General features: G+C 64.6%; 48 protein-coding genes and 2 pseudogenes (2 of these 50 running past the window's edge). 28 read left to right on the top strand and 22 right to left on the bottom strand.

Translation table 11 applies throughout. From position 1 onward, the window contains the following. A protein-coding gene (locus tag AC0L3B_RS19240) for a quinone-dependent dihydroorotate dehydrogenase (RefSeq protein ID WP_018460036.1) crosses the window boundary here: on the bottom strand, positions 1-32 show its beginning. Its footprint begins 1066 nt before the window's first position; 32 of the gene's 1098 nt are visible here — the first part of the coding sequence; it begins with the start codon at positions 30-32; its stop codon lies beyond the left edge, outside the window. Then, positions 29-373 carry a DUF952 domain-containing protein gene (locus AC0L3B_RS19245; protein WP_018460037.1) on the bottom strand — a complete coding sequence of 115 codons (345 nt, stop codon included), beginning with the start codon at positions 371-373 and terminating at the stop codon, positions 29-31. Before AC0L3B_RS19245 ends, AC0L3B_RS19240 begins: the two co-directional genes overlap by 4 nt. A gap of 204 nt (positions 374-577) precedes the next feature. Here AC0L3B_RS19245 and AC0L3B_RS19250 point away from each other — a divergent pair, with 204 nt between their 5' ends. Continuing rightward, complete coding sequence (locus tag AC0L3B_RS19250; protein ID WP_377828462.1) at positions 578-1231, top strand: S24 family peptidase; 654 nt, start codon at positions 578-580, stop codon at positions 1229-1231. Positions 1232-1402: 171 nt separating this feature from the next. On the opposite strand, the gene AC0L3B_RS19255 is transcribed toward AC0L3B_RS19250, so the two are convergent. From AC0L3B_RS19255 to AC0L3B_RS19265, 3 genes are all read right to left on the bottom strand, one after another. After that, positions 1403-3046: a lysine--tRNA ligase gene (locus tag AC0L3B_RS19255; RefSeq protein ID WP_473380902.1), complete on the bottom strand. Its 1644-nt coding sequence runs from the start codon at positions 3044-3046 to the stop codon at positions 1403-1405. 294 nt (positions 3047-3340) lie between these two features. Beyond that, the gene (gene hrpB / locus AC0L3B_RS19260; protein WP_377828463.1) at positions 3341-5818 is read right to left on the bottom strand and encodes an ATP-dependent helicase HrpB; all 2478 of its coding nucleotides are present in this window, start codon (positions 5816-5818) and stop codon (positions 3341-3343) included. Positions 5819-5965: 147 nt separating this feature from the next. Continuing rightward, the gene (locus AC0L3B_RS19265) at positions 5966-7282 is read right to left on the bottom strand and encodes a UDP-glucose dehydrogenase family protein (protein WP_473380903.1); all 1317 of its coding nucleotides are present in this window, start codon (positions 7280-7282) and stop codon (positions 5966-5968) included. A 192-nt stretch (positions 7283-7474) separates the two neighbouring features. Between AC0L3B_RS19265 and AC0L3B_RS19270 the strand changes: the two genes are divergently transcribed. From AC0L3B_RS19270 to AC0L3B_RS19280, 3 genes are all read left to right on the top strand, one after another. Next, positions 7475-8542, top strand: coding sequence for an acyltransferase family protein (locus AC0L3B_RS19270; protein ID WP_473380904.1), 1068 nt, complete (start codon positions 7475-7477; stop codon positions 8540-8542). Between the two features lie 210 nt (positions 8543-8752). Further along, on the top strand, positions 8753-11833 hold the full coding sequence (gene polA, locus AC0L3B_RS19275; protein WP_473380905.1) for a DNA polymerase I: 3081 nt from the start codon (positions 8753-8755) through the stop codon (positions 11831-11833). 184 nt (positions 11834-12017) lie between these two features. Further along, the gene (locus AC0L3B_RS19280; protein ID WP_247285412.1) at positions 12018-12653 is read left to right on the top strand and encodes a LysE family translocator; all 636 of its coding nucleotides are present in this window, start codon (positions 12018-12020) and stop codon (positions 12651-12653) included. Between the two features lie 40 nt (positions 12654-12693). Here the strand turns inward: AC0L3B_RS19280 and AC0L3B_RS19285 are convergent, their stop codons facing one another. Further along, positions 12694-13320 carry a glutathione S-transferase family protein gene (locus tag AC0L3B_RS19285; RefSeq protein WP_473380906.1) on the bottom strand — a complete coding sequence of 209 codons (627 nt, stop codon included), beginning with the start codon at positions 13318-13320 and terminating at the stop codon, positions 12694-12696. A gap of 199 nt (positions 13321-13519) precedes the next feature. On the opposite strand from AC0L3B_RS19285, the gene pyrE reads away from it, so the two are divergent. Further along, the gene (gene pyrE, locus AC0L3B_RS19290; RefSeq protein WP_018460046.1) at positions 13520-14083 is read left to right on the top strand and encodes an orotate phosphoribosyltransferase; all 564 of its coding nucleotides are present in this window, start codon (positions 13520-13522) and stop codon (positions 14081-14083) included. A 271-nt stretch (positions 14084-14354) separates the two neighbouring features. Then, the gene (locus AC0L3B_RS19295) at positions 14355-15131 is read left to right on the top strand and encodes a DUF2865 domain-containing protein (RefSeq protein ID WP_083926594.1); all 777 of its coding nucleotides are present in this window, start codon (positions 14355-14357) and stop codon (positions 15129-15131) included. Between the two features lie 156 nt (positions 15132-15287). Here the strand turns inward: AC0L3B_RS19295 and AC0L3B_RS19300 are convergent, their stop codons facing one another. Continuing rightward, the gene (locus tag AC0L3B_RS19300; RefSeq protein ID WP_018460048.1) at positions 15288-15719 is read right to left on the bottom strand and encodes a hypothetical protein; all 432 of its coding nucleotides are present in this window, start codon (positions 15717-15719) and stop codon (positions 15288-15290) included. A 188-nt stretch (positions 15720-15907) separates the two neighbouring features. Here AC0L3B_RS19300 and AC0L3B_RS19305 point away from each other — a divergent pair. Further along, a pseudogene (locus AC0L3B_RS19305) lies at positions 15908-16197 on the top strand (GIY-YIG nuclease family protein). A 63-nt stretch (positions 16198-16260) separates the two neighbouring features. Here the strand turns inward: AC0L3B_RS19305 and AC0L3B_RS19310 are convergent. Continuing rightward, positions 16261-16506, bottom strand: a complete 246-nt coding sequence (locus AC0L3B_RS19310; protein ID WP_240544159.1) for a hypothetical protein — start codon at positions 16504-16506, stop codon at positions 16261-16263. Positions 16507-16724: 218 nt separating this feature from the next. Here AC0L3B_RS19310 and AC0L3B_RS19315 point away from each other — a divergent pair, with 218 nt between their 5' ends. Beyond that, a complete protein-coding gene (locus tag AC0L3B_RS19315; RefSeq protein ID WP_085384957.1) occupies positions 16725-19241 on the top strand; it encodes a glycogen/starch/alpha-glucan phosphorylase in 2517 nt (838 codons plus the stop codon). 94 nt (positions 19242-19335) lie between these two features. Further along, positions 19336-20151 carry an acyl-CoA thioesterase gene (locus tag AC0L3B_RS19320; RefSeq protein WP_085352000.1) on the top strand — a complete coding sequence of 272 codons (816 nt, stop codon included), beginning with the start codon at positions 19336-19338 and terminating at the stop codon, positions 20149-20151. A gap of 165 nt (positions 20152-20316) precedes the next feature. On the opposite strand, the gene AC0L3B_RS19325 is transcribed toward AC0L3B_RS19320, so the two are convergent. The 3 genes and pseudogenes from AC0L3B_RS19325 to AC0L3B_RS19335 all read right to left on the bottom strand — a co-directional run bounded on the left by AC0L3B_RS19325 (position 20317) and on the right by AC0L3B_RS19335 (position 25637). Continuing rightward, on the bottom strand, positions 20317-21933 hold the full coding sequence (locus AC0L3B_RS19325) for a phosphoenolpyruvate carboxykinase (RefSeq protein WP_018460052.1): 1617 nt from the start codon (positions 21931-21933) through the stop codon (positions 20317-20319). Positions 21934-22234: 301 nt separating this feature from the next. After that, positions 22235-24824, bottom strand: a pseudogene (locus tag AC0L3B_RS19330) (CHAT domain-containing protein). Positions 24825-24887: 63 nt separating this feature from the next. Further along, entirely contained in the window at positions 24888-25637 is a 750-nt protein-coding gene (locus tag AC0L3B_RS19335) for a HugZ family pyridoxamine 5'-phosphate oxidase (RefSeq protein WP_473380907.1), read from the bottom strand. Positions 25638-25879: 242 nt separating this feature from the next. On the opposite strand from AC0L3B_RS19335, the gene AC0L3B_RS19340 reads away from it, so the two are divergent. The 5 genes from AC0L3B_RS19340 to AC0L3B_RS19360 all read left to right on the top strand — a co-directional run bounded on the left by AC0L3B_RS19340 (position 25880) and on the right by AC0L3B_RS19360 (position 29873). Continuing rightward, a complete protein-coding gene (locus AC0L3B_RS19340; RefSeq protein WP_007597749.1) occupies positions 25880-26581 on the top strand; it encodes a response regulator transcription factor in 702 nt (233 codons plus the stop codon). A gap of 116 nt (positions 26582-26697) precedes the next feature. Beyond that, positions 26698-28503: a sensor histidine kinase gene (locus AC0L3B_RS19345; protein ID WP_162496303.1), complete on the top strand. Its 1806-nt coding sequence runs from the start codon at positions 26698-26700 to the stop codon at positions 28501-28503. Continuing rightward, positions 28500-29024, top strand: coding sequence for an HPr kinase/phosphorylase (locus AC0L3B_RS19350; RefSeq protein ID WP_018460057.1), 525 nt, complete (start codon positions 28500-28502; stop codon positions 29022-29024). Before AC0L3B_RS19345 ends, AC0L3B_RS19350 begins: the two co-directional genes overlap by 4 nt. A gap of 133 nt (positions 29025-29157) precedes the next feature. After that, positions 29158-29559 (top strand): PTS sugar transporter subunit IIA, encoded by a 402-nt coding sequence (locus tag AC0L3B_RS19355; RefSeq protein ID WP_007597752.1) that lies wholly within the window; start codon positions 29158-29160, stop codon positions 29557-29559. Then, positions 29556-29873 (top strand): HPr family phosphocarrier protein, encoded by a 318-nt coding sequence (locus AC0L3B_RS19360; RefSeq protein WP_018460059.1) that lies wholly within the window; start codon positions 29556-29558, stop codon positions 29871-29873. The genes AC0L3B_RS19355 and AC0L3B_RS19360 overlap by 4 nt, the downstream gene beginning before the upstream one ends. A 15-nt stretch (positions 29874-29888) precedes the next feature. Here AC0L3B_RS19360 and AC0L3B_RS19365 read toward each other — a convergent pair whose 3' ends face one another. Further along, positions 29889-31514 carry a glycosyltransferase family 39 protein gene (locus AC0L3B_RS19365; RefSeq protein ID WP_026233935.1) on the bottom strand — a complete coding sequence of 542 codons (1626 nt, stop codon included), beginning with the start codon at positions 31512-31514 and terminating at the stop codon, positions 29889-29891. 126 nt (positions 31515-31640) lie between these two features. Between AC0L3B_RS19365 and lepA the strand changes: the two genes are divergently transcribed. Next, complete coding sequence (gene lepA / locus AC0L3B_RS19370) at positions 31641-33452, top strand: translation elongation factor 4 (RefSeq protein ID WP_204513183.1); 1812 nt, start codon at positions 31641-31643, stop codon at positions 33450-33452. A 268-nt stretch (positions 33453-33720) separates the two neighbouring features. On the opposite strand, the gene AC0L3B_RS19375 is transcribed toward lepA, so the two are convergent. After that, entirely contained in the window at positions 33721-34494 is a 774-nt protein-coding gene (locus AC0L3B_RS19375; protein ID WP_018460062.1) for an SDR family NAD(P)-dependent oxidoreductase, read from the bottom strand. A gap of 166 nt (positions 34495-34660) precedes the next feature. On the opposite strand from AC0L3B_RS19375, the gene AC0L3B_RS19380 reads away from it, so the two are divergent. Next, the gene (locus AC0L3B_RS19380; protein ID WP_018460063.1) at positions 34661-34999 is read left to right on the top strand and encodes a response regulator; all 339 of its coding nucleotides are present in this window, start codon (positions 34661-34663) and stop codon (positions 34997-34999) included. A gap of 20 nt (positions 35000-35019) precedes the next feature. On the opposite strand, the gene AC0L3B_RS19385 is transcribed toward AC0L3B_RS19380, so the two are convergent. Beyond that, positions 35020-35229, bottom strand: coding sequence for a hypothetical protein (locus AC0L3B_RS19385; protein WP_027514367.1), 210 nt, complete (start codon positions 35227-35229; stop codon positions 35020-35022). Between the two features lie 14 nt (positions 35230-35243). Beyond that, positions 35244-35417: a hypothetical protein gene (locus AC0L3B_RS19390; RefSeq protein WP_456652864.1), complete on the bottom strand. Its 174-nt coding sequence runs from the start codon at positions 35415-35417 to the stop codon at positions 35244-35246. A 504-nt stretch (positions 35418-35921) separates the two neighbouring features. Here AC0L3B_RS19390 and AC0L3B_RS19395 point away from each other — a divergent pair. Both AC0L3B_RS19395 and AC0L3B_RS19400 read left to right on the top strand, forming a co-directional pair. After that, complete coding sequence (locus AC0L3B_RS19395; protein WP_473380908.1) at positions 35922-36383, top strand: GNAT family N-acetyltransferase; 462 nt, start codon at positions 35922-35924, stop codon at positions 36381-36383. Between the two features lie 108 nt (positions 36384-36491). After that, positions 36492-38111, top strand: a complete 1620-nt coding sequence (locus tag AC0L3B_RS19400; protein ID WP_473380909.1) for an amidase family protein — start codon at positions 36492-36494, stop codon at positions 38109-38111. Between the two features lie 154 nt (positions 38112-38265). Here the strand turns inward: AC0L3B_RS19400 and AC0L3B_RS19405 are convergent, their stop codons facing one another. Further along, the gene (locus AC0L3B_RS19405; RefSeq protein WP_473380942.1) at positions 38266-39666 is read right to left on the bottom strand and encodes a TAXI family TRAP transporter solute-binding subunit; all 1401 of its coding nucleotides are present in this window, start codon (positions 39664-39666) and stop codon (positions 38266-38268) included. Positions 39667-39922: 256 nt separating this feature from the next. Here AC0L3B_RS19405 and AC0L3B_RS19410 point away from each other — a divergent pair, with 256 nt between their 5' ends. Together AC0L3B_RS19410 and AC0L3B_RS19415 are read left to right on the top strand one after the other, a co-directional pair. Further along, complete coding sequence (locus tag AC0L3B_RS19410; RefSeq protein ID WP_166517650.1) at positions 39923-41077, top strand: acyl-CoA dehydrogenase family protein; 1155 nt, start codon at positions 39923-39925, stop codon at positions 41075-41077. Between the two features lie 206 nt (positions 41078-41283). Continuing rightward, the gene (locus AC0L3B_RS19415; protein ID WP_473380910.1) at positions 41284-42024 is read left to right on the top strand and encodes a hypothetical protein; all 741 of its coding nucleotides are present in this window, start codon (positions 41284-41286) and stop codon (positions 42022-42024) included. 53 nt (positions 42025-42077) lie between these two features. Here the strand turns inward: AC0L3B_RS19415 and AC0L3B_RS19420 are convergent, their stop codons facing one another. Continuing rightward, positions 42078-44249, bottom strand: coding sequence for a putative bifunctional diguanylate cyclase/phosphodiesterase (locus AC0L3B_RS19420; protein ID WP_473380911.1), 2172 nt, complete (start codon positions 44247-44249; stop codon positions 42078-42080). 457 nt (positions 44250-44706) lie between these two features. Here AC0L3B_RS19420 and mepA point away from each other — a divergent pair, with 457 nt between their 5' ends. From mepA to modC, 4 genes are all read left to right on the top strand, one after another. Then, positions 44707-45651, top strand: coding sequence for a penicillin-insensitive murein endopeptidase (gene mepA, locus AC0L3B_RS19425; protein ID WP_473380912.1), 945 nt, complete (start codon positions 44707-44709; stop codon positions 45649-45651). Positions 45652-45871: 220 nt separating this feature from the next. Beyond that, a complete protein-coding gene (gene modA, locus AC0L3B_RS19430; RefSeq protein ID WP_085352009.1) occupies positions 45872-46654 on the top strand; it encodes a molybdate ABC transporter substrate-binding protein in 783 nt (260 codons plus the stop codon). Between the two features lie 28 nt (positions 46655-46682). After that, the gene (gene modB, locus AC0L3B_RS19435; RefSeq protein ID WP_354064030.1) at positions 46683-47378 is read left to right on the top strand and encodes a molybdate ABC transporter permease subunit; all 696 of its coding nucleotides are present in this window, start codon (positions 46683-46685) and stop codon (positions 47376-47378) included. 2 nt (positions 47379-47380) lie between these two features. Then, on the top strand, positions 47381-48043 hold the full coding sequence (gene modC / locus AC0L3B_RS19440; RefSeq protein WP_085352011.1) for a molybdenum ABC transporter ATP-binding protein: 663 nt from the start codon (positions 47381-47383) through the stop codon (positions 48041-48043). Positions 48044-48301: 258 nt separating this feature from the next. Here modC and AC0L3B_RS19445 read toward each other — a convergent pair whose 3' ends face one another. Both AC0L3B_RS19445 and AC0L3B_RS19450 read right to left on the bottom strand, forming a co-directional pair. After that, the gene (locus AC0L3B_RS19445; protein ID WP_085352012.1) at positions 48302-48562 is read right to left on the bottom strand and encodes a PepSY domain-containing protein; all 261 of its coding nucleotides are present in this window, start codon (positions 48560-48562) and stop codon (positions 48302-48304) included. A 337-nt stretch (positions 48563-48899) separates the two neighbouring features. Further along, complete coding sequence (locus tag AC0L3B_RS19450) at positions 48900-50693, bottom strand: potassium/proton antiporter (protein ID WP_018460076.1); 1794 nt, start codon at positions 50691-50693, stop codon at positions 48900-48902. A 211-nt stretch (positions 50694-50904) separates the two neighbouring features. Between AC0L3B_RS19450 and AC0L3B_RS19455 the strand changes: the two genes are divergently transcribed. The 3 genes from AC0L3B_RS19455 (at position 50905) to radC (ending at position 53976) form a co-directional block, all read left to right on the top strand. Continuing rightward, positions 50905-52221 carry a mechanosensitive ion channel family protein gene (locus tag AC0L3B_RS19455; RefSeq protein WP_026233939.1) on the top strand — a complete coding sequence of 439 codons (1317 nt, stop codon included), beginning with the start codon at positions 50905-50907 and terminating at the stop codon, positions 52219-52221. A gap of 121 nt (positions 52222-52342) precedes the next feature. Continuing rightward, a complete protein-coding gene (map, locus tag AC0L3B_RS19460; protein WP_018460078.1) occupies positions 52343-53161 on the top strand; it encodes a type I methionyl aminopeptidase in 819 nt (272 codons plus the stop codon). Positions 53162-53262: 101 nt separating this feature from the next. Next, entirely contained in the window at positions 53263-53976 is a 714-nt protein-coding gene (gene radC / locus AC0L3B_RS19465; RefSeq protein ID WP_377791538.1) for a RadC family protein, read from the top strand. Here the strand turns inward: radC and AC0L3B_RS19470 are convergent. After that, complete coding sequence (locus tag AC0L3B_RS19470; protein ID WP_026233940.1) at positions 53973-54293, bottom strand: glycine zipper domain-containing protein; 321 nt, start codon at positions 54291-54293, stop codon at positions 53973-53975. The two genes, radC and AC0L3B_RS19470, sit on opposite strands and share 4 nt — an antisense overlap. Positions 54294-54456: 163 nt before the next feature. Next, positions 54457-54831, bottom strand: coding sequence for a hypothetical protein (locus AC0L3B_RS19475; RefSeq protein WP_018460081.1), 375 nt, complete (start codon positions 54829-54831; stop codon positions 54457-54459). Between the two features lie 253 nt (positions 54832-55084). On the opposite strand from AC0L3B_RS19475, the gene AC0L3B_RS19480 reads away from it, so the two are divergent. After that, a complete protein-coding gene (locus tag AC0L3B_RS19480) occupies positions 55085-56479 on the top strand; it encodes a peptidoglycan-binding protein (RefSeq protein WP_247474492.1) in 1395 nt (464 codons plus the stop codon). Between the two features lie 65 nt (positions 56480-56544). Here the strand turns inward: AC0L3B_RS19480 and AC0L3B_RS19485 are convergent, their stop codons facing one another. Beyond that, on the bottom strand, positions 56545-56813 hold the end of the coding sequence (locus AC0L3B_RS19485; RefSeq protein ID WP_377791541.1) for an AprI/Inh family metalloprotease inhibitor. 418 nt of this gene lie beyond the right edge of the window; the window shows 269 of its 687 coding nt (coding positions 419-687); the start codon falls outside the window, past its right edge; the stop codon is at positions 56545-56547.

The raw sequence follows: 56813 nt of genomic DNA on the forward strand, positions 1-56813 counted from the left end.
GGCAGCGAGAGAGCGTCGAAAGCGCGGATCACGGGGCAAGCTCCGGAACATCGTGGCCGCCGTCGGAGCGCGTGTTGAGGTTCATCACAGCCATCACCGCGCCGAGATCGAGCTCGCCATAGAGATGCGGAAACAGCTCCTCATTGCGCGAGCGCTCCCAGCGCAACGCGCTGCCGAGCGCATCGCCGTCGACCTCGACCAGGAACAGCGCGCGCTGCCCGACATAATGCTTCTGCAGGGTCTCGGGAACCTGGGCGGCGGTCGAGAAATGGATGAATCCATCGCGCGAATCGTCCGCGCTGCCGCGATAAACGCCCTGCCGTTCCGCCTCGCGCCAGGCCGAGGCCGGACAGATTTTGTAGATCTTGACCACCGCTTACGCAGCCCTGTTTGCCCGGGGAGACAGCTCTTTGAGTCTCCTGGGGATTTTCGTCTCTCGTGGGTCGTTAAATCCCGGGCGGGACCGTAAAGGCCACCCCTGCCGAACTCAAGACTTAGACGCCGCCTCTTGCACCGAAAACGGAAAACCGATTGATTTGAGGATAGTTTTCCTGAGTTGCGACGGGCTGGACCTTCCATGGTCAGGCAGGCCAAAGCGCAGAGGATGCTCACCCACGACCAGATCTGGGGCGCGCTGGATCGGCTGGCGGCGCGTGCCGGCCTGTCGCCGTCCGGCCTCGCCAAGCGCGCCGGGCTCGATCCCACCACCTTCAACAAGTCTAAGCGCGTTACCTCCGACGGCCGCGAGCGCTGGCCCTCGACCGAATCGATCGCGAAAGCGCTAGCGGCGGCAGATTCGTCGATCGACATTTTTGCCAGGCTGGTCGGCGACGAGACAGGCGGCGGCCGTTCGGTGCCGCTGCTCGGCTTCGCGCTGGCGGGCGCGAGCGGCGCCTTCGACGAGTCCGGCTTTCCCGTCGGCAAGGGCTGGACCGAATTTGCCCTTCCCGCCTTCGAGGGCAACCATAGCTTCGCGCTGCAGATGTCCGGCGAAGCGCTTGCGCCCGCCTATCGCGACGGCGACATCATCCTGGTCGCGCCCGGCGCGCCGATCCACAAAGGCGATCGCGTGGTGGTGAAGACCAACGCGGGCGAGCTGACGGTGGCGACGCTGAAGCGCCGCACCGCAAAGGCTCTGGATTTGCAGCCGCTCGATGCGACGCAGGCCGAACGCAGGATGGCGGCGAGCGAGGTGGTGTGGATCGCGCGGATCGTGTGGGCAAGCCAGTGAGGCCTCGGTGTCGTCCTGGCGAAAGCCAGGACCCATTACCCCGGGAGAAGTTGTGGCACCAATTGGCCACTCCGAGTCTCCGTAACCACATCCGGCGGTGGCTATGGGTCCTGGCTTTCGCCAGGACGAATCGGGGAGATAGGTCGCGCCTACAACTCAGTTCCGTAGCTCTCACGCACTCCGCGCCAGCGCGCCGTCGATCATGTTGACCGCGTTCTGCACGCCATACACCGCGACAAAGGAGCCGAAGCGCGGGCCCTTTTCCTGGCCGAGCAGCACCTGGTAGAGCATGTTGAACCAGTCGAGCGTCACGCCCGGACGGCCGTCCTTGCCCTTCTTGACCTGGTCGAGGAACGGCTCGCGGCGGCCGATCTCGTAGACGACGTTCTGGATGTCCTCGGCCGAGGCGTCCTGCGGAAGCTGCGATAATGCATCCCGCAAATCCTGCAGCGCCGCGCGCTCGGTCTCGGTCGGTTCGCGGAACGTCTTCGTCGGCGCGACGAAGTCGCGATAATAGTTGATGGCATAGCCGACCATCGCGTCGAGCTTGGGATGCGTCTGCGGGCTCACACCGGGTCGGTAGCGACCAATGAAACCCCACAGTGTCTCGGCATTCTCCGCATTCGACGACGACACCAGCGTCAGCAGGAGCTGGAACGTGACGGGCATGTCGAACTTCGGCGGATGGCCATTGTGGACATGCCAGACCGGATTGCCGAGCTGCTGCCTGGCGTCCTGCTTCGCAAAGCCGTCGATGAACTGCTGGTAGTCGTCGACATTGCGCGGGATGACGTCGAAATACAGCCGCTTGGCCGCCTTCGGCTCGCGATACATGAACAGCGACAGCGATTCCGGCGAGGCGTAGCGCAGCCATTCGTCGATGGTCAGCCCATTGCCCTTCGACTTCGAGATCTTCTGGCCCTTGTCATCGAGGAAGAGCTCGTAGTTGAAGCCCTCCGGCGGCGTGGCGCCGAGCGCCTTGGCGATCGCGCCGGAGAGTTTGACCGAGTCGATCAGGTCCTTGCCGGCCATCTCGTAATCGACGCCGAGCGCGACCCAGCGCATCGCCCAATCGGCCTTCCATTGGCACTTGACGTTGCCGCCGGTGACCGGCGTCTCGACTTCCTGGTTGGTATCGGGATCGAGGTAGGTCACCGTGCCGGCCGCAACGTCGCGGCGGATCATCGGCACCTGCAGCACGACACCCGTGGTCTTGCTGATGGGGAGGAACGGCGAATAGGTCGCGCGGCGGTCGGGACCGAGCGTCGGCAGGATGATCGCCATCACCTTGTCGTAGGCCGCGAGCATTTTGAGCAGCGTCGCGTCGAAACGGCCGGACGTGTAGTAGTCGGTCGAGCTTGCGAATTCGTAGTCGAAGCCGAAATGATCGAGGAAGGCGCGCAGCCGCGCATTGTTGTGGTGCCCGAACGACGGGTATTCGTTGGAGAACGGATCCGGCACCCGCGTCAGCGGCTTGCCGAGATGCGCGGCCAGCATCTCCTTGTTGGGGACGTTGTCGGGCACTTTCCGAAACCCGTCCATGTCGTCGGAGAACGCGAGCAGGCGGGTCTTGATCTTGTTCTCGGTCAGCACATGAAAAGCGTGCCGCACCATCGAGGTGCGCGCGACCTCGCCGAAGGTGCCGATATGCGGCAGGCCTGATGGCCCGTAGCCGGTCTCGAACAGCACCTCGTCCTTCGGGCTTTTCTTCAGCCGCGCGACAATGGCCTTCGCCTGCTCGAACGGCCAGGCGTTGGATTGTTCGGCGAGCGCACGCAGATCGCTCGGATTCGCGGCAAGATCGATAACAGACATCTAAGGGGCCTCCGGGCCGCGGAAAATAGCGATTTCCGGGCAGAATGCAATTTTGTGAGACCCTCATCCTGAGAGCTTGTGACGCTTTTGCTCGTTCGGAGCGCCTCCGCAGCGCATAAATGATAACTCATTGACGAACTCAGAGCCGCCATTTACCGCGATAAACAGCCCCACTCCGGCGGCAGCTAGAGGTCGGTGCCGTGCTTGGATTAACGAGCGCTCCATAGGAGCGGGTCTCGAAGGATGCCCGTGAAGGGCGGGCCGCGCTCCCCACCATGAGGGTCTTCTTGCGCCTCACGTCCCGCGCGGCTTGACCCGCCGGGTCGGCAGCGCATTCGCCGGATCTTCCGGCCAGGGATGGCGCGGGTAGCGGCCGCGCAAATCGGACCGCACGGCACTGTAGCTGCCGCGCCAGAAACCGGGGAGATCGCGCGTCACCTGCACCGGGCGCTGCGCCGGCGACAGCAGTTCCAGCACCAGCGGCACCTTGCCGGCGGCGATCGAGGGATGGGTGTTGAGGCCGAACAATTCCTGCAGCCGCACCGCGATGGTCGGCCCCTGCTCGGCTTCATAGTCGATCGCGAGCACGCTGCCGGTCGGGGCCTCGAAATGCGTCGGCGCCTCGCGGTCGAGCCGCGCGCGCATCTCCCACGGCAACAAAGCCATCAACGCGTCGGAGAGATCGCCGGCGGAAATATCCTTCAGCGCGATCTTGTCGTAGAGCGCCGGCACCAGCCAATCGTCGCGCCGCGCGATCAATCCGTCGTCCGAGAGATCGGGCCAGCTGTCGCCTTCGGCCCTGCGCAAAAACATCACGCGATCGCGCCATTGTTTGGCTACCTTCGACCAGGGCAGCCGGTCGAGTCCGGCGGCGATCAACCCGTCGGCGAAGATGCGCGCAGTGTCCCCCGAGGGCGACACGGCGAGCGTCGCCTCGGAGAGCGTGATCGCGTGCAGCGCGCGCTTGCGCCGCGCCCGCAGCGCCATCGCGCCGCGATCGAACGAGATCTCCTCGACGGATTCGATATGCTCGGCGAAATGCCGCTCGATCTCGTCCTGCGAGATTTGCGCCGCGAGCAGAATGCGCCCGCTCGCCGCCGTGCCGGTCATCTCGCCGACCGCGATATAAGGCGTGCGCGCGAGCGACGAGGTCTGATCCACCGCAGCACCCCGGCCGTTGGCGAGCACGAAGCTGCCATTGCCGCGGTTGCGCGCGACGCGATCCGGGAAGGCGTAGGCGAGCATCAGGCCGGTCGAGAGGTCACCTTCTGCGGTCGCCGCCTTCTCTGACGCCGCCACCTGCGAAGCCCAGCGCCGGGCGAGGTCGCGCGCGCTTGCGGCACGCGGGGAACGGTCGCGGCGGAACTGATCGCGCCGGTGCTCGAGATCGACGCTGTCGCCGCCGAGCCCGCGCTCGGTGATGATGGCCGCGATCTCGGCGGCGGCCTCGCCTTCGCCGGCACGGTGCGAATCCACGATCATGCGCGCGAGCCGCGGCGGCAGCGCCAGCGCGCGCAGGCTCTTGCCCTCCGCGGTGATGCGGCCATCGCCATCGAGCGCGTTGAGCTCGGAGAGCAGGCTTTTTGCTTCCTTCCAGGCCGGCTGCGGCGGCGGGTCGAGAAACGACAGCGCGGCAGGGTCGGCGACGCCCCATTGCGCGAGATCGAGCACCAGCGAGGACAGATCGGCGCTGAGGATCTCGGGCTGGGTGTAGGGCGCGAGCGAGGCTGTCTGAGGTTCGTCCCAGAGCCGGTAGCAGACGCCGGGTTCGGTGCGGCCGGCGCGGCCGCGGCGCTGGTCAGCCGCCGCGCGCGAGACGCGCACGGTCTCGAGCCGGGTCAGGCCGATGTCGGGCTCGTAGCGCGGCACGCGGGCGAGACCGGAATCGACCACGATGCGCACGCCCTCGATGGTCAGCGAGGTTTCCGCGATCGAAGTCGCCAGCACCACCTTGCGCGTGCCCTTGGGGGCCGGCGAGATGGCCCGGTCCTGCACGGCGGCGTCGAGCGCGCCGAACAGCGGCACGATTTCGATACTGGAATCCTGCACGCGTTCGCCGAGGAAATTCTGGGTGCGGCGGATTTCGGCGGCGCCCGGCAGGAACGCCAGCACCGAGCCGGCATCGGCGCGCAGCGCCGAGGCGATCGCATCCGCCATCTGCCGCTCGATCGGCGCGTCCGCCTTGCGGCCGAGATAGCGCGTCTCGACCGGAAAGGCGCGGCCCTCGCTTTCGACGACGGGCGCTTCGCCCAGCAATTTTGCCACGCGGGCGCCATCGAGCGTTGCCGACATCACGAGGATGCGCAAATCCTCGCGCAAGCCCAGCTGCGCGTCGCGCGCCAGCGCCAGGCCCATGTCGGCATCGAGCGAGCGCTCGTGGAATTCGTCGAACAGCACAGCGGCGATGCCCGACAGTTCGGGATCGTCGAGAATCTGGCGGGTGAAGATGCCCTCCGTCACCACCTCGATGCGGGTCGCGCGCGAGATCTTCGAGCCGAAGCGGACGCGATAGCCGACAGTCTCGCCGGCGCGTTCACCGAGTGATTTGGCCATGCGGTCGGCGCTGGCGCGCGCCGCGATGCGCCGCGGCTCCAGCACGATGATCTTCTTGCCTTTGGCCCAGGGGGCATCGAGCAGCGCCAGCGGTACGCGCGTGGTCTTGCCGGCGCCAGGAGGGGCCACCAGCACGGCGGCATGATGCGCCTCCAGCGTGCGCGAGAGGTCGTCGAGCACGGCATCGATCGGGAGGGGCGTGTCGAAACTGCGGGGCAAGGCCTGTCCATTCGTCACGCCCGAACAAAAAGCGCGAAGCGCGTCTTCGCACGGAAGTCGCCGGGCATCCACGTCGTCACACTAGAAAACAGACGTGGATGGCCGGGACAAGCCCGGCCATGACGGAATCGTTGCGAGGTCGGATCGCTAGCCCTGCACCGGCGGCCGTCCAACGCTCTCATAGACGAAGCCGGCCGCAGCCATCTCCTCGGGGCGGTAGATGTTGCGCAAGTCGACGATGACGGGCTGCGCCATGGTCGCCTTCAGCCGGTCGAGGTCGAGCGCGCGGAACTGCACCCATTCGGTGACGATCACGATCGCATCGGCGCCTTCCGCGCAGGAATAGGCGTCCTCGCAATAGATGATGCTGGGCAGCTCACTCTTCGCCTGCTCCATGCCGATGGGATCGAAGGCCTTCACCTTCGCGCCCATGTCGATCAGGCCGGTGACCAGCGGGATCGACGGCGCATCGCGCATGTCGTCGGTGTCGGGCTTGAAGGTGAGGCCGAGCACGGCGATGGTCTTGCCGCGGAGCGAGCCGCCGAGTGCCTGGCTCACTTTTCGCGCCATCGCCCGCTTGCGGTTCTCGTTGACCGCCAGCACGGATTCGACGATGCGCAAGGACACGTCGTAGTCCTGCGCGATCTTGATCAGCGCCTTGGTGTCTTTTGGGAAGCAGGAGCCGCCGAAGCCGGGGCCGGCGTGCAGGAATTTGGTGCCGATGCGGTTGTCCAGGCCAATGCCGCGCGCGACCTCCTGCACGTTGGCGCCGACCTTTTCGGAGAGGTCCGCGATCTCGTTGATGAAGGTGATCTTGGTCGCGAGGAAGGCGTTGGCGGCGTATTTGATCATCTCGGCGGTGCGGCGTTCCGTGAACATCAGCGGCGCCTGGTTCAGCGACAGCGGCCGATAGATGTCGCTCATCACCTTGCGGCCGCGCTCGTCGGAGGTGCCGACGACGATGCGGTCGGGGAATTTGAAGTCGCGGATCGCCGCGCCCTCGCGCAGGAATTCGGGATTCGAGGCGACGACGACGTCGGCTTTGGGATTGGTCTCGCGGATGATGCGCTCGACCTCGTCGCCGGTGCCGACCGGAACGGTCGATTTGGTCACGACGACGGTGAAGCCGGACAGCGATTGCGCGATCTCTTTCGCAGCGGCATAGACGTAGGACAGATCAGCGTGGCCGTCGCCGCGGCGCGACGGCGTGCCGACCGCGATGAAGACAGCATCGGCATCCGCAACCGGCTTGGACAAATCGGTGGTGAACTCCAGCCGCTTGGCCTTGACGTTGGTCGCCACCAGCTCGTCGAGCCCAGGCTCGTAGATCGGGATCTCGCCGCGATGAAGGGCCGCGATCTTCTTCTCGTCCTTGTCGACGCAGATGACGTCGTGGCCGAAATCCGCAAAGCAGGCTCCGGACACCAGTCCCACATAGCCCGTGCCGATCATAGCAATGCGCATGAAAAACCCTGTTTGGCTTGGTTAACAAAACCCCAATTCCACGGCGGTTTAGCATTTTCCCGGGGTGAGGGAACAGCCCGCGTGCAAAAAACGGCACAGCAATTGTACCAGTAAAGAAATCGTAAGCCGCAAGGCGGCAAACTGCTCCGCGTTCACACAGATCTGGCGGAACACGCCTCGAAAAGAGACACCATGGCACCATCAGGCACAATCGCCGCGAGCGGGGGACTCAAGGCCCCGGCTGCTGCGCGCGTCGATTGGGTCGATTACGCCAAGGGCATCTGCATCGTCACGGTCGTGATGATGCATTCGGTGCTGGGGGTCGAGCTTGCCGCCGGCGAGACCGGTTTCATGCATGTTTTGGTGGCCTTCGCGAAGCCATTCCGGATGCCTGATTTCTTCCTGATTTCGGGTCTGTTCCTGTCACTGGTGATCGACCGGGACTGGCGAAGCTATCTCGACCGCAAAGTGGTGCATTTCGCCTATTTCTATGTCGTCTGGGTGACAATCCAGTTCGGCTTCAAGGCCCCCGCATTCGCAGCAGAAACGAGCTGGCGCGACGCCGGATTGCTATATCTGGAATCCTTCGTCGAGCCGTTCGGCACGCTATGGTTCATCTACCTCCTGCCGATCTTCTTCGTCGTCACAAAACTGACACGGCGCATGCCGCAGCCCGCGATATGGCTCGTCGCGGCCGCGCTGGAGACGGCGCGCATTTCGACCGGCTGGACCGCGATCGACGAGTTCTGCGCGCGCTTCATCTATTTCTATTCGGGCTATCTGTTCGCGCCCTACGTGTTCGCGCTGTCGGACCGCGCGCGCAATCATCCCGCATGGGCGCTGACAGCGCTCGCGACATGGGTGCTGGTCAATGCCGGCCTCGTTGCGCTCGGCGCCAGCGAATGGAAAATCGTATCGCTCGTGCTCGGCTTCGCCGGCGCCTGCGCCATTATCACGATGGGCACGCTGCTCGCGCGCGTGCAATGGCTGAATGTCTTCCGCTTCTGCGGCGAGCATTCGATCGTGATCTATCTCGCCTTCTTCCTGCCGATGGCGGCGACACGGACGCTGCTCTTGCGCACGGGCATCATTCCCGACATCGGTGCGGTGTCGCTGATCGTGACCATCGCCGGCGTGATCGGCTCGCTCGCAATCTGGCAGATCGCACTGCGCCTTGGCGGCAACTTCCTGTTCGAGCGGCCCGATGCGTTCTGGATCGCGCCGAAGAAGACAGGCGCGGTGTTGCAGGCGGCGGAGTGATACTCTGCCGTCATCCCCGCGAAGGCGGGGATCCAGTATTCCAGAGGGCAGCAGTCGTATACGGAGAAGCCGCAGCGTACTGGATTCCCCGTCGTCGCGGGGAATGACAGCGGGGGATGCGGGAAATGACAGTGGGGATAGCGGCATCCGCAAGCCAAAAATCCACCTCCCAAGGCTGTCAAATCCCGCAAAAATTCATACATTGCGGCCATGCCCAAGAGCTCCCCAAAGACCACCGCCCAAGCTGACACCAAGGCTGCCGCGCCCAAGGCCGCCGAAACCAAGCCCGCTGCTGCGACAGCTGCTGCCAAGCCCGTTGCCGCGAAGGCGGCCGGCAAGGGCGACCATGTCTTCCTGGTCGACGGTTCCGGCTACATCTTCCGCGCCTACCATGCGCTGCCGCCGATGAACCGCAAGTCCGACGGCTTGCAGGTCAATGCCGTGCTCGGCTTCTGCAACATGCTGTGGAAGCTGTTGCGCGAGATGCCCGAGGACAACCGGCCGACCCATCTGGCGATCATTTTCGACAAGTCGGAAATCACCTTCCGCAACAAGATCTATCCTGAGTACAAGGCACACCGGCAGCCGGCCCCGGACGATCTGATCCCGCAATTTTCGCTGATCCGCGAGGCGGTGCGCGCCTTCGACCTGCCTTGCCTGGAACAGGTGGGCTTCGAGGCCGACGATTTGATTGCGACCTATGTACGGCAAGCCTGCGAGCGCGGCGCAAGCGCGACAATCGTGTCCTCCGACAAGGACCTGATGCAGCTCGTCACCGACTGCGTCACCATGTACGACACCATGAAGGACCGCCGCATTGGCATCCCCGAGGTGATCGAGAAGTTTGGCGTGCCGCCGGAGAAGGTGGTGGAAGTGCAGGCCCTGGCTGGCGATTCCACCGATAACGTTCCGGGCGTGCCCGGCATCGGCATCAAGACCGCGGCGCAGCTGATCGTCGAATATGGCGATCTCGAGCAATTGCTGTTCCGCGCCACCGAAATCAAGCAGCCGAAGCGGCGCGAGGCGCTGATCGAGAACGCCGAGAAGGCGCGCATCTCGCGGCAGCTCGTATTGCTCGACGACAAGGTCGACCTCGACGTCCCGTTGGACGATCTCGCCGTCCACGAGCCCGATGCGCGCAAGCTGATCGCGTTCCTGAAGGCGATGGAATTTTCCACGCTGACGCGCCGCGTCGCCGAGTTCTCGCAGATCGATCCGGCCAACGTCGATGCCGATCCAGGCTATTCCAGCGGCGCCAGCGTCTTCTCGCCGCTGCCGCCTTCGGACGTCGTGCCGGCCCCGGGAACCGGCGCGCCGGCGCAAGTTCCGGTGGGCCAGCGCAACCCTTCGGCGAGCAAGGAGGACAAGGCCGCGAGTCCGAAGGGCGCGCCGATTTCGCTCGCCGCCGCGCGGGAAGAGGCTTTGCGCAAGCTTCCGGTCGACCGCAGCAAGTACCAGGCCATCAAGACGCTCGCGGAATTGAACGCGTTCATCGCGCGCATTCACGATGCCGGCCATGTCGCGGTCGAGATCCGGGGAAACTCGATCGATCCGATGCAGGCCGACCTCTGCGGTATCGCGCTGGCGCTGGCGCCGAACGAGGCCTGCTACGTGCCGCTGGCGCACAAGCAGTCCGGCGGCGGCGCCGGCCTGTTCGACGCGGGCCTCGCGCCCGACCAGGTCAAGCACACTGATGCGATCGGAGCGTTGCGGCCGGTGCTGGAATCACCAGGCATTCTCAAGATCGGCTTCGACGTCAAATTCACCGCGGTGATGCTGGCGCAGCACGGCATCACACTGCGCAACACCGATGATGCGCAGCTGATCTCCTACGTGCTCGATGCCGGCCGCGGCTCGCACGCTCTGGAGCAACTGTCCGAGCGCTGGTTCGGTCACGCGATGCTCAAAGACAACGAGCTGCTCGGCAGCGGCAAGGGCAAGATCACGTTCAACCAGGTGCCGATCGACAAGGCCGCGTCGCTGTCGGCGGAAGGCGCCGACGTGACCTTGCGCGTCTGGCGCGTGCTGAAGCCGCGCCTCATCGCCGAGCACATGACCACGGTCTACGAGACGCTGGAACGCCCGCTGGTCGCGGTGCTCGCACGCATGGAGCGGCGCGGCATCTCGATCGATCGTCAGGTGCTGTCGCGTCTCTCCGGCGACTTCGCCCAGACTGCGGCCCGTGTCGAAGCCGAGATCCAGCAGATCGCGGGCGAGCCGGTCAATGTCGGCAGCCCGAAGCAGATCGGCGACATCCTGTTCGGCAAGATGGGACTGTCGGGCGGCACCAAGACCAAGACCGGCGCGTGGTCGACCACCGCTCAGGTGCTCGACGAGCTCGCCGAGCAGGGCCACGACCTCCCGAAGAAGATTCTGGAGTGGCGCCAGGTCTCGAAGCTCAAATCGACCTACACGGACGCGTTGCCGACCTACGTGAATCCCCAGACCCACCGCGTCCATACGACCTACGCGCTGGCCGCGACCACGACGGGCCGGCTGTCGTCGAACGAGCCGAATTTGCAGAACATTCCGGTGCGCACCGAGGACGGACGCAAGATCCGGCGCGCCTTCATCGCAACGCCAGGGCACAAGCTCGTCTCCGCCGACTATTCGCAGATCGAGCTGCGGCTGCTCGCTGAGATCGCCGACATTCCCGTGCTGCAGCAGGCGTTCCGCGACGGTCTGGACATTCACGCCATGACGGCATCGGAAATGTTCGGCGTGCCGATCAAGGGCATGCCGAGCGAAATCAGGCGCCGCGCCAAGGCGATCAATTTCGGCATCATCTACGGCATTTCGGCGTTCGGCCTCGCCAACCAGCTCGGCATCGCGCGCGAAGAGGCCTCCGCCTACATCAAGAAATACTTCGAACGCTTCCCCGGCATCCGCGCCTACATGGACGAGACGCGCGACTTCTGCCGGAGCCACGGCTACGTCACCACGCTGTTCGGACGGAAGATGTACTATCCCGACATCAAGGCTTCGAACGCCTCGGTGCGGGCCTTCAACGAGCGCGCCGCGATCAACGCCCGGCTCCAGGGCACCGCCGCCGACATCATCCGCCGCGCGATGACGCGGATGGAGGATGCCTTGGTCCAGAAGAAATTGTCGGCGCAGATGCTGCTGCAGGTGCACGACGAACTGATCTTCGAGGTGCCGGACGCGGAGGTCGAGGCGACGCTCCCCGTCGTGCAGCACGTGATGCAGGACGCGCCGTTCCCGGCCGTGCTGCTCTCGGTGCCGCTGCATGTCGATGCACGCGCAGCGAACAATTGGGACGAGGCACATTGACGCTACGTCTTCACTTCGCTCCTTCCAAACTTTGAGTGTCGTCCCGGCCAAGTGCGCCCGCACGGGGGCCGGGACGACCTATAGAGAGAGAGACACAGGTCAGAATTGTCCTCCGTGCAATTGCGCGATGGCACGGCGAGGCCTCGCATATTAAAATCGAGCGGTCTCCCGCACCGGTTCAGCCATGCCCCACGCCTCCGCCCTGCTCGGCTTCGCTCTCGTCTGCCTCGGCCTCGTGCTCACGCCCGGGCCGAACATGATCTACCTGATCTCGCGTTCGATCACGCAAGGGCCTGCGGCGGGCATCGTCTCGCTCGGCGGCGTGGCGCTCGGCTTCGTGTTCTACATGCTGTGCGCGGCATTCGGCATCACGGCGCTGCTGCTCGCCGTTCCCTTCGCCTATGACGCGCTGCGCTTTGCCGGCGCGGGTTATCTGTTGTGGCTGGCCTGGCAGGCAGTGAAGCCGGGCGGGCGCTCGCCGTTCCAGGTGAAGCAGCTTGCGATCGACAGCCCGCGCAAATTGTTCGCGATGGGGTTCGTCACCAATCTGCTCAACCCGAAGATCGCGATGCTTTACCTCGCGCTGCTGCCGCAGTTCATCGACCCCGCCGCCGGCAGCGTGCTGGCGCAGTCGGTGGTGCTCGGCGCGATCCAGATCGCGATCAGTGTCAGCGTGAATGCCATGATCGCGCTTGCGGCAGGATCGATCGCGCTGTTTCTCGCAAGCCGGCCAAGCTGGATGCTGGTCCAGCGCTGGCTAATGGGCACGGTGCTGGCCGGGCTTGCGGTACGGATGGCGGTCGAAGCGCGGAAGGTGTGATTTTCACCTCTCCCCGCTTGCGGGGAGAGGGAGAGAAAGATCAATCCAGCTTCGCCTCCATGCCCCGCTTCACCGCGGGGCGCGCCATCAGGGCCTCGTACCAGCGCTTGACGTTGGGGAAGTCGGCCAGGTCAACCTTGTGGCGAGGGTGACGCCAGGCCCAGCCCAGGATGGCAAAATCGGCAACCGAGAGCTCGCCGGCCACGAAATCGCGAGCCTCCAACCGGCGGTCGAGGACGCCGTAGAGCCGTCGCGTCTCCGCCATGTAGCGCTTGAGGCCGTAGGCGCGGTCCTGCTCGTTCTCGAGCGCGATGAAATGGTGCACCTGGCCCGGCATCGGCCCGAAGCCGCCCATCTGCCACATCAGCCATTCATAGACGGGGATGCGGCCCGAAAGCGATTTCGGCAGGAATTTGCCGGTCTTTTCGCCGAGATACAGCAGGATCGCCCCCGACTCGAAGATGCTGACGGGCTTGCCGTCCGGCCCCTCGGGATCGAGGATCGCGGGAATCTTGTTGTTGGGCGAGAGCTTCAGGAACTCCGGCGCCATCTGTTCGCCCTTGCTGATATTCACCAGGATCACCTTGTAGGGCAGCCCCATCTCCTCCAGCGCGACCGAGATCTTGCGGCCGTTCGGCGTGTTCCAGGTGTGCAGCTCGATGGTCATTTGTCGCGTGTCCTTGCCCAGCCTTCTTGCAGGTTTTCTTGCCCGAGATATCCGGCATCCACCTACCCCAGAACGTTGCACCCCCACAACCGGCCGCCCGGGATGGCCGATCCCTGTTGACGGGGGAAGCCCCCTCTGGAATGTCGAGGCCGTCGCGGATAAATTCCGCCACCTCCAAAAATGCTCCCGAGGGCCCGCCGTGTCTAAATCAGCCTCCCGCGCCCGCCTGTTCGAGATCATCCGCCGGCGCTCCTTCGGCCGCGGCGAGGTGACGCTCGCGTCGGGCCGCAAGAGCGACTTCTACTTCAACCTCAAGCCGACCATGCTCGACCCGGAGGGTGCGACCCTGCTCGCCGAGCTGACCTATGAGGCGCTGAAGGATGACCAGCTCGATTTCATCGGCGGGCTCGAGATGGGCGCGGTGCCGCTGGCCGGCGCGCTGGCGCAGATCTCCTGGATCAAGGGCCATCCCATCGCGGCCTTCTTCGTGCGCAAGAAGCCGAAGGAGCATGGCGCCAAGCTCGCGATCGAGGGGCTGCCCAGGGGCGAGACGCTGGAGGGCAAGCGCGTCGTGATCGTCGAGGATGTCACCACCACCGGCGGCTCGGCGATGAAGGCCGTGGAAGCGGTGCGCGAGACCGGCGCGGAAGTGGTGCTGGTGCTGACCATGGTCGACCGCGAGGAAGGCGCCGACGACACCTTTGGCGCGGCCGGGCTGCCGTTCCGCTCGCTGTACAAGGCGTCGGAGTTCTTGAAGGCTTGAGCGGCTAGACTTTTTCCGCCGTCGTGCCCGGGCTTGACCGGGCATCCACGTCTTTGCCGCACCAGAGATCCTGGATGGCCGGGACAAGCCCGGCCATGACGAGGTCCACCCGTCCGGCGACGCCGCTCCTCCCCCCTCAACCGCTCATTTACCATCCCGCCTTATGGTGAATCATGTGCTGAGACCTGATGGTCCCGGCCGGTTGGGTAGCGCCGGGTGGAGTAAGCGTTTGCGTACAGTCATGTCCCATGCGCGCCGGTGGCGTCGCGCGATGCTCGTAGCCGCCACATTGGCAGCACCGCTGGTTGCGGCTCCGGCCCCGGTTTCGGCCGAAGGCCTGTTCGACTTCTTCTTCGGCGGAATGCAGCAGCAGCAGCGGCCGCAGCGTGAGGTGCCGCAGCAGCCGAGCTCCTACGCCGATCCATTCACCGGCCAGCAGAACGGCGCAAGTCCGCCATACGTGCCGCCGACACGTTCGGCTGCGGCCGGCGGCTCGGGACCGGCGTTCTGCGTGCGCAGCTGCGACGGCAAATATTTTCCGCTGATGCGCGGTCTCACCTCGCCCGCGCAGATGTGTCAGGCGTTCTGTCCTGCAAGCGCCACCAAGATCTATTTCGGCTCCTCGATCGACGGCGCGGCGTCGCAGACCGGCGAGCGCTATGCCGATAGCGAGAACGCGTTCGCCTATCGCAAGGCGCTGCGCGCCGACTGCACCTGCAACGGCCGCGAGCCGGTCGGCCTTGCTCCGGTCGATCTGGCGCTGGACTCGTCGCTAAAGCCCGGCGACGTGATCGCCACCAGCGACGGTCTCGTCGCCTATACCGGCATCCGCGTCGGCAACGACCAGGCCGCGGACTTCACCCCGGTCGCCTCCTATCCCGGTCTCACCGCGCAGGTCCGCGCACGGCTCGGCGAGATGAAGGTGGCGCCGGTGCGCGCCGACACGGTGGCGGCGGATGCCCCTGCCGCGGAGATCGTGCGCGAGACGCTCCCCGACGTGACGGTGCCGAAAACGCAAAAGCCGGCGAAGCGGGCTGGGCTGGACTAGCTCAGGCTCGTCTGTAGCCAAGCCGTCATTGCGAGCGACTTGTCCGCCGAAGCTCGAAGAGCGAAGGCGGAAGCGAAGCAATCCAGTCTGGCTCCGTGGAGGCACTCTGGATTGCTTCGTCGCAAGAGGCTCCTCGCAATGACGGAGGATGGTGGGTCACCGTCCGATGATCACGCCGATCACGTTCGGCGCCGCCAGATATTTCTCCTCGATCGCCGCGCGCGCGGCGGCGCGGTTGTCTGCCGTGAGCAGGCCGCGCTTCTCGGCTAAAATCATCCAGCAAAAACCCCACCAGTCGGTGAGCATGCCTTGGTCGTCGACGAGATCATAACCCTGCTCGGCGGCGAAGATGCGCGCATGCGCTTCGTCAAGCGTGTCGAGGAACAGATGGTCCTGCGCCGAAAACAGATCGTCGCTGACGTCGTCGATGGTGTAGCCCCAGATCGACTGGCACACCGCGTTGAACTCGCGGTCGAACTGGTCGTCGTCGACCGCGTGGCGCCGCGCCGCCTGATGCAGCCGCGACAGCGAGCGCGCGAAATCGGCGATCCTGGTGAGGGCAAATTGATCGAAGGCAATGGTGGACATGTAGTCCTCGCGAAGTCTGGCAGACGCTAGATATGGTGTCGGCAACACGCCGAATCACAATGATATATCAAAGACTTGCTAAAGTGTTCTTAATTTGTTCTGATGTTAGGCGCGATTGTTGGAGAGCGTCGTCCTGGCGAAAGCCAGGACCCATTACCCCGGTCAGTGTTGCTTTTGCGGGTTGGGCCATGAGCACGAGCAGCTACTTCGTCTACATTCTCGCAAGCCGCCATCACGACACGATCTATATCGGAATCACCAACGACGTCCGCGCGCGGCTTGAGCTACATCGTTCGGGTCGCGGCTCGAAGTTCGTGCACAAGTATAAAATCTTCCGCCTCGTTCATGTCGAAGCCTACGCAACACTGCAGGAGGCGATCGCGCGCGAGAAGCAGCTCAAGTTCTGGAAGCGGGACTGGAAGATCAAGCTGATCGAGGAAGAAATCCCGATTGGAATGATCGGTCAGGCCTCATCTGACAGGCGGGTAATGGGTCCTGGCTTCCGCCAGGACGACACCTTCTTCGTTGCACCAGCCCCTGCTCAATTCGCCGCTGACATCAACTTATCCCCGCACGCGCTTGCGTAAAATTTGCCGCCGCATTGGCGCTTGATGGCGGCGCAGCGGGCGGCGGAGGATGCGTTTTGCGGAAGCGTGACGGCGCAGCTCAGGCCGTCGGCGCTGCGGCCGATCTTGCCGGCGGCGAAGGCGGCGCTGGACGCGGTGATGCAGACGACGAGGAAGGTGGCGGCGGCGATTTCGATCAGCCGTCGCGTCACAGGTCTCATCAGAGAGTTCATCGGGCGCCTCCTCCACACTGATGGCTGAATTGGCCGCCATTCTAGCACCAAATCCACGTTTCCCCGTATGCGTCCGGGTTCCCAAATCGGCCCGTTCCTTGCATAATTTTACGCCAAACGCAGTGCACGGTCGCACCAGCAATGGTTCCGTACAGAGGCAAGATGCGTAGGGTCAGTAGTGTTCTCGCGACCAGGAAGTGACGACTTTGCAAGATTCATCGTTCCAGCCCAATTTCTCCGCCCCCAACCAGCCCATCGACGAACTCGCTCTGGCTGAGATCAAGGGCGCGATCCTGGCGAAGCTGCGCCTTGCCATCGGCAAGGATGCGGGCATGGCCACCAAGCACGACTGGTACCAGGCCGCGGCGCTGGCGCTGCGCGATCGCATCGTGCATCGCTGGCTCACGGCCGAGAAGCACAGCTACGATGCGGGGCGCAAGCGGGTCTATTATCTCTCGCTCGAATTCCTGATCGGCCGCCTCTTCAGCGACGCGCTGAACAATATGGGGCTATTGAAGATCTTCGAGGTCGCGCTCGGCGATCTCGGCGTTTCCTTGCCTGAGCTGCGCAAATGCGAGCCGGACGCGGCGCTCGGCAATGGCGGCCTGGGCCGTCTCGCCGCCTGCTTCATGGAAAGCATGGCGACGCTGTCGATCCCTGCGATCGGCTACGGCATCCGTTATGATTACGGCCTGTTCCGTCAGATCATCAATCAGGGCTGGCAGCAGGAATATCCGGACGAATGGCTCGGCTTCGGCAACCCTTGGGAATTGCAGCGGCCCGAAGTGATCTATGACATTCGCTTCGGCGGCGGTGTCGAGCATGTCGAAGACAAGGGCCGCGATCGCGCGATCTGGCATCCGTCCGAGACCGTGCAGGCGATGGCCTATGACACGCCGATCGTCGGCTGGCGCGGCCAGCACGTCAACGCGCTGCGGCTGTGGTCGGCACGCTCGCCCGATCCGTTGAAGCTCGATGCCTTCAACACCGGCGACTATGTCAGCGCCAGCGCCGAGCAGTCGCGCGCGGAAGCGATCTGTAAATTCCTCTACCCGAACGACGAGAGCCCGGCGGGCCGCGAGCTGCGCCTGCGCCAGGAATATTTCTTCGTCTCGGCTTCGCTGCAGGACCTGATCAAGCGGCACCTTGCGTCGGACGGCCAGCTTCGCAGCCTGTCGAGCAAGGTCGCGGTGCAGCTCAACGACACCCATCCGAGCCTGGCCGTCACCGAGCTGATGCGGATCCTGATCGACGACCACAATTTCCGCTGGGACGAGGCCTGGAAGATCACGGTCGCCACGCTGTCCTACACCAACCACACGCTGCTGCCTGAGGCGCTGGAGACCTGGCCGGTCGAGCTGTTCGAACGGCTGTTGCCGCGGCATCTCGAGATCATCTACCGCATCAACGTGCAGCATCTCGCGCTCGCAGAGGCGCGCGCCCCCGGCGACATCGACTTCCGCGCCTCGGTGTCGCTGATCGACGAGCGGAGCGGCCGGCGCGTGCGCATGGGCCAGCTCGCCTTCGTCGGCTCCCACCGCATCAACGGCGTCTCGGCGATGCATTCGGACCTGATGCGGGAGACCGTGTTCCACGACCTCAACCATCTCTACCCCGGCCGCATCACCAACAAGACCAACGGCATCACCTTCCGCCGCTGGCTGATGCTGGCGAACCCGAAACTGACCGATCTGTTGCGCGAGACCTGTGGCGACGCCGTGCTCGATGATCCGACGCAGCTCAGCCTGATCGAGGCCCGCGCCAGCGACGTCGAATTCCAGAAGAGGTTCCGCGCAGTCAAGCTTCACAACAAGACGGCGCTGGCGCGCCTGATCGGCGAGCGCCTCGGCATCAAGGTCGACCCGAACGCGCTGTTCGACGTGCAGATCAAGCGCATCCACGAATACAAGCGCCAGCTTCTCAATGTCATCGAGACGGTCGCGCTGTACCAGGCGATCAAGGACGACCCCAACGGCAACTGGGTGCCGCGGGTGAAGATCTTTGCGGGCAAGGCGGCGGCGAGCTACCGCTACGCCAAGCTGATCATCAAACTCATCAACGATGTTGCGGAAGTCGTCAACAACGATCCCGCCATCGGCGGCAAGCTCAAGGTCGTGTTCCTGCCCGACTACAATGTCAGCCTTGCCGAAGTGATCATTCCCGCTGCCGACCTCTCCGAGCAGATCTCGACAGCCGGCATGGAAGCCTCCGGCACCGGCAACATGAAACTGTCGCTGAACGGCGCCCTCACCATCGGCACGCTCGACGGCGCCAACATCGAGATCCGCGACCATGTCGGCGCGGAGAACATCGCGATCTTCGGCATGGAAGCCGGTGACGTGATGATCCGGCGCAAGCAGGGGCTGGACGCCTCGGACGTGATCCGCAATTCGCCGAAGCTCCAGCGCGCCATCAATGCGATCGGCGCCGGCGAATTCTCGCCCGGCGATCCCGGCCGCTTCGAATCGATCGCGCATGCGCTGCGCTATCTCGACCATTACATGGTCAGCGCCGACTTCGATTCTTATTACGAGGCGCAGCGCAGCGTCGATGCGCGCTGGCAGGTGGCGCCGGCCTGGACCCGCGCCTCGATCCTCAACGTCGCGCGCATGGCGTGGTTCTCCTCCGACCGCACCATTCGCGAATACGCCGAGGAGATCTGGAACGTGCCGGTCAACCCCACCACGCCGCTGCTGCCGACCCTGCGCGACGTCGCGGGCTGAATTTCCGCGACGTGAAATCGGTTACCCACGAGGTAATTGCACAAGCCGGCGGCGGACGTGATATGACGTCCGTCATTGAACGCCGGATCAAGCAATGCACGCCAAGCTCCCGCACCCTTTCGACGACGCCACCCGCGTCACCGCCGGTGACTCGAGCTGGCAGGGACACACCAGCGACGATTACTGGGCCTTTGTCGGCCCGTTCGGCGGCGTCACGGCCGCGACCATTTTGCGCGCGCTGATCGAGCATCCGGAACGTGCCGGCGATCCGCTGGCGCTCACCGTGAATTACTGCGCGCCGATCGCCAAGGGGCCGTTCGATCTCGACGTGCGACTGGTGAAGGCCAACCGCTCCAGCCAGCACTGGAGCGTCGAACTGTCGCAAGGCGGCGGCGAGGTCGCAACCCTCGCCACCGCGGTGTTCGCCGAACGCCGGCCGTCCTGGGACCACAGGGTGGCGCAATATCCGGATGCAAAGCCGTTCGAAGAGACGATGCCGTTCCCAAAGATCGCGGCGTCCTGGGCCAACCAGTATGAATTCCGGTTCGTCGAGGGCGAGATGCGGATCGGCCCGTCCAAGCCCGAACTCGCCAGCACTTACTCAAAGCTCTGGATCAGTGATCGCGAGCCGCGCAAGCTGGACATGCCGTCGCTGATGTCGATGTCGGACGCCTTCTTCGGCCGCATCTTCCACGCGCGGCGCGAGCTGGTGCCGTTTGGCACGGTGTCGCTGACGACGTATTTCCACACTGACAGCGAAGAACTCGCGGCCGAGGACATCACCCGCGTGCTGGCGACCGCAGATTCAAAGATCATGCACAAGAGCTACGCCGACCAGAACGCCGAGCTGTGGTCGCCCCACGGAAGGCTGCTCGCGACGAGCACGCAGATCGCGTATTTCAAGGCGTAGCTGCTTCCGCAAGTTCGTCATTGCGAGCGCGGCGAAGCAATCCAGACTGTTTCCGCGGAGGGATTCTGGATTGCTTCGCTGCGCTCGCAATGACGGTGGAGAGACATCTTGAAAAGCAAAAGGGCGGCCTCGCGGCCGCCCTTTCGAATTTCAAACGACGCAAGCTTACTCCGCCGCGAGCTTCACGTCCGGTGCAGCGGCGCGGACCTCGGCGTCGACCTGGGCTTCGAACTTGGCAAAGTTCTTCTGGAACATGCCGACCAGCGCGCGGGCGGTCTTGTCGAACTCGTCCTTGTCCTTCCAGGTGTTGACCGGGTTGAGGATCTCGCTCGGCACGCCCGGCAGCGCGGTCGGGACCGCGAAGCCGAAATATTTATCGGTGCGGAATTCGACGTTGCGAAGCGAGCCGTCGAGGGCCGCGGTCAGCAGCGCGCGCGTCACCTTGATCGGCATGCGCGAGCCGGTACCGTACTTGCCGCCGGTCCATCCCGTGTTGACCAGCCAGCAGTCGACATTGTGCTGGGCGATCAGGTCGCGCAGCATGTTGCCGTAGACGGAGGGGTCGAGCGGCAGGAAGGGCGAGCCGAAGCAGGTCGAGAATTCCGGCTGCGGCTCATTGCCGAGACCGCGCTCGGTGCCAGCGACCTTGGCGGTGTAGCCCGACAGGAAGTGATACATCGCCTGCGCCGGCGAGAGCTTGGCGATCGGCGGCAGCACGCCGAAGGCGTCGGCGGCGAGCATCACCACGTTCTTCGGCTGCGGTGCGCGGCCGGTGCGCGAGGCGTTCGGGATGAACTCGAGCGGATAGGCCGAGCGCGTATTCTCGGTCTTGGAGCCGTCGTCGAAATCGACCACGCGGGTGTCTTCGTCCAACACGCAGTTCTCGAGCACCGCGCCGAAGCGGGTCGAGGCGGCATAGATCTCGGGCTCGGCTTCCTGCGACAGCTTGATGCACTTGGCGTAGCAGCCGCCTTCGAAGTTGAAGACGCCGTTCGGGCCCCAGCCGTGCTCGTCATCGCCGATCAGCGTGCGGTTCGGATCGGCTGACAGCGTGGTCTTGCCGGTGCCGGACAGGCCGAAGAAGATCGCCGCATCGCCCTTGGCGCCGACATTGGCCGAGCAATGCATCGGCATCACGCCGCGCTCGGGCAGATAGTAGTTCAGCGTGGTGAAGACCGACTTCTTCATCTCGCCGGCATAGTAAGACCCGCCGATCAGCACGATCTTGCGGGCGAAATCGATCGCGACGACATTCTCCGACTTGCAGCCATGGCGCTTCGGATCGGCGCGGAAGCTCGGCATGTCGATGATGGTGAGCTCGGGCACGAACGCCGAGAGCTCGATCGCCTCGGGACGGATCAGCAGCGTGCGGATGAACAGCGAGTGCCAGGCGAGCTCGGTGAAGACGCGGGTCTTGATGCGATAAGCCGGATCGGCGCCGCCATAGAGGTCCTGTGCGAACAGCGACTTGCCTTCGGCGTGCTTGAGGAAGTCCTGGTAGAGCGTCTCGAACTGCTCTGCGGTGATCGACTGGTTGCCGGCCCACCACATCTTCTTGTCGGTGGTGGCGTCACGCACCGTGAATTTGTCCTTGGGGCTGCGGCCGGTGAACTCGCCGGTGTCGGCGCAGAGCGCGCCATCGGCCGACAGCACCGCCTCGCCCGCGGAGAGCGCGTATTGATAGAGTTGCGGCGCACCGAGGTTCCAGTGAACCTGCTTGAGATTCTTTAAGCCGAATTTGTCGGCGCCGAAGGCACCGTTGCGCACGCCCGTCTCTTGCACGAAAAATCCTCCTAGAACCCACTCAGCGCGATCATGCTTGGCGCCGCCGCGGTCACCGTGATTACAGGCCGTTCGGCCTCGGTTGGAACGACCTAATACTGATGAACGCAGGCGTTGCCAAGCTGATCCCTTCGGATTTGGTTTATTCAAGGACCGCGCCAAACGTCGCGCATGTCAGCTCTGAGCAGTCGCATCAAAAAATCAACAATGATCGCGCAACCAAATGCGCGTTTCGGCGTTTCACAAGGTTATTGCGACGCACAATGCCCAAGACGGTCTCGATGAAAATTCCAAGGCCACCCTATCGTACCGCGCCTTCGCCGATGAGCGCGAAGGGCCCCCACATCGCAGGATAGGCGTTGCGCGGAGACGAGGTGTCGTCAACGTAGGTTAACATCGCGCGGCGCAAGGCTTCGGCACGCCCGATTTGTGGTTCGTTTTTGAGCAGCTCGAAAGTCATCGTGGTCAGGCGGGTGGCAGCTTCCGAATCCACGGCCCAATGCGAGACCAGGAGCGCGCGCGCACCGGCGTATAAGAACGAGCGCGCCAGTCCCGACAGGGCCTCGGCGCCGGGCTTGTCGCCCGCGATGGTGTTGCAGGCCGACAGCACAACCCAATCCGCATTGAGCTTGAGCTGAGCGACTTCACTCGCGGTGAGTAGACCGTCGTCGAGTTCAGTGGGCTGATCGGGAATGGAGAGCGCGAGCGAGGGCTCACCCAGTCCCTTGATGTCGCCGGCAACGAGGCCGTGGGTGGCAAAGTAGATGATGCCGTATTGAGCAAGCGCTGCACGCTTGAGCGTCGTCTCGCTGGCGTCGCGGCCGAGATGAATGTCGGCCTCGGAAGCCCCGACATCCCTGGCCACCGCGTTCAACTCATCGGCGGTGTCGGGCAGTTGCGGCAGCGCCTGCGCAAGCCGCGCGCGATCGACGCCGGCACCGCGCCAGAAATCACTATAGGCGATGGTCGCGATGCTGCGCGCGGCGACCTTGCCGTTCGCGGCGCGCCGCTCGGCGGGCCCTTCCAGTGCAGGATTGAACACGGGATCGCCGAAGCCGGTCATCGGCTTCACGCTTTGATCCCGACGCGCGAAGGCCCGCAGCGATTTCAGACTGCCCACCGACGGCAGCACCGAGACGGCCTGGCGCCGCAGCAGCCAGGCGGCGCCGCGATAGCCTTCGAGCGTGTCCGGGATCGCAGCCTGCGGCTTCTCCGTGACGAGCAGATGAAACGGCAATGCGGTCAGCGCAGCCGACGGCACCACCAGCAGGCTGTGCTTGTCCTTTGTCAACGCCTCGACCGGACCGAGCAGCGCGACATGGAGCTCGTTGGCGAGCGCCAGATCGAACAATCCGGATTTGCCGGAGGCGTCGCGCGCTTTGCCGACGTCGAGTCCCTTGCGGAATGCCGTCACCTTCTGCGTCAGCGCATCCGCGCCGAGTGGGATGGCCTTCCAGTCGACGCCCTCGCGCGTGATCGCGATGACATAGCTCTGCTTGTCGACGACGGAATAGAGCACCATCGCCTCGTCGGCCGACAGCAGCAGCCGGATGTCCTTTGCCGTCAACGGCAGCGGATTGGAGAGTGACGCGTAGTCGGGAAACTCGACCGCGAGCGTCTTCTGCAAGCCCGCACGCTCGTTGGCAATCATTGCAATCCGCGCGCGGCTGCGCTGTTCGGTTGCGAGATCGCGCTGCGCGGATTGCTTCGACACTGCGGCAACGATCGCCTTGTCGAGTGCCTCTGACTCAGCCGCGAGATCCTGATCCCGGCGCACCAGCTCGGCGAGCCGGTCGCTGCCGGCGGCAAGCCGAACCGCGAGCTTGTTCACGGCGGATGCGGCGGAGGATTGCGTGCCGCGCTGGATCGCGGCGAGGGCCTCGTCGAGCGCCTTGTCGCCGGACAGCAGATCTTGTTGGCGCGCGGCGAACAGGACCGGCAAGACGATGCGCAACTGGGCGCGATCGCCCCGAAGAGTCCTTTCCGCGAACGGCAATGCGTCCGCGGCGCGCCCGGCCACGTAGAGAAAATAAGCCAGATTGCCGGTCGAGGTCATGACCTCGGGATGATCGGGCCCGAGTGCATTTTCGCGGATGACCAGCGCGCGACGATAGAGCGGCTCGGCGTCACCGTAGCGCTGCTGGTGCTCGTAGAGGCCGGCGAGATTGTTCAGCGAGCGGGCGACGTCGGGATGATCCGGTCCCAGCACCTTCTCCCGGATCGCGAGCGAGCGCTTGATCGGCGCTTCCGCGTCCGCATCGCGATTGAGATCGCGATAGACCTGGCCGAGATTGTTCAGGACGGTGGCCACCGCCGGATGCTCGGAGCCGCCAGCCTTCTGGTAGATCGCGAGCGCCCGCTGAAACAGCGGCTCGGCTTCGGCATAGTGCTGCTGCTTCACATAGAGCGTGGCGAGATTATTGAGTGACTGGCCGACATCGGGATGCTCGCGCGACAATCCCTTCTCGCGAACGGCGAGCGCGCGCTTGAACAGCGGCTCAGCCTCGGCGTAGCGGCTCTGCCGCTGGTAGAGCGCGGCGAGGTTGCTCAGTTCGGCTCCGATCAACGGGGTTTCGAGACCGAGCGACTTTTCCATCAGCATGATGGCGCGCTTGTAGAGCGGCTCCGCCAGATCGTCGTGGCCCTGACCGGCATGAACCTGGCCGAGGTTGTTCAGCGCGGCGGCGAGTTCGCGACCTGTGTCGCTCTTCTCCAGGTTCGCGACCATACCTTGCGCCAAAGGCAGTGCTTCCGAATATCTGCCGGCGCTCATGAGGGTGTTGATCCGCGCGCTCTCCGCGGCGAGACCTTTCTGGCCGACGCGTGACAAGCGATGCGGTGATCGCGAGCATCAAACCCGCAACCAGCGTCCGTCTATTCCATTCTGCCATGACGCTCTCGCCGCCGCCTTCTGACCGGTAACGAACTTGGGTCGCGGCGATGGGCAGCAGCGTTCAATGTGTTGCGCTCTGGTTCATCCTGGTGCGCGCTTCGCCGGCGAGGCGAACCAGCATCTTGCGCAGCGCCGTGCCATCAGCCACCCGCTCCGGAAAATCCAGCCGCAAGACGGTCTGGCCGTCCTGCATGTCGAGGCCCTCCGGATCGCAGCCGGTGCAGCGCCAGTCGCCCGCAGCAGCACCGAGCAGTTTTGTTGCATAGAGGCCCATGGCCTCGCGGTGGTCGGCATTCATGTGCTCCACCGCGCCCTCCTCCGCCGTCAGCAAGTCCTCGGCCCCCGTGAGGTCGGTCAGGAATTGCTCCGGCTTGAGGTCGACGATCCGGCCGAAGCCGGCGACCAGATGGGTTCCCGTAGGCCGGATCCGAAAGAAAGAGAAATCTTTAAAGGAAACAAAGGCTCCCGCTGAGGGATGAGCATTGAGATACCGTCGCCGGAGCAGATCCTTGTCGGCATCGGCCGGCTCGGCATGGCCGGACAGCATGATCCGGGCACCTTCCAGCGGATCGCCCGCCGCCCGCTCGTCCAGCATCAAGGACACCCGGCTGTCGGCCAGGATGTTCCTGGTGTGCACGGCCAATCCTGAGATCAGCAGGATCGGAGAGCCATCCGGATGGCTCGCCAGATTGACCAGGGAACAATAAGGATCGCCGCTGCCGGACATCAATGTCGCCAAGGCCCCCTGCCGTGAGCGCCGCAGCAGCGATTTGGCGAGCTTTCCGGAGTCGAAGTCGGGGGGCGGTTGCATCGGCTTTCTCGGGTCAGGTGGTTGCATGGAGGGCCTTTTTTCGGGTAAACCGGGGCCCGGTTATGGGTCGAGATGCGGCGAATCTGCCGTGTTTCGTGGAACTTGGTCACACTTCAGCCTAGCTTGCATTGCTCGGTGACAAGGTTCGAATGCCAACATCGGCACCCATGTATGCGGCGCATCAGTGGATTGCTCGCCGTTTTCAAGCCACGACCCAAACGGAAAGCAGAAAGCAGAGGCTCATGCCCACAATCGCTTTGGTCGACGACGACCGCAACATTCTCACATCCGTCTCGATCGCGCTGGAGGCCGAAGGCTATCGCATCATGACCTATACCGACGGCGCCTCAGCGCTCGACGGTTTCCGCACCACCCAGCCCGATCTTGCCATCCTCGACATCAAGATGCCGCGCATGGACGGCATGGAGACGTTGCGCCGGCTGCGGCAGAAATCCGACCTGCCGGTGATCTTCCTGACCTCGAAGGACGAAGAGATCGACGAGCTGTTCGGCCTCAAGATGGGCGCCGACGACTTCATCCGCAAACCGTTCTCGCAGCGCCTGCTGGTCGAGCGCGTCAAGGCGGTGCTGCGCCGTTCGGCGCCGAAGGACCCGACCGTCACGCCGAAGGAGAACGACGCCAAGGCGCTCGACCGCGGCCTGCTGCGCATGGATCCTGAACGGCACACCTGCACCTGGAAAAACGAGCCGGTGACGCTGACCGTCACCGAATTCCTGATCCTGCAGGCGCTCGCGACCCGGCCCGGCGTGGTGAAGAGCCGCAACGCGCTGATGGACGCCGCCTATGACGACCAGGTCTATGTCGACGACCGCACCATCGACAGCCACATCAAGCGGCTGCGCAAGAAGTTCAAGGTGGTCGACAACGAGTTCGAGATGATCGAGACGCTCTACGGCGTCGGCTACCGCTTCAAGGAAGCCTGAGGCGCGCGCGCCTCCACGAAAGACCGAGAGCATCGCCGGTTCTGATTCCGTCGGGACCGGGATGGCTCTAGGATGCGGGGACCTTCGCACGAGCTGTCCTAACGCGGGCGTGAGCATTGCTTGACCGAACGCAGCCTGACGAGAACCAGAACGCCGAGGACGTCACCGCCCACGGCGCTCGGGATCAATTGAGCGAGGACAAGCCGGCCGTGCGGGGCTGGCGTCCGCTGAACTGGCTGAAGCGGGCCGGGCAGTTCTTCTTCGCGCTGTCCTTCTCGAGCCTGACCCGCCGCATCGTCTCGCTCAACCTCGCCGGCCTGGTCGCGCTGGTGGCGAGCATCCTCTATCTGTCGCAATTCCGCGCCGGCCTGATCGACGCGCGCGCGCAGAGCCTGCTGGTGCAGGCGGAAATCATCGCCGGCGCGATCGCGGCGTCCGCGACGGTGCAGACCAACGCCATCACCATCGACCCCGACCGGTTGCTCGACCTCAAGCCGGGCGAGACCTATGGCGGCTCGGACGAGTATTCCCCGCTGGATTTTCCGATCAATCCGGAGCGCGTGGCACCGGTGCTGCGCACGCTGATCTCGCCGACCAAGACGCGCGCCCGCATCTACGACCCGAACGGCAGCCTGCTGGTCGATAGCCGCAGCCTCGATACCGTGGTGCGCTTCCCCCTGCCGTCAGTGTCCGCCGAGAAGCCTGGCATGGTCGAACGCGGCATGGTCGCGGTCCGCACCTGGCTCAATCGCGGCGACCTGCCGCTCTATCGCGAGCTCGGCCCCGAGAACGGCAATGGCTATGCGGAGGTCGGCGACGCGCTCCAGGGCCAGAAGCGCTCGATGGTGCGGGTCAATGCGCGCGGCGAGGTGATCGTCTCTGTGGCGGTCCCCGTGCTGCGCTCGCGCGCCATCCATGGCGCGCTGATGCTGTCGACGCAGGGCGACGACATCGACCAGATGGTCACCGCCGAGCGCCTCGCCATCCTCAAAGTGGGCGGCGTCGCCGCCGCGGTCATGATCATGCTGTCGCTGCTGCTCGCCAGCACGATCGCAGGTCCGGTCCGCCGGCTCGCCGACAGCGCCGAGCTGATCCGCCGCCGGATCAGGACCCGCGTCGAAATTCCCGACTTCACCCGTCGTCGCGACGAGATCGGCCATCTCTCCGGTGCGCTGCGCGACATGACCAGTGCACTCTACAGCCGCATCGAAGCGATCGAGATGTTCGCCGCCGACGTCGCGCACGAATTGAAGAACCCGTTGACCTCGTTGCGCTCCGCGGTCGAGACGTTGCCGCTGGCGCGCAACGAGAACAGCCGCGCGCGCCTGCTCGAGGTGATCGAGCATGACGTCAAGCGGCTCGACCGGCTGATCTCGGACATCTCCGACGCCAGCCGTCTCGATGCAGAACTGCAGCGCCAGGATGCGATTCCGGTCGACCTGCGCCGCCTGCTGACGACGCTCGTCTCCGTCGCCAATGAAACCAAGCTCGGCCATGACGTCGCGGTCGAAATGCGTTTCGAGGGCCGCAGCCCGACCGACAATTTCGCCGTGACCGGCCACGATTCGCGACTCGGACAAGTGGTCTCCAACCTGCTCTCGAACGCACAGTCCTTCTCCGAGCCCGGCAACAAGGTGCGCCTCACCTGCCGCCGCGTACGCGGAGAGATCGAGATCGTGGTCGACGACGACGGCCCCGGAATCCGCGACGACGCGCTGGAGCGCATCTTCGAGCGCTTCTACACCGACCGCCCTCATCAGGGCTTTGGCCAGAACTCCGGCCTTGGCCTGTCGATCTCCAAGCAGATCGTCGACGCGCATGGCGGACGCATCTGGGCGGAGAACCGCCTCGGCCCGGCGGACGAGGACGGCGCGCCCAGTGTTGTCGGCGCGCGTTTCGTGGTGAGGCTGCCGGCGCTATGAGCGACGGTGGGCCCAGCGTTCACGCCTCGGCGGTCAAGGTTGGAGATCTGGCGGTGCTGATCCGCGGGCCCTCGGGCTCCGGCAAGTCGCGCCTTGCCTTCGATTTGATCATGGCAGGACGCAGCGGCGTGCTCGAAACGGCCGTTCTGGTCGGTGATGACCGTGTCCATCTGGCGACAGTCGGCCGCGAAATTGAGGTCCGCCCCGCCCCGGTTCTGGCCGGCCTGATCGAGATCCGGGGGCTGGGAATCCGCCGCTGCGACTTTGTGGAGCATGCGACCGTCGGCCTCGTGGTCGATCTGGACGCCGCGGATGCGGAGCGGCTGCCGCCGGCCCAATCCCTGAAAACAGCCATTTTAGGTGTCGAAATACCACGAATCCCAGTCGGCCGCGACTATTTGCCCCTTCCTCTGGTTGTCGCGGCCTTGACCACTACCAAGAGTTCATCTCCCGTTAACCCTTCAGGCGATTGTTTGAAGGGAAATGGTAACCATATGAACCCCACACTCGCGACCGAATAGACCGGCGCAGCTCCCCTTATCCATCCGTCTAGATTCAGGGAGATACGCAACATCCCCTCTTGCGCGGGGGCTCTGGATGGTCAAAGTGGCGCGTTCGTGCGGTGCACCAAAAGCGCCCGCGAGGAGTTTTCCGATGATTGGTCTAGTACTTGTGACCCACGGGCGCCTTGCCGACGAATTCAAGGCAGCGCTTGAACATGTCATGGGCCCACAAAAGCAAATCGAAGCGATCACGATCGGCGCCGAAGATGATTCCGATCTCTGTCGAAGCGACATTATCGAGGCGGTTAACCGCGTCGATTCCGGCGACGGCGTCGCGATCCTCACCGACATGTTCGGCGGCACGCCGTCCAATTTGGCAATATCCTGCATGAGCCGGCCGAAGGTCGAGGTGCTCGCGGGCATCAACCTTCCCATGCTGGTGAAGCTCGCCAAGGTGCGCGAGGAGCGTCCGCTCCCCGACGCGATCGCGATGGCCCAGGAAGCCGGCCGCAAATACGTCACCATCGCCAGCCGCGTCCTCGCCGGCAAATGAGCGACGAGGCGCCGCAAGCCGGGACGGGCGTGCCCGCGGGCGCGATCTCCAAGGACCTCCTGATCATCAACAAGCGCGGCCTGCACGCGCGGGCCTCCGCCAAGTTCGTTCAGGCCGTCGAGCGTTTCAGCGCGCAGGTCTGGGTGACGCGCGGCGGCGAAACCGTCGGCGGCACCTCGATCATGGGCCTGATGATGCTCGCCGCCGGTCCCGGCACCACCATCACGGTCGCCGCGTCCGGCGATGATGCCGAGGCCGCGCTCGCGGCGATCACCGAACTCGTTGAAAGCAAATTCAACGAGGAAGGGATTTAGGCGGATTCGCTTCGATCAATTCCCCGGCGGCGCGATGTAGATGTTCCAGCTCATCGACGGACCGGCTTTGCCGTGAGTGAAACGGCGCGTCGTCATTACGATGCGCTCGGCCTTCGGCGCAACTTCGGACACCCATTTTTCGAACGCCGGCAGGCGACCATCGGCCGGGTCGAACACGCCGATGAAGCCGTATCGCTTGACGTCATCGGGCGAAATCAATCCGGACCCCCAGGCCTCGAGCGGCGTGAACGCGGCCGGATGATCCGGGCTGTAGAACACCATCGGCTGGATCGATTCCATGGTGCCGGCGACGACCGCCCAGTGCGAGGCGAAGCGCGCGTGCCAGGCCTGCGTCAGCTCGCGCGCGAGATCCGAGCGCGCGCCGTAAGTCGCCGTATTGCCGGCATTGGCCGCCATCTCGCGGGCGGCGATCCAGGGCGAGGCAATGAGCGTGGCAACGCTGAGCACGAGCCAGATCGCGACAATGTTGAACAGCGCAGCGCTCTGCACCCGCAACGCCGGGATCGCGACCAGCGCCAAGGGCACCAGGAAGAACAGCGAGATGCCCCAATCGGTCTTCATGTAGATGCTGAAGGCCAGCGCGCCGAGCGCGGGGCCGACCGCGACGATGATCTGGATGAGCCAGACGTTGCGCGCCTGCGAAAGGTTCACGCTGGAATTCGCGCCGCGCGCCCAGTCCCGCGTGACGATGCGCAAGGGCGCACGCAGGAGCAGCCTGAACCAAGGTGGCACCAGCGCCATCGCCAGCGCGGCCAGCGCCACCGGCAATGCCAGCAGCGCGACATTATGCAGGGCATAGCCGGTCACGAGCTGATGCACCTGGCCGCTGTCCTCGAGGCTGTAGGTATCGCCGGCATAGGTCAGCGGCACGAAATGCGCGTCCGCCAGCCACACGATGTGCGGGATCATCGCCACCACCATCGTCGCGATCGCAACCCACGGTGCCGGCGACGACAGGAATCTCATTCGCTCCGGATGGATCAGCGCGGCAAGCCCGATGGCGCCGATCATGGTCAGCACCCAGTATTTGGTCATCAGCGCCAGCGCGCCGGCAAGGCCGAGCAACACTCCGGACTGCCAGCTCCGCTTCTCGAACGCATTGAGATAAGCGAGCACGAGGAGCGGCAAGGTGACGAGCTGGAGCAGGTCGGGATTGTACTTGAAACCCTTGAAATTGAAGATCGGGTAGAGCGCGACCATCACCACGACCAGGAACGCGCGCCGCGCATCCACGACGCGCAGCGCGATGAGCCAGCAGATCACCATACCGGTGCCGACGGTCGCCATCGCCAGCGCATAGGTCGCCCAGTCCGTCGGCGGGAACACTGTGAACCAGAGGCCGGCGACCCAGCCCGACAGCGGCGGGTGCTTGCCATAGCCCCAGAGGAATTTCTGCCCCCAGCCCCAGGCTTCCGCGACGTCCATGTGAACGTCCTGCGCTGCCTTGAGATTGATCAGGATGAAGGTCCAGAGCACCGCATGCAGGATGGCGAGCTGGATCACCAGCCAGAGGCGCGCTTCGGGGCGGGTCGCGCTGGCAACCAGCCAGGCGCGAAAGCGGGCATAGCTCACCCGGGTCTTCGCGCGCGCTCGGGCAGACGGGATCGAGGTCGTCGTCATGGGCCTGGACATCAGGCGTTGCGTAGCGCGTTTCGGGCCTTCGTGGAATCAGCTTGGCGTGAACAAAGGCCCTGAAAATACAGCAATATGGTTGCCGCACGGGGATGTGAGTGGTATCCCGCGCCCATGACGACCGTCCCCATTTCCAACATCCGCAATTTCTCCATCGTCGCCCATATCGACCATGGCAAATCGACGCTGGCCGACCGCCTGATCCAGATGACCGGCGGCCTCACCGACCGGGAAATGGCGGGCAAGGAGCAGGTGCTCGATTCCATGGACATCGAGCGCGAGCGCGGCATCACCATCAAGGCGCAGACGGTTCGCCTCGCCTACCGCGCCAAGGACGGCAAGGATTACATCTTCAACCTGATGGATACGCCCGGCCATGTCGACTTCGCCTACGAAGTTTCGCGGTCGCTGGCGGCCTGCGAGGGTTCCCTGCTGGTGGTCGACGCCAGCCAGGGCGTCGAGGCGCAGACGCTCGCCAACGTCTACCACGCGCTCGATGCGGGGCATGAGATCGTTCCGGTCCTGAACAAGGTCGATCTTCCCGCCGCAGAGCCGGAGAAGGTCAAGCAACAGATCGAGGACGTCATCGGCATCGACGCGTCCGAGTCCGTGATGATCTCGGCCAAGACCGGTCTCGGCGTGCCCGACGTGCTGGAAGCGATCGTCACCCGCCTGCCGCCGCCGAAGGGCGACCGCGAAGCGACCCTGAAGGCGCTGCTGGTCGACAGCTGGTACGACGTCTATCTGGGCGTGGTGGTGCTGATCCGCGTCGTCGACGGCGTCATGAAGAAGGGCAGCCGGGTCCGCATGATGGGCACGGGCGCGGCCTATGACATCGAGCGCGTCGGCTTCTTCACCCCGAAGATGACGCAGGTCGACGAGCTCGGCCCCGGCGAGATCGGCTTCATCACCGCCGCGATCAAGGAAGTGGCCGACACCCGTGTCGGCGATACCATCACCGACGACAGGAAGCCGGTCACCGAGATGCTGGCGGGCTTCAAGCCGGCCATTCCCGTGGTGTTCTGCGGCCTGTTCCCCGCCGACGCCGACGACTTCGAGACCTTGCGGGCGGCGATGGGCAAGCTGCGCCTCAACGATGCCAGCTTCTCCTACGAGATGGAGACCTCGGCCGCACTCGGCTTCGGCTTCCGCTGCGGCTTCCTCGGGCTGTTGCACCTGGAGATCATCCAGGAGCGTCTGTCGCGCGAATTCGATCTCAACCTGATCGCGACCGCGCCGAGCGTGATCTACAAGATGAGCCTGACCGACGGACAGGAAATCTCGATTCACAATCCCGTCGACATGCCTGATGTGGTCAAGATCGCGGAGATCCAGGAGCCCTGGATCGAGGCCACGATCCTCACCCCCGACGAATATCTCGGCAGCGTGCTGAAGCTGTGCCAGGACCGCCGCGGCTCGCAGAAGGAGCTGACCTATGTCGGCTCCCGCGCCATGGTGAAATACGATCTGCCGCTCAACGAGGTCGTGTTCGACTTCTACGACCGCCTGAAGTCGGTCTCCAAGGGCTACGCCTCGTTCGACTATCATCTCACCGACTACAAGCCGGCCGATCTGGTCAAGATGCAGATCCTGGTCAACAACGAGCCGGTCGACGCACTCTCGATGCTGGTGCATCGCACCCGCGCCGAGGGGCGCGGCCGCGCCATGGTTGAGAAGATGAAGGATTTGATCCCGCCGCACATGTTCCAGATCCCGATCCAGGCGGCGATCGGCGGCAAGGTGATCGCGCGAGAGACGGTGCGCGCGCTGCGCAAGGACGTCACCGCAAAGTGCTACGGCGGCGACATCACGCGTAAGCGCAAACTTCTGGAGAAGCAGAAGGAAGGCAAGAAGAAGATGCGGCAGTTCGGCAAGGTCGACATCCCGCAGGAAGCCTTCATCGCCGCGTTGAAGGTGGACAGCTGAGGCGACGGCTTTAGGCCGCCGCGAGCGCGGCGAGACAGGTCCGGTCCGCGCTTTTCGGGACCGAAAACAAAAAAACGCGAAAACAACCCCATGCACAGTAGCGAGGGGCTTGTTCGGATTGAACTTTTGATTTTCAGAATTTCGTTTGACTCGTCGGGCAAAACAGGGGCATTATGCCATCATGCAGCACGTGGCAATGCCGTGCGCATGAGAGGCAGCATCGGCCTCCCGACGCTTTGGGAAGATGTGGGCTTCAGGCGAATTGCTTCTACGCCGGTGGAAGCATCACTCCCGTCAACTCGCCCAGCCTGTCCAGAAGCCGCTCCTGAAAATCGGGATCAACTGCTTCGTGCGCCGGCTCTTGTTGCCGGAGGTCATGCCAGTAACGACCGCTGACCAGGGCGGCGGGATCATCGCTCACAGCGAGCCAGGTCTGCGTCCGTTGTCCGGTGGCCACGCCGACCGGCGCTCCGGCACCGCCCATTTTGGTGCGCGCCCAGCCGGGATCGACGGCGTTGCTCAGCACCTGCGGCCAACGCCGCGCCAAGGCAAAGGCCAGTGCGACCATGTGCAGTTTGCTCTCCGCGTACGCCTTGGCCGGATCCCAGGTTCGCCTCGTCCAGTCGAGATCGCTCAACGATCCCTCTCCGCCGCGATGTAGTCCGCTGCTGAGATACACCAGCCGATCGGGGCGCTTCATCAGGGCGGTGAGCAAATAGGGCGCGAGCGTGTTGATTGCCAGGGTGGTGGCGTGGCCTTCGGGCGTCGGGCCGCGGCTGCGCTCGGTATAGACCCCGGCGTTGTGGATGACCGCGTCCATTCGTCCGATTGCGTTGACCTGATCTGCCACGTGTCTCGTCTGGGCGGCGCTCTTGAGATCGCCGATCACGACCCGTGCGGAATGCGATTCAAGCTCGGAGATTGCGGTCGCACGTTCCGCTGATCGTGCGTGCAGGACGACCTGGTGGCCCTGTTCGAGCAGAGACTGGGCAGCTGCGCGGCCCAGACCGTCCGTGCTGCCGGTGATGAAGACGATTGCCATTGCCGCTCCTGTTCGATCCCCGCTTCGGCGCCTGCGTCGAAACCTCAAGGAGAATGCAACATGTTCGACTGATCATGCCGTGGCGCAAGGAGCGCCGAACGAAGACATCACAACCGAACAATCTTCCGGGATGCGCATTAACATCCGATAAGTTGGGAATGACCGCATGTCGAATTTCGTCATGCTGCTGGTCGAGGACGACTCGCTCCAGCGCGAAGTTCTATCCGACCTTCTCAAGGACGAAGGGTTCGAAGTCGTCGAATGCGCCACTGCGGAAGCCGCGGAGCTTATCGTGGCGTCGACGGGCACGGAGCTACGGGCGCTCATCACCGATCACAACCTCGCGGGGAGAATGACCGGGCTCGAGCTCGCAGAGTACGCTCGCAGTGCTCATCCGGGGCTCAACATCGTGCTGATGTCCGGGACGGTGATGGCGCCGCTGCCGCCCAACACGACCTTTTTGCGCAAGCCGTTTGCGCCCGCCCATTTGCTGGCGGCCGTGTAGAACCAGGATGCTCTCGAAGGTCATCCGCCCGAATTTTCTGCGCCGACGGCGTTCTCGCTCTCCGGCACCGTCAGCCGGACGGAATGACCCTGCCGCATGGCGAGCGATGCCGCGGCCACAGCCGCCTCGAAAGCGGCTTCCTTGGTCTGGTAAGTGTTCCGGATTTCGCCATCGTGGTCGACGTGCCAGGCACCGTCCCTGCCAACAATATCATAGGCTGCGAGGCCCATAGTCTATCCCTCCTTCATGCGTCCGGTGTTGCCTTGGACGCCTGGGTGCTGCTCACCGGGTCCGACGCCGGGAAACTGTCCTTCAAGCCCTTGTTCAACTCGTCGTCCTTGGCCCTGTCGCGTCGAATGCCACGCTTGAGATCTTCCGCGTTCTTGTCCGGCGGTGCCGGATCGAATTTCTCGGTCATGCAAGTGTCCTTTCGCTACCTCAAACGCCTTGAGCTCCTGACCGTTCCTTCAGAGGAACCAACGCTCTGTCCGGTTTGGTGTTGAATGGAAAACCAGAGGGCGCCCGCAGCGCGGGTCTCTTTCATTCAGGTTGCGCCTCCAGCTATAATGCACCCTGAGATAGTATACGCATCGTTCCAATCAGGAGAATGCAATGAAAGCGTCGGTTCTTGCGTTAGGGGGCTTGCTGATTTTGTCGATCACATCAGCGAACGCAGCACCCAAAGCCACTGTCGCCCCGACCACGGCGGCCAGTTCGGTCGCATGTTCCACCTCGGGTGGCGGCTTTGGGAGCTATCCGTCAGGCTGCCGAAACGGAGCTAACTTCAAGACCTACAATGAATGCAAGGAATCAGGCGTCAAGCGCGGCTGGAGACACGAAGACATGGCGTGGTACTGCAGCGGTCTGGGACTGCAATAGCGAGCGGTCTTTGTGCTTTTCACGCCGCGAACTGGAGTGGCCCATGGAATGCACAATCCGTCCTGCACTTGAAGATGACGCCGCTCATATCAGCGCGGTCATCGTGCGTGCACTGCGGGAAGCCAACGCGAAGGATTATCCGAACGAGGTCATCGAAAGGATCGTGCGCGGCTTCAGTCCGGACGCTGTGCGGCAGCTCATTGGGCAACGCACCGTTTTTGTCGCTACCATCCGCAGCCGCATCGTCGGGACCGCGAGCCTCGACGGGTCCGTCGTCCGCACTGTCTTCGTCGCTCCACACGTTCAGGCCCGCGGCATCGGCAAGCTGCTGATGGCCGAGATCGAGCGTACCGCACGCGAGCGCAACATCCCTTCGCTGACCCTTTCTTCCTCAATCACCGCTGAAACCTTCTACGCCGGCCTTGGATTCAGGGCGGCGCGCGACAGCTATCATGGTGACGAACGCACGGTCGTCATGGAGCGATTGCTCGATGGCAGCTCGTAAGATGGGCTTGGCGCTTGCGAAACCCATCGCCCCTCATTGATCCTCCCCGCCAAATCCGCCACGATAGTGCCTCTCGCACTCGCGATGGAATGGAGCAAGGAAAGGCAAATGTCCGAGCTTCCTAGAGCTGGCCTGACTGAGCCGCCGGCGTCGACCATGCAGATGCTCGCGCACGCGCCCATGAGCGACGTCATCGATGCCTTGGCCGGCAGACGGATCACCGCGAGAGCGCTGGCGGAATTCTATCTCGCGCGCATCGCGGCCTATGACCGCGACGGGCCTAAGCTCAACTCGGTCCGTGCACTCAATCCCGATGCGCTCGCCGGCACGCTCGACGGCACGAGGCCGTCGGCCCAGCGGCCGCTGGCGGGCGTCCCTATCCTACTCAAGGACAATATCGCGACCGGAGACGAACAGCCGACCACGGCGGGCTCGCTGGCGCTGGAGGGCGCGCGCGCCAGGGATGATGCCACCATCGTCAAGCTGCTGCGGAGCGCCGGCGCGGTGATCCTGGGCAAGGCGAACCTGACGGAGTTCGCCAACATGCTCGCGATCGACATGCCCTCGGGCTATTCATCGCTGGGCGGGCAGGTGAAGAACCCCTACGCACCAGGGCTGATGGACGAGCACGGCATCCCGGTTCTGACCCCAGGGGGCTCAAGCTCGGGTTCGGCGGTCGCGGTGGCGGCCGGACTGTGCGCGGCCTCGATCGGTACCGAAACCTCGGGCTCGCTGCTGCACCCCGCCAGCCTGAACGGCCTCGTCACCGTGAAACCGAGCGTCGGGCTGATCAGCCGCGCCGGCATCCTGCCGCTTGCGCACAGCCAGGACACCGCCGGTCCGATGACGCGCACGGTGCGCGATGCCGCGATGTTGCTGAATGTGCTGGCTGCCAAGGACCCGCTCGACCCAGCGACGCAAGAGCAGCGGCGGCCGGCCGACTACACCGCCGGCCTCGTCGCCGACGCGATGAAGGGCGCGCGCATCGGCGTGCCGAGCGACCCCGCTGACCCGCTGAACGATTGCTATTACGGCAAGCTGCCGGCGAAGTCGGCCAAGCTGATGGCTGAGGTGATCAAGGTGCTGGAGGATCTCGGCGCCGTCATCGTGCGCGCCAGCATGCCCACACTTGGCTGGATCGGTGGGCCGGGCACGACCATGGCTGTGCTCAACCGCAATCCGCTCAGCGCCCACAAAGGCACGGTCGCAAGGCCGCCGGTCGTCTTTCTGTACGAGCTGAAGCACGATCTCAATCTCTACCTGAGGGATTGGGCGACCAACACTGACATCAAGACCATGGCCGACATCGTGGCCTTCAACGCAGCAAACGCCGACAATGCGCTGCGTTTCGGACAGGACCACTTCCTCGCCGCTGACTTGACCAGGGGCGATCTGAGCGAGCCCGAGTACAAGTCCGCACGTGCCATGGACCTGCTCTCCGCGAGGACGCGCGGCATGGACGCCTATATGAACCAGCACGAGCTCGACGCGGTGCTATTCCCCGACGCCTATGGCGCCGCAATCGCCGCCAAGGCAGGTTATCCCAGCGTCATGGTGCCCGGCGGATTCGTCTCGGGGACAGACGACGGCAAAGACACGCCCGACTATCCGCTCGGCGTCACTTTCGCAGGGCGCGCCTGGAGCGAGCACAAGCTGCTGCGTCTGGCGTATGCCTTCGAGCAAGCAACCAACGCACGCAGGCCGCCGTCGGGTCTGCCCGAGCTGTGATGTCGCCCGTGTCAGCGCGAGCTGGCGAGACCGACGCTAGGACCAGCTTGATCCTCCCCGCCGGATAGACCACGATTGCCTCCTTACCGCTCACACCAAGAATGGGCGAGGAAACGCGCATGAACGCAACTCCCGGATACCAAAGCCGGTATCGCTACCGCCGCGCGGCGAGCACGTTCGAAGGAGGGGTTTGCAACGCTGCGCGCCTCTCGCTGAGGGCATGATCGAACAGTTCGAGCACCAGGCCGAAGGCTGCCAGCTCCTCTTCCTCGATGGCGCCGTCATCGTAGCAGCCAAGTGTTTCGACGATGATGGCGTCGACCTCCTGCTGCATGGCCAATAGCTCGTGGTCGAATTCCGCGGTGCGCACCTTGGAAACCAGCGCCAGAATTCTGTTGCGATGGCCAGTGTTCTCGTCGCGTTCATCCCGATTCAGATATTGTCGCAGCCAGGCGCCGGCCGAGCCAATGCCGGAGAGAAGCAGGAGCGCAAACCAGAAGTAGTCGCCATATCTGTCGAGGAAGGTGCGCTCGGTCCCGTCGATCACGGCCGCCGCTCCCCGATGAACCGGCAGCTCGGCTTCCTTCTCGGTGTCCGGCTTGGTGATTTGCGCAGCGCCAGGCACCTGCCTGGCAATCGCCTGCCGGAGGGCAAATTGCTGGCGGTAAAACGCTGACACTGTCGTTTCGGACAAGGCTTTCCGGGCGACGATCAAATGGCTGACACTGACGGTCTCCACCTTGTCATCGGGCCAGGCTGGATTCGCATTGAAAATGCTTGGCGGAATTTCCTCCGATTCATAACGCGGATGCTTCAGGGCGATGGCTTCCGATGCGTCGATCGCGAGAAATTTCGGCTCGCCACGCGCCCGGGCGGTCGCGGCGACGGCGTCGGCAGTTATCTTGCTGTCGAGCGGACCGACAGCCATGAAGGCGTCGAGGCTCGGGTCACGCGCCAGCTCCTCGAGCTGGCCAGTGCCGAATTGAGTGACCGTGACCTTGTCCGGCTCCACACCGGCGGCGCTCAGGATGACTCTCAGCAACGCGGCGTTCGCCGGGGTCGCGCCGATCACCCCCACCCTGCGCCCTGCGAGATCGGCGACCTCCTTGATTTTGGGCGCCGGCTTTCGCTTGGAGCCCTTGCCCGCCGGTCCCGAAGAAGACCACAGCACGACGAAGTTCTTGCGCAAGATGACGGCTGTTTGCGCGTCGGCCGGCATTTCCAGATCGCCGCGACCGACCGCAAGGTCGGCCTTGCCGGCACCGAGCAGAGCGAGAGCTTCGGCCGCTCCGGCGGTCGCGATCGGAGACAACCTCACCGTCCTGCTTTCGTTGGCAAAGGCCTCGGTCATCGCTTCGATCACCTTGTGATCGTTGCTTCCCGGCGGTCCGACGGCAATCCGAAGCGTTATCGGCCGCAGCGCGTAATACAACGTGCCCGCAGCGGCACCGAAAACGAGAAATCCGATGGCTAAAATCAGCAATAGGGTCTTCGTCTGTCTCCGCCCTCTGCGGGCTGCGTCACTGCGTTTCATCGGAGCATCAGACGAGGACATTTGCCGCTGCCGGTTGGAGGCCAAAATCGCTGCCTGTTTCGGAACAGTATCATGCTCTTCTGGAAAACGATAATGTCGGAGCAGCCCCAATAGTTTCTTGGCCCGGCGTGAGCCTTTCGAGCTTGCGCGATCATCTCTGATTCCGCACTTCACGTGGCGATGGCCGGATTGACGCCACACCAACTTGATCCCCCTCGCCAAATAGATCACCATCGTGCGATTGACCGCTCACGGTAGAATGGGCGAGGAAACGCGCATGAACGCAACTTCCGGATTTGGCCTCGTCGAGCGGGCACGGGCTATTGCGCCGCTGATCGCGCGCGAAGCCGACGAGATCGAGCGGACGCGGCGACTGACCGATCCCGTCGTCGGCGCGCTGATCGAGAACGGGCTCTATCGCGCGCTGCTGCCGCAGAGCCTTGGTGGCGCCGAAGCGCCGCCGGAAGCCTTCATGCAGATGCTGGAGGAGATCGCGAAAGCGGATGCCTCCACCGCCTGGTGCCTCGGCCAATGCACGGTCTGCGCCATGATCGCGGCCTCGCTCGACCACGACACCGCGCAGGAGATCTTCAACACGGCGCCGGGCATCCTCGCCTGGGGCGCGATCGCGCATGAGGCGCGGGCGGTCGAAGGCGGCTATCGCGTCACGGCGCGCTGGGATTTTGCCTCCGGCTCGCGGCAGGCGAGCTGGCTCGGCGCGCATGTCCGCATCGTCGGAGCCGACGGCGCGCCGCGGAAAAATGCCGACGGCTCGGCGGAGGTGCGCACCATCCTGTTTCCGGTCGCGAGCGGCGTGCTGCACGACGTCTGGCAGGCGATCGGGCTCGCCGGCACCGGCACCGATTCCTACGAGGTCGCCGACCTGTTCATCCCCGAGCGCTTCACCGCGTTTCGTGACGTGCCGTCCGCGCTACGCGAGCAGGGTCCTCTTTACAGGATCGGCACCGGCTCGACGTTCAGCCTCGGCTTTGCCGCGGTGTCGCTCGGCGTGGCGCGCGCCACGCTGGATGCCGCGATCGCGCTGGCGCGCGGCAAGCATCAGTCGCTGGCGGCAAGCGCCATGCGCGACAACCAGGCGGTCCAGGGCCTGATCGGCCGCACCGAGGGCGACCTGCGGGCCGCGCGCGCCTATCTCTATGCGACGGCAAGTGCGATGTGGCGCGATCTCTGTACGACCGGCGAATTCAGCGCGGCACATCGGGGCTCGGTTCGCCTCGCCGCGACCTGGACCATCCACCAATCGGCCAAAGTGGTCGACACCGCCTATCACATGGCCGGCGCGACCGCCGTATTCCGCAGCAATCCGTTCGAGCGCCGCTTTCGCGACATGCACGCCATCGCTCAGCAGATCCAGGCGCGCGACACGCATTACGAGGATGTCGGTAAGATGATCCTTTCAGGGGACCGCTGACGTCGAGCAGTTACGAAAGTGCACGCACGCTGACCTATATTGAGTTGCCCTCCGGCGTCTTCGTCGCTGAACCTTCGTGAATTTTCTCCGACTAATTTCCATAGCTACAGGAACGACAGCTTTTCCGCTGTAACCGCGCCGACCACATGGAAGTGATGATTCCGAATTCTTCTTAGCGCGCTGGATTTGCACAAGAGAGGTCCGTTATGGGCCGAACAGCTGGCAGGAAAGTCAGTTGCCATGCCATTCAGGGGCGTTCGCCGGGATGGCACCATGGTGGCATTCTCATTGTCGCCATCCTCTGCATCGCATGCACTTTCCTGTTTGCGAGCGAGGCCGTGGCTCAATGCTCGGCGCGAGACGTCCTGCGGAATCACCTGAAGCTCAAGCAAGCGCCGTCTGGGCCGCAAATCCCAATCAAATCCGCCGTCGATGTCCCTGCGTGGAAGACGATCAGGATCGGGACGTTTGCAAACTTCTTCGCCCTCAGTAACGCTTTGGATGCGGCAGGTGGTGGCATCGGAAACTCGGCCGGCGAAATTCTCGCGCGGCCGACGTTTACCGTGAGCGCCACGACAACGAGCGTAGAGCTTTTCACGGTGTCGGCAGCCGAACTGGGCTTTCGGACCGACACTGCGTTGCTGGCAGACATCTACGCGCGCGCCAAACAATTGGGTTTCGGCCTGGCGGCTGCAGAAGTCGGACCACAACTGAGGCTTCAATATTTCGACCAGCCGATCGGTGAGTTTCTCATCATCGGAATGGAGCCAATCAGGACCTGGCAGGGCGCCCCCGTCATCTTGAATGTAGCCAATGGCGGCGCGGGACTTATCCTCATCGGCCAGGATGGCAGCGCCGACGCACAGATCCCCGCGGCATCCCGTTTTGTATTCGTGCGGTCCCATGAAACCGCTCCTGCCGAGGCCGTAACACTTGTCGGCCACTGAATTTCCGGGTTTGTGCATCTCGAGACGCAAGACAACAGGTCAGCACCTTAACCCTAGGCCACCAGCGCGGCGTCCTCGCCTACGCCGTCGATGCCGCGCTGCGCGGCGAGCAGGCTGATGATCTGCGCATTCGGCCGGGCCTTGCTGAACAGAAAGCCCTGGCCTTCGTCGCAGCCCTCAGTGCGGAGGCAGCTCAGCTCGGCTTCGGTCTCGACGCCTTCGGCGGTGATGGTGACGCCGAGGCCTTTGCCGAGGCTGACGATCGAGCGAATGATCGCCTGTGCCTCGCGATTGGCGCCGAGATCGCGCACGAAGGACTGGTCGATCTTGATCTTGTCGAACGGGAAGCTGCGCAGATAGCTCAGGCTGGAATAGCCGGTGCCGAAATCGTCCATTGAGATGCGCACGCCGAGCGCGCGCAGCGCGTGCAGCGTCGCCAGCACCTGGGCGCTTTTCTCCAGCAGCAGCGTCTCCGTGATCTCGAGTTCGAGCCGCCGCGGCGGCAGGCCGGAATGCTTCAGCGCATCCGTCACCACCGAAAGCAGATTGCCGCTGCGGAACTGGAGCGGCGACAGGTTGACGGCGACGCGGACGTCGTCCGGCCAGGTTGCGGCATCGTGACAGGCCCGGCGCAGCATCAGGCCGCCGAGCGGGTTGATCAACCCGGTTTCTTCCGCGACCGGAATGAACTCGGCCGGCGAGACCATGCCGCGCTCCGCATGCGGCCAGCGCACCAGCGCCTCGAAGCCGGTGATGCGGCCGCTCTGGAGGTCGATCAGCGGCTGATAGTACGGCCGCAGCACGTCGTTCTGAATGGCGTCGCGCAGCTCGACCTCGATCTTGCGGCGGGTCTGCGCTTTCGCATCGAGCGCCGCCTCGAAGAACGCGAACGATCCGCGCGCATCCAGCTTGGCGCGCGACAGCGCCATGTCGGCGCTCTTGAGCAGCTTTTCGGAATCGTCGCCGTCGCCCGGCGCCATCGCGATGCCGATGGAGGCACCGACCACCACGGAATGGCCGTCGAGCAGATAGGGATCGGCGATGGCTTCGAGCAGGCGCTTGGCCAGCAGCACCGCATCCTCGGGACGCGTCAGGCCGCTCTGCACGATGGCGAACTCGTCCGAGTTCAGCCGCGCCAGCGCGTCGTTCTCGCGCAAGGTCGAACGCAGCCGCTTGGCGACGCCACGCAGCAGCTTGTCGCCGACCGCGTGTCCCAGCGTGTCGTTGACCGCCTTGAAATTGTCGAGCCCCAGCATCAGCAGGGCGACCTTGTCGGTGCTGCGCCTCGTATGCAGCAGCATCTCGTCGACCTGCTGGCGCAGCAGATTGCGGTTTGGCAGGCCGGTCAGCCCGTCATGCTGGGCCATGAAGGCGAGCCGCGCCTCGGCGCGCTTGCGCTCGGTGATGTCCATCAGCGCGAGCAGCACCGCGGGCCGCTCGGCATAGATCAGTTCGCGCGAATAGATCGCAAGGTCGATCAGGGCGCCGTCGGCCCTGACGTGCTTCCAGGTGCGTCCGGCCTGCTCCTCGCCGGCCGCATCGGCGGTCCAGGGCGGCTCACTGTCGAAAGCCTGAAGGGAACGGATCGTCAGCCGCTCGAACTCGGCGCGGCTGTAACCGTAATGGGCGACCGCGGCATCGTTGACGCCGAGGATGCGCTCATCGTCCAGCGCGCAGACGATCATGGGGACGGGATTGCCGTCGAACAGCAGGCGAAACGAGGCCTCGCGCTGCTTCAGCTCGGTGATGTCGACGCGCAGGCCGACGACGCCGCCGTCGTCGGTCAGCCGCTCGTCGATCAGGATGACGCGGCCGTCCGCCAGCTTCTGTTCGTGGCGCGCGCCGGGCTGATAGAGCTTTTGCAGCCGCTCGGCGATCCATTCTTCCTCATGGCCGGCAGCCTCGGGATAGTCGCCGCGGGCGACGCCGATGCGCAGCGTGTCCTCGAGGCGCGCGCCTTCCTCGAACAGATCGGCGGTCTTGCTGTAGATCTCCGCGTATTGCTTGTTCCAGAGGACGTAGCGGCCCTCGGCGTCGAGAAACACGATGCCTTGCGGCAGGATCTCGATGGCCTGGCGCAGGCGCTCATGGGCTTTGCGCGCTTCCGCGATCGCGGCCTCAGCCTCGGCACGGCTGCGCAGAACTTCGTCGCGTTCGGACGGAAGATGAGGGGGGCGCGCAAAGCGCGGCTTGCGCGGGTGCAGGCCGCCGAGCACGCTGCCCATTCGCTTTTTCGGCTTTCGAAACCCCAAACTCAACTTCACTCGTCCCAGTCGCACCCAGCGCCGCAACTCTTGGGGCAAGTGTCTGAAAAAAAGGTAATCCTGGGTGGCATGGCGATGGGACGCACGGTCTGGCAGTCTCGACAAAACAGCCCTCATTGCCCGTTTGCAAGGCGCGGCCGTGCCGATGGGCGCTCCAAGCGCATCGCATTGTCGTCATCGGAGAACGAGATGGCGCAAAATTGCGCGCCGCCTTGAATCATTTCCAGGATCGCGCGCGATTGCATGCAGAAGGGAGTGAGCACGCGTGCCGCGCACGAATTTTGATCAATGCATGAGAGGGTTATCGCGTCGTTAAAAACGGCCGGCCGACGCCGCGGAACTGCGACTTTTGAACGAAATTTCAGCGGAAGGACTGTTTCTTAACCCTGGCGCGGTGTTGGGCTATAAGAATGTCAACATGAGTCCCCGCCACCTCGCCCCTCTCCTGCTCGTCATGACGCTCCTGGCCGCCGGCGACGCGCTGGCCCAGGACAAGGGCAGCGTCAACCCAAAGCCGCTGCCGCCGCTCGCCAATCCGAACGATCCCACTATCGGCGCCAAGGAGCTGTTCGCGCGAAAGCTGCTGCCGTCGAAGGGACCGGCGCACGTCATCGGCTCCTATGTGAAGGGCTGCATCGGCGGCGCCGAGCAGATGCCGCTCAACGGCGACAATTGGCAGGTGATGCGGCTGTCGCGCAACCGCAGCTATGGTCACCCCGCGATGATCGCGCTGATCAAGCGGCTTGCGGCAAGAGCGCACAAGGACGCGGGATGGCCGGGCATCCTGGTCGGCGACATCGCCCAGCCGCGCGGCGGGCCGGCGCTGTCCGGCCATGCCAGCCACCAGATCGGCCTCGATGCCGACATCTGGCTGACGCCGATGCCTGACCATCGCTTATCGCGCGAGGAGCGCGAGGACATGTCGGCGGTGATGATGGTGCGCCCGGACCGGCTCGACATCGATCCGAAGGTGTTCACGCCGGGCCATGTGCTGGTGCTGCGCGACGCGGCGCAGGAGCCGGCGGTGCAGCGCATCTTCGTCAATGCCGCGATCAAGAAGGCGCTGTGCCGCGAGGCCAAGGGCGACCGTTCCTGGCTGTCGAAGATCCGGCCGTGGTGGGGCCACGACTATCACTTCCACATCCGCATGCACTGCCCGGCGGGCGCGAGCGACTGCGAGGGCCAGCCGTCGCAATCCGAGGACGAAGGCTGCAAGCCCTCCGATCTCGCCTATTGGTTCAGCGACGGCGTGCTGCACCCCAAACCCCCGCCGGAGCCGCCGAAGCCGAAACCGCCGATGACGCTGGCGCAGATGCCGGCGGCGTGCAAGGCCGTGCTGCACGCGGGCAATGCGAAGCCGTAAAACTCTCCGCCAGGATGACGAATTCCTGGTTGGCGCTATGCGAACCGTCGCCTTTGACCTGTTCCGCCACCCTGTTATGATGACCCAGCGATCGCTTGCCGGACCGTAAGTCCGTCGGGCTTGCCGGAACAGCGCTTCCGCCGGTCGCAGCCTCATTCAACCAACGCCGTCTTGCGCGCGCCGCCTTGCGTGCCCTGAGCGCGCGCATGGAGCGCTTCCGATGTTCCGCCTTTCCGTGATTTTTTCGGCCTTGTTCGTTCTGGTCGCGAGCCTTTCGCCTGTCGCCGCCGAGGACAAGACCATCACCGTGTTCGCGGCAGCCTCGATGAAGAACGCGCTCGATGAGGTCGACGCGGCCTACACCGCCAGGACCGGCGTCAAGTTCAGCGTCAGCTATGCCGCAAGCTCCGTGCTCGCCAGGCAGATCGAGCAGGGCGCGCCGGCCGATGTGTTCGTCTCCGCCGACACCGACTGGATGGATTACGCGATCTCCAAGAAGACTATCAACGAGCCGACCCGGGTCAATCTGCTCGGCAACAGCATCGTGCTGATTGCGCCGAAGGATTCCAGGCTCGACAACGTCCCCATCGGGCAGGGGTTCGACCTCGCAAAACTCGCCGGCGACGGCAGGATCGCGACCGGCGACGTCAAGTCCGTGCCGGTTGGGAAATATGCCAAGGCGGCGCTGACGAGCCTGGGCGCCTGGCAGGCGGCGGAGCCGAAATTCGCGATGGCCGAGAGCGTGCGTGCCGCGCTGACGCTGGTCGCGCGTGGCGAGGCCAACCTCGGCATCGTCTATTCCACCGATGCCAAGGTCGAGCCCGGCGTGAAGATCGTCGGCACCTTCCCGGCGGATTCGCATCCGCCGATCATCTATCCCGTCGCTGCGACCGCGACGGCAAAGGGCGACACAAGCGACTATCTCGCCTTCCTGCGCTCGACCGCCGCCAAGACCATTCTCGAAAAATACGGTTTCAAGTTCCTGATCAGCCCGACAACTTAACCTCTGCCACCTAGCTTCCGCGATTTTGATGCTCGACATCTCTCCCGCCGAATGGACGGCGATCCTGCTCTCGCTCAGGGTTGCCGTGATCGCGACGCTGGTGGCAACGCCGTTCGGCATTGCGCTGGCATGGCTGCTCGCGCGGCGTGATTTCTGGGGCAAGTCGGTGCTCGATGCGCTGGTGCATCTGCCGCTGGTGCTGCCGCCGGTCGTCACGGGTTATCTGCTGCTGCTCACTTTCGGCCGCCGCGGACTCGTCGGCGCTTTCCTGGCGGACCATCTCGGCATCGTATTCGCCTTCCGCTGGACCGGTGCCGCGCTTGCCTGCGGCCTGATGGCGTTTCCGCTGCTGGTGCGCCCGATGCGGTTGTCGATCGAGGCGATCGACCGCCGGCTCGAGCAGGCCGCCGAGACCCTCGGCGCCACTCCTTTCAAAGTGTTCTTCACGGTGACGCTGCCCTTGGCGCTGCCCGGCGTGCTCGCCGGCATGGTGCTTGGCTTTGCCAAGGCGATCGGCGAGTTCGGCGCGACCATCACCTTCGTCTCCAACATTCCCGGAGAGACCCAGACGATTTCGTCCGCGATCTATTCGCTGATCCAGACCCCGGACGGCGACGCCGCCGCGGGACGGCTCGTGATCGTCTCGATCGTGCTGGCGCTCGGCGCGCTGATCGCGGCCGAATGGTTCGCCCGCCGCGCCACCGCGCGCCTGCACGGGAATTGACCATGCTGCGCGTCGACATCGAAAAGCAGCTCGGCGAGTTCTCGCTGTCCGCGTCCTTCGCGAGCGAAGGCCGCGTCATCGGACTGTTCGGAGCGTCGGGCGCCGGCAAGACCTCGCTGGTCAACATGATCGCGGGGCTGCTGCGGCCCGACCGCGGCACCATCGTGATCGACGGCGAGACGGTCGACGACAGCGCGGCCGGCATTCATGTGCCGACCTGGCGCCGCCGCATCGGCTATGTGTTCCAGGATGCGCGGCTGTTTCCGCATCTCAACGTCGCGCAAAATCTCGACTATGGCAGGCGGATGAACCGCCTCGCGCCCGATCCGGCGCAGCACAAGCGCGTCATCGAGCTGCTCGACATCGGCGCGCTGCAGGGTCGCCGCCCCGGAAAGCTCTCCGGCGGCGAGCGCCAGCGCGTCGCGCTCGGTCGCGCGCTGCTGTCGCGGCCGCGCCTGCTGCTGCTCGACGAGCCGCTCGGCGCGCTCGACGAGGGCCGCAAGCTGGAGATCCTGCCCTATCTGGTGCGGCTGCGCGATGAGGCCAACGTCCCCATGGTCTATGTCAGCCACGACGTCGCCGAGCTGCGCCAGCTCGCGACGCAGATCGTGATGCTGAAGCAGGGCCGCGTGACGTCGTTCGGCGGGGTGAAGGTGCTGACGTGAGGGGTCCGTTGAGCAGGCAACGGATGAGGCAAGCCGCCGGCCCACCCTCCGCCGTCGTCCTGGCGAAAGCCAGGACCCATACCGCGTGATCTATCAGCGGCAGGTGGTGTGCGTACCAGCGAAGAAAACGTAACTGCCGGTGTTCGCAAAACTACTCCCCGGGGTAATGGATCGTACCGCGAGCGGCGATCGCGCGGCATTGGATGGTGGCGGTGCCGGCCGAGTGATCCTCGCCGACACCGCTACCGAGACCCGCCACTACCAGCCGCGATCGACGTTGCGCACCTCACCCGATCGCGCGTCCACATCGACCTCCATCCAGCGGCCGGCGCGATCACGGCCTTCGATCTGCCATTCGTCGCCGAGGAACTCGGTGTGCGAGACGGTCATGACGCCGATGTCGGTGGCGACGTCGAGCGCGACCTGCATCGAGATCTGATCGCCGGTGTCATAGGCCATCGCGGGCGCGGCCGATCCGAGCCCGATCGCGACGATGGCCGGCAAGATGAGCTTTCGCATGGATTACTCCTGTCGGATGCGTTTACGCCGCTAAGAACGAGCGGCATCGCGGAGCGTTCCGGGAGCAGCGGTCACGAAGACGCGCAAATCTTCGGCGGTTGCGGCGATTTGGGGGCGATTCCAGCGTTGTCGCCATCGCTCTCCGCCGCCGTCCGGCGAAAGCCAGGACCCATTACCCCAGGGAGGAGAGTGGGTGGGCCAGATCGTAACCACCAGCCTTCGCAAAACAGCTGACGGTGGGCATGGATCCTGGCCCCCGTGCGCAATTGCGCACTAGGCCAGGACGACGAAGAAGCAGACTTGCGCTTCATCAATGACCGCCAACGCGGATGTGGCGTTAAACCCCAGCCACCGAGCTCCACAGATCCGCCAGCTTGCGCCGCAGGACCTGCCTGCGCGTCAGCGGCGCGGGCGTTTCCTCGTCTTCCGGCAGGCGCAGGCCGACGACGTTGACTCGGCCACCGGAGATGGAGCGCGCCACGAGCACGATCGGATCCAGCACGAGCTCCGCGCCCTCTTTCGGCGCGCGGTCGAGATGGACGTCGAAATAATCAGCGAGCGTGTGCCCGCGCTCGTCCTCGCCGACCTCCACGCCGTAGATCTCCGCGAGCTCGGCGAGCGTGTGCTCGCCGGAGACCATGAAGTCGCCCAGCAGATGCGGGTCCGGCGCTGAGCTCGGCTGCATGTCGACGAAGAAGCGGTCAAGCGATTCGGCCTTTTCCGGCGGCGCCAGCAGATAGATGTAATCGCCGGGCGCGATCGGCTCGGCTTCCGCCGGCGTCAAAATGTTCTCCTTGCGGATCACCAGCGTCGGCTTCGACCAGGACGGGATCAGGCCGCGGCGAAAATACAGGCTCTTGGACCGCACCGGATAGCCGACGAGCTGCTGCTCGAGCTGGCCGGGCAAGTCCAATTCGACACGGCGCGGGCCGCGTTCGGCGCGCGGCAGCGCCACGTGCAGCTTGCGCGCGGCCGGCCCCAGGGTCCAGCCTTGCAGGAGGAGCGAGATGATGACGACGACGAAGGCGACGTCGAAATAGAGATAGGCCTTCGACAGCCCGACCAGCATCGGGATCGAGGCCAGGAAGATCGCGACCGCGCCGCGCAGGCCGGTCCAGGCGATGAAGATCTTTTCGCGCCAGTTGAAGCGGAACGGCGCCAGGCAGACGAACACGGCGATCGGCCGCGCCAGCAGCATCAGGACGAATGCGATCCCGACCGCCGGCAGCACGCTGCCGCCGAGCCGGCTCGGCGAGACCAGCAGGCCGAGCAGGACGAACATCACGATCTGCGCCAGCCAGGTCGCGGCGTCCAGGAAGGCCACCACCGAATTATGCGCGCGGGTCGGGCGGTTGCCGATGATGATCCCGGCGAGATAGACCGCGAGGAAGCCTGAGGCATGCATGATCTGCGAGCCGCCGAAGATGACGAGCGCGGCGGTGGTGACAAACGGCGCATGGAGGCCCTGCGGCAGCGCGACCTTATTGAGCGCGATGACGACCAGACGCCCGCCGATCACCCCGACGACGGCGCCCAGCACGGCCTCCTGGGCGAACTCCATCAGCACATGCGCGGCCGTGCCTGTTCCCAGCGAGATGTACTCGACCAGCATCAGGGTCAGGAAGATCGCGAAGGGATCGTTGGTGCCGGATTCCACCTCCAGCGTCGCTCCGACGCGCGGGCGCAGGCGCAGGCCCTGGGTATGCACCAGCAGGAACACTGCGGCCGCGTCAGTCGAGGCCACCACGGCGCCGACCAGCAACGACTCCGTCCAGTTGAGGTCGAGCGCATATTTCGCGAACGGCGCCGTGATCAGCGAGGTCAGCAGCACGCCGACGGTCGCGAGCACCATGGAAGGCGCGAGCACGGTGCGGATGCTGGCAAAGCGGGTCCGCAAGCCGCCGTCGAACAGAATCAGGGCGAGCGCGACCGAGCCGACCAGATAGGTGGTTCGGACGTCGTCGAACTGCAGCTGTCCGGGACCGGAATCGCCCGCGAGCATGCCGATCGCGAGGAAGACGAGCAGAAGGGGCGCGCCGAAGCGCAGCGCAAGCAGGCTTGACAGGATCCCGGCCAACACCAGGACGGCACCGAGCAATATGGCGAGGCTGACACTGTCGAGGGAAGCCATCCACCTTCCGGGTACGAAATCGCTGGAATTGCATCCTTATCGTCGGCGGACTCCCACGCCAACCCATTTTCTCCCGCTCGCGGCAATCTGCCCGCATTTTGCGGCCTTAACGCACTTCACTTGGCGGTGTATCGGTGGTCCGGCCGCGCCCTTTGTGGGATTCTCCGGCGCGCTCGAATCAACGCCTCCCGCCCGCTCCCCGACGAGACCGATAGACATGGACCTCAAAGACTTCATGGAGTTCGTGCAGACCACCGCGCGCAGCGTCGGGGCGGAAATCTCCTCGCCCTGGTTCTACCTGCAATTCGGGCTCATTCTGGCCGCGGCCGGCATCGCCTATGCCGCGGAAGCCGCCGTTCGCAGCCGCGTCGACATGACCTCGCTGGCGATGCGCTGGCCGCTGCCGCTCCGGCACTTCGTCCGGGTGATGGTCTCCAGCGCCTCGACGGCGGTTTTCACCCTGCTCGTGATCGTCTCCCGCGTGGTCATGTACCACGCGACCTGGCCGAGCCGCAGCTATCTCCTGATGGTCGCCGCCAAGCTGGGGCTGGCCTGGCTCGCGATCCGGCTCTTGACCTCGGTGCTGCGCAACGCCTTCATCGTCAAGCTGGTGTCGATCACGGCCTGGTTCGTCGCGGCGCTCTCGATCCTCGGCCAGCTCGATGCGACGGTCGACCTGCTCGACTCTTTCGCCATCGTGCTCGGCGGCCTGCGGCTGACGCCGTTGCTCGTGATCAAGGCGGGTGCGCTGCTGCTCATCGCGCTCTGGCTCACCAACATCGCCAGCAATTTCGCCGAGAGCCGGATCAACTCGACCACAGATCTGACGCCATCGGTGCAGGTGCTGCTGGTCAAGATCATCCGCATCGGCCTGCTTGCGGTCGCGATCGTGATCGCGCTCGGCACGGTCGGCATCGATCTCTCGGCGCTCGCGGTGTTCTCCGGCGCGGTCGGCGTTGGCATCGGTATCGGCCTGCAGAAGATCGTCGCCAATTTCATCTCGGGGATCATCCTGCTCGCCGACAAATCGGTGAAGCCCGGCGATCTCGTCACCATCGGCGACAACACCGGGCGGATCAGCGCGATGAAGACGCGCTATATTTCCGTCGCCGCCGGCGATGGCCGCGAATTCCTGGTGCCGAACGAGGATCTGGTGACGCAGAAGGTCGTCAACTGGACCTACACCGACAAGAACACGCTGGTGAAGATCGCCTTCGGCACCAATTACGACGCCGACCCGCGGCTGGTCTGCAAGCTCGCCGCCGAGACCGCGGCCGCTCACCCGCGCGCGCAGAAGGGCAAGCCGCCGAATTCCATCCTGACCGAATTCGCCGAAGCCGGGATGAAGTTCTCGCTGACCTTCTGGATTGCCGACCCCGACGGCATGGACAACGTCAAGAGCGACGTGATGCTGGCGCTGTGGGACGCCTTCAAGCGCGAAGGCATCCGGGTTCCCTACCCGGTCCGCGAAATCCGCGTCCGCGGCGGCGCCCTGCCGGTGGAAACCATCATGGAAGTCCCGAATTAGGCCCGCTTTCAGGCGCAAGGCAGGGCAGGCCTGACTTGCATGAAGGCGCGCAATCATTAAATTGGGCGCGAAATCAAGCCTTTCCGCCGATATCGAGCCCACCCCAGAAGATTGCGCCCGCATGAGCTACGTCGAAGCTACCGATACCTCGCTCCGCAAGACCGGGCAGATCAAGCTGCATGGACCAAGCGCCTTTGCCGGCATGCGCAAGGCGGGAGCGCTGGTGGCGAAGTGCCTCGACGAGCTCACCGACATCGTCGGGCCCGGCGTTCCGACCGACCGCATCGACCAGTTCGTCCGCGACTTCGCGTTCAGCAACAATGCCTATCCGGCGACGCTGATGTATCGCGGCTACCGCTATTCAACCTGCACCTCGCTCAACCACGTGGTCTGCCACGGCATGCCCGGCGACCGTCCGCTGAAAGAGGGCGACATCGTCAACATCGACGTCACCTTCATCGTCGACGGCTGGTACGGTGATTCCAGCCGGATGTATGCAGTCGGCCCGATCGCACGCAAGGCGGAGCGGCTGATCGAGGTGACCTATGAGGCCATGATGCGCGGCATCGCCGCGGTGAAGCCCGGCGCCACCACCGGCGACATCGGCCACGCCATCCAGAGTTTCGTCGAGCCGCAAGCCATGAGCGTGGTGCGCGATTTCTGCGGCCATGGCCTCGGGCGCATGTTCCACGACGAGCCGAACATCATCCATATCGGCCGGCCCGGCGAGGGCGTGCAGCTCAAGCCCGGCATGTTCTTCACAATCGAGCCGATGATCAATCTCGGCAAGCCGCATGTGAAGATCCTCTCCGACGGCTGGACCGCCGTGACCCGCGACCGCTCGCTATCGGCGCAGTTCGAGCACTCCGTCGGCGTCACCGCGACAGGTGTCGAGATCTTCACGCTGTCGGAGCGGCACGGCGAGAAGCAGATCGGGTGATCCCGGCGGCTGACGTTCGCATTCGCCGGCTGGCGTGAAGCGGATTTGCCGCCGCAATTGACGGTTGCAAAAACGATTGCCCGCGGCAATGCTGGCGGCCGATGCCCGCCAAGCCCGACCACGGCAAGAGCAAGCCCGAAGAAGCGCCGCACTATCTCGGCCATCGCGAACGGCTGCGCGAGCGCTTCTACAGCGCGGGTGCGGACGCGCTCAGCGACTACGAGCTGCTGGAGATGGCGCTGTTTCCGGCGCTGCCGCGGCGTGACACCAAGCCGCTGGCGAAGTCGCTGATCAAAATTTTTGGCTCGTTCGCCGAGGTCGTGCACGCGCCGGTGGCGCGCCTGCGCGAGGTGGACGGTGTCGGCGAGTCCGCGATCCACCAGCTCAAGCTGCTCGCGGCGGCGGCGCATCGCGTCGCCAAGGGCGGGGTCAACAGCCGCAACGCGCTGTCGTCCTGGAACGAGGTGATCGACTATTGCCGCACCAGCATGGCATTCGCCGACAAGGAGCAGTTTCGCCTGCTGTTCCTCGACAAGCGCAACCAGCTGATCGCCGACGAGGTGCAGCAGACCGGCACCGTCGATCACACCCCGGTCTATCCGCGCGAGGTGATCAAGCGCGCGCTGGAATTGTCCGCGACCGCGCTGATCCTGGTGCACAACCACCCCTCAGGCGATCCCTCGCCCTCGCAGGCCGACATCCAGATGACCAAGGCGATCATCGACATCGCAAAGCCGCTCGGCATCGCCGTGCACGACCACATCATCGTCGGCAAGAGCGGGCATGCGAGTTTGCGCGGGATGCGGCTGATCTAGTAGCAATATCGCGGATCGACCGGGACATAGGAGCCGTCCCGGCGCTGCGCGTAGCAGCCGCGCTGATAGGCGTAATAGCCGGAGCGGCGGCGTTCGCCCTCGGAGGCGATCGCAGCGCCCGTGCCGGCACCGACAACGGCGCCGATGGCGGCGCCGCGGCCTCCGCCGATGGCGCCACCCACGATCGCTCCACCGACGCCACCGAGGATGGCACCGCCAATGGCGTCCTGCGCCGCCGCCTCATGAGCCGGCATCGCGATCACGACCGCCAGACATGCCGCGATAGCGAAACTTCCAATGCGAAGACCTCGAAGCATGCTCGCCCTCCCCTGTGGTCAGACGAGTCATAGCGCCGCAGCCGGATTCGGACCAGAAAAATCACCATTTCGGGACCCGGCGCGTCACGCTATGGCGTCGGAGGCTCGGATCGAAGGCGGCTCAGACCATGGCGCATGCGCAGCACGGGCCGGCCGCTTCATCTCATGCATCGACCCAGCGCTGCACGGCCTCGGCGGTGTCGGCTGGCGTGGTGTTGAAGCAGATCGCGGCGTCGGGCGCCAGGCGGTGGACGAGGTTGAGCACCTTCTCGAACAGCAGCAGACGCTCCCGAGGCTCGCGCAGCCCCGCGCCGATCACGATGCAGTCGAAATTCTCCTCGCGCAACGCTACCGTGACGGCGGCTTCCGCCGCGGCATCGAGATCGATCAGGCAACTCGTGACCTCGTAACCGAGATCGCGCAGGCGCAGCAGCTGCGCATCGATATAGTTGCGCACGAGCTCCGGCGTGAGCTGCGGGAATGCGCTGTAGTCCGCGTTGCCGGGTTCGATGCCGATCGCGAGGACGCGCGTGGTCATGTTGGACTCCCTGGCCAGACTGCCTCGCGTCGCTAACGGGGCAGCGGCCCTGCCGGTTCCGTTGCGGACCGCCGCCCTGATCCCGGTCCTGCCGCTCATTTTCCCGGCGAGGTTGTAACCCACTTCACACGCGGCGCCCCGGCGGCCTGCCAGACTTGCAGGAGATCACGCTGGCCTCACGCCCTGATCACGGCACCTGGTTCATTTCGACTGACGCGCAGTTGCGAAAACTCATTCATTGCGGGAGCGGAAAATGATTTCATTCGAGAGTCTGAAAAGCGAATACGAGCGTAATTGGGCCAATCTCGAGATCCGGCCTTCGCGCCTCTCCGACGCGAACGCGATCGCGCGCAAAGCCATCAACGGCAAGGCGACCTATCAGCAGATCGAGCGGTTGACCGGCGTGCCCTGGTATTTCGCTGCCCTCTGCCACTACCGCGAATCCAATTTCGATTTCGACACCTATCTCGGCAACGGGGAAACGCTCCATCGCGCGACGACGCTCGTTCCGAAAGGACGCGGTCCGTTTGCCACGTTCGTGGACGGCGCCGTGGACGCCTTCAGAATCGAGAATTTTGTCGGCGCTCACGACTGGGGGATCGCGCGGATTCTGTTCCGGCTCGAAGCGTTCAACGGCTTCGGCTATCACGCCAAGGGCTGCAACTCGCCCTATCTCTATGGCGGTTCGACGCTGTATGGCCCGCCCGAGGCAAGGGCCGGAAAATTCGTCCGCGATCATGTGTTCGATTCGAACCACGTCGATTCCCAGCTCGGCACCGCGGTGATCCTGCATGCGATGATGTCGCTGGATTCCTCGATCACCCTCGACGGCAGCCCGCAATTCGCAAGCCGCGCCGAGCCGGAGGACGACGCGGCGTCGACGATCGTTCTCATGCAGCAGGCGCTCAACAAGCTCGGCGCCAATCCGCCGCTCGCGGAGGACGGCATCAGCGGGCCGAAGACCAGGGCCGCGGTCTCGCAGTTTCAGCAGCAGAACGGCCTGAGAGATACCGGACTTCTCGACGGCGCCACCGTCGGCGCCCTCACGCGCGCGGCGCAGTCGGGCCCCACCGGACCGACCGGCGATGTCTCCCGGATCATGAAGCGGCTGGAGGACCTCGCGCAATTGCTGCGGCCGCCGGTCGGCGGTTTGACGCCGGCAACGACGACATCGGGCAATACGCTGCCCGCCACCAATGATCCGATCAGCCTGTTCGAACGGCTCTTTTCCCTCGTCAACAAGTCAGCCCCCATGCCAGGACCAGTCACCCTCACCCCAACCAGCCCCGCTCCCGTCGACCAGTTGAAGCAGGTCGTCGACCTGCTCGGCACCTTGCTCAACCGGGACGGCAAGCCCGTCCTCGGCCAGGTCAATGGCGCGCTCGGCGAGACCATCGGCAAGATGCTCGACGGCAAGAAGACTGCGCTCGGCATCGGCGGCTCGCTGATCACGGCGCTGCTGTCGTCGGTGACGGCGAGCCCCAATGCGGGAGGCCTTGCCGGGTTGCTCGGGACGCTCGTGTCGGCGGTGCCGGGCCTCGGCCAGTTCGCGATGCCGATCTCGCTGGCGCTCACAGCCTGGGGCGTGCTCGGCAAGATGGAGAAGTGGGCCCAAGGCACAGCGCCGCCGCCCAAGCCGACGACGTAGCCTGCCACCATCCTTCGAGACGCCCGCCTATGGCGGGGCCCTCAGGACGATTGCGTTTCGCGGCGCTACTGCCGCAGCATGATCAGGGGATCGGCGGTATCGGGGACGCGCCGCCATTGCGCGTTGTCGTCGGCCTCGAACTGCCAGGCCTCGCCGGCCTTCGACAGCAGGATGATCTGGCCGCGCTCGAGCCGCCATTGCGTCGGGTTGAACTGCGCGATGGCTGCATCGCATTTCGGCTTGAGGAAGACCTGGAAATTGTCCGGGCCGGCTTCCGTGTTGGTCAGCGTCAGCCCGCAGACAGGCTGGCCGTTGCCGCGCACGATCGACCAGT

The organism is Bradyrhizobium sp. Kon56 (genome assembly GCF_055807635.1).

Excerpts from the sequence above, each read along its gene's own strand:
- modB (WP_354064030.1), top strand. The coding sequence starts at position 46,683 with ATGCTCGACATCTCTCCCGCCGAATGGACGGCGATCCTGCTCTCGCTC.
- AC0L3B_RS19375 (WP_018460062.1), bottom strand. The coding sequence starts at position 34,494 with ATGGCAATCGTCTTCATCACCGGCAGCACGGACGGTCTGGGCCGCGCA.
- AC0L3B_RS19410 (WP_166517650.1), top strand. The coding sequence starts at position 39,923 with ATGAACGCAACTTCCGGATTTGGCCTCGTCGAGCGGGCACGGGCTATT.
- AC0L3B_RS19250 (WP_377828462.1), top strand. The coding sequence starts at position 578 with ATGGTCAGGCAGGCCAAAGCGCAGAGGATGCTCACCCACGACCAGATC.
- AC0L3B_RS19395 (WP_473380908.1), top strand. The coding sequence starts at position 35,922 with ATGGAATGCACAATCCGTCCTGCACTTGAAGATGACGCCGCTCATATC.
- AC0L3B_RS19340 (WP_007597749.1), top strand. The coding sequence starts at position 25,880 with ATGCCCACAATCGCTTTGGTCGACGACGACCGCAACATTCTCACATCC.
- AC0L3B_RS19270 (WP_473380904.1), top strand. The coding sequence starts at position 7,475 with ATGGCACCATCAGGCACAATCGCCGCGAGCGGGGGACTCAAGGCCCCG.
- AC0L3B_RS19390 (WP_456652864.1), bottom strand. The coding sequence starts at position 35,417 with ATGACCGAGAAATTCGATCCGGCACCGCCGGACAAGAACGCGGAAGAT.
- AC0L3B_RS19355 (WP_007597752.1), top strand. The coding sequence starts at position 29,158 with ATGATTGGTCTAGTACTTGTGACCCACGGGCGCCTTGCCGACGAATTC.
- modA (WP_085352009.1), top strand. The coding sequence starts at position 45,872 with ATGTTCCGCCTTTCCGTGATTTTTTCGGCCTTGTTCGTTCTGGTCGCG.
- AC0L3B_RS19475 (WP_018460081.1), bottom strand. The coding sequence starts at position 54,831 with ATGACCACGCGCGTCCTCGCGATCGGCATCGAACCCGGCAACGCGGAC.
- AC0L3B_RS19445 (WP_085352012.1), bottom strand. The coding sequence starts at position 48,562 with ATGCGAAAGCTCATCTTGCCGGCCATCGTCGCGATCGGGCTCGGATCG.
- AC0L3B_RS19350 (WP_018460057.1), top strand. The coding sequence starts at position 28,500 with ATGAGCGACGGTGGGCCCAGCGTTCACGCCTCGGCGGTCAAGGTTGGA.
- AC0L3B_RS19360 (WP_018460059.1), top strand. The coding sequence starts at position 29,556 with ATGAGCGACGAGGCGCCGCAAGCCGGGACGGGCGTGCCCGCGGGCGCG.
- AC0L3B_RS19285 (WP_473380906.1), bottom strand. The coding sequence starts at position 13,320 with ATGACCATCGAGCTGCACACCTGGAACACGCCGAACGGCCGCAAGATC.
- AC0L3B_RS19400 (WP_473380909.1), top strand. The coding sequence starts at position 36,492 with ATGTCCGAGCTTCCTAGAGCTGGCCTGACTGAGCCGCCGGCGTCGACC.
- AC0L3B_RS19405 (WP_473380942.1), bottom strand. The coding sequence starts at position 39,666 with ATGTCCTCGTCTGATGCTCCGATGAAACGCAGTGACGCAGCCCGCAGA.
- AC0L3B_RS19310 (WP_240544159.1), bottom strand. The coding sequence starts at position 16,506 with ATGAGACCTGTGACGCGACGGCTGATCGAAATCGCCGCCGCCACCTTC.
- AC0L3B_RS19380 (WP_018460063.1), top strand. The coding sequence starts at position 34,661 with ATGTCGAATTTCGTCATGCTGCTGGTCGAGGACGACTCGCTCCAGCGC.
- AC0L3B_RS19480 (WP_247474492.1), top strand. The coding sequence starts at position 55,085 with ATGATTTCATTCGAGAGTCTGAAAAGCGAATACGAGCGTAATTGGGCC.
- AC0L3B_RS19255 (WP_473380902.1), bottom strand. The coding sequence starts at position 3,046 with ATGTCTGTTATCGATCTTGCCGCGAATCCGAGCGATCTGCGTGCGCTC.
- lepA (WP_204513183.1), top strand. The coding sequence starts at position 31,641 with ATGACGACCGTCCCCATTTCCAACATCCGCAATTTCTCCATCGTCGCC.
- AC0L3B_RS19450 (WP_018460076.1), bottom strand. The coding sequence starts at position 50,693 with ATGGCTTCCCTCGACAGTGTCAGCCTCGCCATATTGCTCGGTGCCGTC.
- AC0L3B_RS19295 (WP_083926594.1), top strand. The coding sequence starts at position 14,355 with ATGCTCGTAGCCGCCACATTGGCAGCACCGCTGGTTGCGGCTCCGGCC.
- AC0L3B_RS19265 (WP_473380903.1), bottom strand. The coding sequence starts at position 7,282 with ATGCGCATTGCTATGATCGGCACGGGCTATGTGGGACTGGTGTCCGGA.
- AC0L3B_RS19385 (WP_027514367.1), bottom strand. The coding sequence starts at position 35,229 with ATGGGCCTCGCAGCCTATGATATTGTTGGCAGGGACGGTGCCTGGCAC.
- AC0L3B_RS19320 (WP_085352000.1), top strand. The coding sequence starts at position 19,336 with ATGCACGCCAAGCTCCCGCACCCTTTCGACGACGCCACCCGCGTCACC.
- AC0L3B_RS19300 (WP_018460048.1), bottom strand. The coding sequence starts at position 15,719 with ATGTCCACCATTGCCTTCGATCAATTTGCCCTCACCAGGATCGCCGAT.
- AC0L3B_RS19420 (WP_473380911.1), bottom strand. The coding sequence starts at position 44,249 with ATGGGCAGCGTGCTCGGCGGCCTGCACCCGCGCAAGCCGCGCTTTGCG.
- AC0L3B_RS19280 (WP_247285412.1), top strand. The coding sequence starts at position 12,018 with ATGCCCCACGCCTCCGCCCTGCTCGGCTTCGCTCTCGTCTGCCTCGGC.
- AC0L3B_RS19365 (WP_026233935.1), bottom strand. The coding sequence starts at position 31,514 with ATGACGACGACCTCGATCCCGTCTGCCCGAGCGCGCGCGAAGACCCGG.
- AC0L3B_RS19335 (WP_473380907.1), bottom strand. The coding sequence starts at position 25,637 with ATGCAACCGCCCCCCGACTTCGACTCCGGAAAGCTCGCCAAATCGCTG.
- AC0L3B_RS19415 (WP_473380910.1), top strand. The coding sequence starts at position 41,284 with ATGGGCCGAACAGCTGGCAGGAAAGTCAGTTGCCATGCCATTCAGGGG.
- radC (WP_377791538.1), top strand. The coding sequence starts at position 53,263 with ATGCCCGCCAAGCCCGACCACGGCAAGAGCAAGCCCGAAGAAGCGCCG.
- AC0L3B_RS19470 (WP_026233940.1), bottom strand. The coding sequence starts at position 54,293 with ATGCTTCGAGGTCTTCGCATTGGAAGTTTCGCTATCGCGGCATGTCTG.
- mepA (WP_473380912.1), top strand. The coding sequence starts at position 44,707 with ATGAGTCCCCGCCACCTCGCCCCTCTCCTGCTCGTCATGACGCTCCTG.
- modC (WP_085352011.1), top strand. The coding sequence starts at position 47,381 with ATGCTGCGCGTCGACATCGAAAAGCAGCTCGGCGAGTTCTCGCTGTCC.
- polA (WP_473380905.1), top strand. The coding sequence starts at position 8,753 with ATGCCCAAGAGCTCCCCAAAGACCACCGCCCAAGCTGACACCAAGGCT.
- map (WP_018460078.1), top strand. The coding sequence starts at position 52,343 with ATGAGCTACGTCGAAGCTACCGATACCTCGCTCCGCAAGACCGGGCAG.